The sequence below is a fragment of the Bradyrhizobium sp. 159 genome, from assembly GCF_023073795.1.
Taxonomy (GTDB): Bacteria; Pseudomonadota; Alphaproteobacteria; order Rhizobiales; family Xanthobacteraceae; genus Bradyrhizobium.
Genome location: NZ_JADPKE010000085.1, coordinates 56,102 through 112,404, shown reverse-complemented (window position 1 = coordinate 112,404; position 56,303 = coordinate 56,102). Strand labels below are relative to the sequence as shown.

Below are 56,303 nucleotides of genomic sequence, written 5' to 3'. Positions count from 1 at the left end.
CGCCGGACAGCGCGCCCGGATAGCGCGCGCCATGTGCCGGCGTCAGCTCGACCGCGCGCAGCAATTCGCGAACGCGGTCTTCGCGCTCGGCGGGCATGCCGAGATCGTGGATATCCAGGGGCTCGCGAATTTGCGCGGCGACTGGCAGCCGCCGGTCCAGCGCGCCCAGCGGATCCTGGAAGATCATCTGCATGCGTGCGCGCTGCGCGCGCCATGCAGCCGTTCCCGGCGCGGCCATCGGCTTGCCGTCGAACCGCACCTCACCGCTGTCAGGCGGCTCGAGGCCGAGCACAATGCGGCCGGTGGTCGATTTGCCCGAGCCGGACTCGCCGACCAAGCCCAGCGTCTCGCCCTTGGGAATGCTCAGCGACACGCCGTCGACAGCGTGAACGACGGTGCTGCGGCCGAACATTCCGGAGCGCATCGCGTAGCTGCGCGAAATCGCGGACACCTGGACGAACGGTGCGCTCATTCGGCGGCGATCCCGAGCAGCGCCCGGCGCGAAGCCTCGGCGCGGATGCAGGCGACGTTGCGGTCATGCGCGATCGGGGCCAGGCTCGGCGCGACAAGTCCGCAAGCTTCACTCGCCAGCGTGCAGCGTGGCGCGAAGGCGCAACCCTCAGGCATCCGCGCGGGATCGGGCACGGTGCCGGGAATGGCCGTCAGGCGCCGGCGCGCTCCGTCGAGCGGCGGCAGCGCGCCGATCAGGCCTTGCGCGTAAGGGTGCACGGGATCGGCGAAGAGCTGGTTGCTGGGTGCCTCCTCGACGATGCGGCCGGCATACATCACAGCGACACGATCGCAGTTCTCGGCGACGACCCCGAGATCGTGGCTGATCAGGACCATGGCCATGCCCATCTCGCGACGGACCGAGGAGAGCAGCTCCAGGATCTGGGCCTGAATGGTGGCATCGAGCGCGGTAGTCGGCTCATCCGCGACCAGGAGGTCCGGATTTCGAGCGAGCGCCATCGCGATCATGATGCGCTGGACCTGGCCGCCGGAAAATTCGTGCGGATAGGCTTCCAGCCGCCGGCCTGCGTCGGGAATCCCGACGAGATCGAGCAGCCGCCGGGCTTCCGCCTTCACCGTGTCGCCCGAGAGATCGCGATGCAACGCCAGCGCTTCGCAGAGCTGCCTGCGGATGGGCAGCACCGGGTTCAACGCGCTCGCCGGATCCTGGAAGATCATCGCGACCCGCCCGCCCCTGACATGGTCGAGGTCGGCCGCGGGCGCGCCGAGGATCTCGCGGTCGTCCAGCAGTACCGAGCCCGAGACCTTGGCATGGCGCGGCAGCAGGCCCAGGGCGGCAAGCCAGGTCACCGACTTGCCCGATCCGGACTCACCGACGAGCCCGAGGGCCTCGCCCTTCTGCAAGCTGACGTCGACGCCGCGCAGCACCTGCACGCCGTTGAAGGTGACGCGCAAGTTCCGGATGCTGACCAGCGGCGCCACGTCAGGCCTCAAAATTGCCGGCGCGGAAATCCATCGCGAAGGCGGGCGCTGCCTTCCACTTGATGGATTTCGGCTTGGCCGTGAAGGTCGCGTTCTGGTGCGGCACCGTATAGGCGGGGTCCTCGCGCTCGGCGATCTCCAGCATGCGGCGGAACGCCTTCTTGCGGGCTGGGCGATCGGTCGAGGTCTCCAGGAACTCCGATAGCTTGTTTAGCTCGACATTGGTCCACTCGCCGATCTGCTGCTGCTGGCCGTTCGGCCCGTGCTGGGCAACCAGCGACGATACCGGATCGTTGAAGGCGGCCGAGTTCGACCAGTCGCGCACCGCGCGGGTCGGCGCCCGCTCCATGATCTGGGACCAGTTCTCCTTGGTCTCGATCTGCACGTTGAGGCCGACCGACTTCCACATTTCGACCAGGATCTGCGCGGTCGCGACCTGGTTGGTGTAGTAATTGCTAAGCAGGCGATAGGGAATCGGATCGCCCTTGTAATTGGCCTGCTTCAACAGATCCTGCGCGAGCTTGGGATCATAGGCCGGCACGCTCCAGTCCGCGTTGAACATGTCGCCGTAGAATTCCCATTGCAGGCCCTTCGGCACGCGGGTGCGGCCGGCCCACAGGCTGTCGACGATGGCCTGGCGGTCGATTGCGTGAGTAAAGGCGCGCCTGACAAGCGGATTGGCGAGCTGGGCGTGGTTCTTGTCGAACACGGTCAGGCGATGATTGAGAATGGTGCCGCCCTGCACTTCGAACGCGGAATTCTTTTCGATGCCGGCGATCTGGTCCGGCGGGATGTCGCAGGCGAAGTGGTATTCGCCCGAGAGCAGGCCGTTGATGCGGCTCGCAACTTCCGGCACTTCGAGGAAGCGGATGCGCTTGAGCGGCGGGCGGCCGCCCCAATATTCGTCGTGCGCTTCCAGCACCAGCGACACGTCGGGCTTGAGCTCGACGACCTTGTAGGGACCGGTGGTGACGGGCTTGCGCGCCCAGTCGAGGTAGCTCGCGGCTTCTTCCCAGGCCCGGCGGTTCATGATGTCGGAGCCATAGCGCGACAGCCGGCCTTCGATGGTGACGTCGGGTGTGGCGTTGTAGAAGCGCACCGTGTACTTGTCCACGGCATCGACCCGGACGAGGTCCGGCCAGATGCGGCGGGCAACGGCCGGCACATCTGGCGGCAGCTCTTTGCCGGGACGCGGCGCCGGGATCTTCTCGAAAGCCTGGATGGTGGAGCGGCTCTTGGCTTCAGTCTCGCCGAACATGCGCTCGCGGCTGAAGGTGAAGACGACGTCTTCGGCAGTGAGCTCGTCGCCATTGTGGAATTTGACGCCCTGGCGCAGCTTCACCTCGACGGTCTGGTCGTCGATGCGGCGCCATTCGGTGGCAAGGCCGGGCACGGCCTCCAGGTTGCCGCGCCAGTTCTTGGAGATCAGGCCTTCCCAGATCGAGGAGAAGAACACGCGCTCGCCGACATTGGACTGCTCGCGCAGCACGTCGAGGACGTTCGAATTGGTCACCTTCTGCACGGCGATCGTGACCGACGGACGGTTGTCGCCTTGCGCGATGGCAAAGCGCGGCAAAAGGAGCGTGCTGGCGGCAGCGCCGCCGGATTTCAGAATGGTGCGACGGGTGAACTTGCTCATGATGTGACCCCTGCCCAGGATGATGCGATTATTCGGCCAGTCCGAGCGCAGCGAGATGGGCTGCGCCGGCGCGGACGTCGTCGTGGTTGCGAAGTTCGAGGATCAGCCGCGGGTTCGAGGTCAGCCGCCCAAGGGCGCGGAACACGGCGACCCACGGGATGTTGCCTTCGCCCGGCGCCCAGTGCCGGTCGGCAAAGCCGTCGGTATCCTGCAGGTGCACATGCGTCAGCATGTCGCCGGCGGTTTCGACGTAATAGTCGACCGGCGGTGCGCCGGTGGAGATGTGGGCGTAGTTGGCGTGCCCGGTGTCGAGCGAGACGCGGACCTTGCTGCTCTCCAGCGCCTTCGCAAGGCGGACGCGGTCGCGTGGATCCTTGTCCTCGATGTTCTCGATGACGATCTCGCAGCCGATGGTCTCGGCGCGCGCGATCACTTCGGCGAGCGTCGCCTTGACCCGCTCGACCAGATTGCCGCGGTTATCGGTGTAGAGATCAAGATTGTTGTGGTCCCAGGTGGTGAACGGCGAATGGATCACCATCTGGGTCGCGCCGAGGAACTCGGCTGCATCAAGACCCTGAAGCAGGCGTTTGGTGACGGCCTGGCGGATCATGGGATCGTGGCTGTCGATCTTGAAGCCCCAGAACGGGCCGTGAATGCCGAGCCGGCCCGTGTGGCCCGCAAGCATCTGCTTGATCTCGCCGGCAGTCGCGCGCCAGTCGCTATCGAGCAGATCCGCGCGGAAAAAATCCTGGATCTCGAGATCGCGCTGCCGTTCCAGAAGCCAGTCGCGATGCGCGGGGATCGACTTGATGGACAATGCGGCGCCCAGCACCGGCTTCGACATGGCTTGCTCCTTGGCCATCAGCGATGACGGGAGCAGGGCTAGACCAGTTCAATGACAGGCCGGTGAAATGCGGGTTTCGCACCGCGGACCAGATGTGGACATCTGCTCGCATCGCATTCAGGCGGCAAGGATCGCGGCATGCGCGGACGAACGCGTCAATGTTCAAACCGCGCGGGCGTGTCCGTAGTGATCCGGAATGGAAGCCTAACCAACCTTCGCGTACATCGCGGGACATCGATCGGCGGCCACTTCCACGGGCATCACCCTCTGATCGCGCTACATGGGGTTGGGGGACCACATGGGGCGGGGGATTGAAGGCTGGGGCAAGGTGACGAGGTCCGGACTCCTAGGCACTCCGGACCTCGAAACTTTTCAGATTGAACGCGATGCGCGCCGTCCGGCTGTTCAGCCGGGCGGCGCGTTCTCGTTTCAGCGTCGTCGTTCGGCCCGGCGCCTAAAGCGCGATGAATCGTCATCGCGCTTCAGGCGGCTGTTTAAGCATGATCTTTTCGGAAAACCGCTTCGCACTTTTCCGGATCATGCTTTAGCGCGTCTGCGGCTCGATTGTCACCGTGCAGTCGCCCTGCCCTTGCGACGCGACCACGATGTCACCCGCGGGAGCGCCGAGGGCAATCGGCGCGGACGATCCGCCGCCGGGCATCTGGACCGTCACGCTCAGCGAATCCGTGCGCGCAGTCGAGCCGACGGTTGACGGCTCTGCTTCGGCCACGTTCCCCGAGGCATCGCGCCGCATGATCCGGCAGTTCACATTGCTCCCGCCGGCGGCCGCCATGCTCTGGCCGGCGCTGCCGCCCATCTGTGCACGAGCCCGCGACGGATCCCGCGGAACCTGGCTGACGATGCGATGCGTGCGCGGCTCCACGATGACGACGTCGTCATCCGTCGCGAAATACTCATAGTCGCGATATTCCGGCTCGATCGACACGATCTCAGGCGGCAGCCGATGCAGACGGACGCGCGAAGGGATCGTCTCACCCACCCGGATCGCGATGCTCAGGTTGCGCTCTGGTGGCGCCAGGCGCGCGCGGCTTACCGTTTCAGAGATCCGCACCTGCCGTTCAGACGTCATGCTGGTCTGCTGATTAACCTGCGTGTTGGTCTGGGTGGTCTGATTGGCTTGATTGGTCTGCGTGCCCGTCGCCGGCGCAGTCTGTGCATTGTTGGTCGGCGCCGTCTGTGCATTGTTGGTCGGCGCCGTCCGGTTCGTGTCGGTCGCGGTGGCCGGGCGGTTGTTCTGTTGCGCCGGCGGCTGTTGTTCGGCGGCGTTGCGCGGCGGCTGGGTCTGGTTGCGCTCGTTCTGGTTGGCCGCAGCCCCACTGCGCTCGTTCTGCTGGCCCGCGGGGCCGGCCTTGGATTTCTCGGACTCGGCAGTTGATTTCTGCGGCGCGGACTTGTCCTGCTTCGTCTCTGCGCTGCTCTTGCCGCTGTCGCGCCCAGGTTTGGCGGTCTCGGCCTCGCGATTGCGATCGCGCGAAGGTTCGCGAGATTCTTGTGCCTGATCCTTCGCCTTCGGTTGATCACGTTCGGCGGCTGTAGCTGGCTGGCGCTTGTCTTCGTTGGCCTCGCGCTTGGCCGCGCTGCCTTTCTCTTCGCGACCGGCTCCCTGGAGTCTCTCCTGGGCGCCCTGCGTGCGCTCCTGAACCCGCTCTTGAGCGCCTTGGGCCGGGCCCCCGCGCTGCGGCGCAGCGCCTTTGGCCGGTTCCTCGGTCCGTTTCGGCTCGTCTCTGCGCTCACCGGGCGCCTGGGCGTAGGCCAAGCCGGAGGCGAGCATCAGTCCGACGGCCGCAGTCGATAACATCAAGTGCTTGCGCATGGTCCCTCTCCTCGACAATTCACAGCAACAGACGCGAACGTTCTGCGGGTGCGAAGGTTCCTGCCAAGGAACGGGAGCAGATCACGCGGGGCTTACATCGCATCCTTCAGCGTGAGGCGGGCCGTGAATGTCACGGTGGTCTTGCCGACCAGCGCCATACCCTCGACCTCGGCGCCGCCGGCCGAGTAGTCGCCCGAGAAACCGCAGGTGACCTCCCTGCCGCCGAATGCGAGAGTCTTGCCGATGGCTTCGGTATGCTGATTGACGATCATGTCGCCGCGCCACTTGCCGTTCCGGAACGTGTAGCTGCCGGTGTAATAGAAATAGCTGTCGCCGCCCATGATGCGCCCGTCGCAGAGCACGACCACGCCCCTGGCTTGGCCGCGTTTGCCGTCGCGCATTTCGATGTCGAAGATGTAGAGGCCGTTGACGACCTTGGCTTCCTCACCCGCCCCCTCTCCGACTGGCATCCGATCGTCCCCTCAATGTCCATGCGCCGCGCCGATCAGTTCGGCACGTTCCCTTCAAGATCCTCAAGCCATGCCGCCGCGCTCGCATCCGACGGGGCCCGCCAGTCGCCCCGCGGCGACAATGACCCACCCGCCGAAACCTTCGGTCCATTCGGCATCGCCGAGCGCTTGAACTGGCTGAAAGCGAAGAAGCGACGCAGGAATACATCGAGCCAGCGCCGGATCTCGGGAAGATCGTAGGCCCTGCGACGGTCGCTCGGGAAGGCCGGCGGCCATTCGCCCGTGGCGACGTCCTTCCAGGCGTGCTGCGCCATGAAGGCGATCTTGGAGGGACGCATGCCGAAGCGCAGCGTGTAGAACAGGTTGAAATCCTGCAGCTCGTAGGGCCCGACGGACGCTTCCGTGCTCTGCGGCTTCTCGCCAGGCTGCACCGGCACCAGCTCTGGAGAGATTTCGGCAGCGAGGATCGAGCCAAGCGTGCGGTTGACGTTGTCGCTGAACTGGTTCGATGAGATCACCCAGCGGATGAGATGCTGGATCAGCGTCTTCGGCACGCCGGCATTGACGTTGTAATGCGCGATCTGGTCGCCGACGCCATAGGTGCACCAGCCGAGCGCGAGTTCAGAGAGATCGCCCGTGCCGATGACGATGCCGCCGTGATGATTGGCGAGGCGGAACAGATAGTCCGTGCGCAGGCCCGCCTGCACATTCTCGAAGGTGACGTCGTAGACCTTCTGGCCCTTGCCAAAGGGGTGGCCGATATCCTTCAGCATCTGCGTGGCCGTGGTGCGGATGTCGAGCTCTTGCCAGCTCGTCTGCAACGCCTTCATCAGCGCCAGCGCGTGGGTCTTGCTCTCGCTGCCGGTGGCAAAGCCCGGCATGGTGTAAGCCAGGATGTTTTCGCGCGGCAGGCCGAGGAGATCGACTGCCTTGGCGGCGACGATCAGGGCGTGCGTGGAATCGAGCCCGCCGGAGACGCCGATCACGACGCGCTTGGTGCCGGTGGCACGCATCCGCTGAACGAGGCCGGCGACCTGGATGTTGTAGGCCTCATAGCAATCCTGCTCGAGCAGGCTCTCGTCGCTCGGCACGAACGGAAACCGCTCGACCTTGCGCAGGAAGCCGACGTCGGCGGCGGGCGGCTTCAGCGCGAATGTCACCTTGCGGAAAAACGCCTCTCGCTGGCGGCGATTGTCGTCGAACGTGCCCATCAGCGCGCGCTCCTGCCTGAGCAGGTCGAGATCGACGTCGGCCAGCGTAATCTGGCCGTCCTGGCGGAACCGCTCGCCCTCGGCCAGCAGCACGCCATTCTCGTAGATCGAGGTCTGGCCGTCCCAGGCCAGATCGGTGGTCGATTCCCCTGCTCCGGCGGCGGAATAGACGTAGGCTGCGAGGCACCGCGCCGATGTCGATTGGCACAGCAGCGCGCGCGAGCGCGCCCGGCCGATCGTGATCGGGCTACCCGAGAGGTTGATCAGCACGCTGGCGCCCGCGAGCGCGAGCTCGGATGCCGGCGTCACCGGAATCCACATGTCCTCGCAGATCTCGACGCCGATGGTAAGGCCCGGAACGTCCTCGGCCGAGAACAGAAGGTCGACGCCGAACGGCGCATGCAGCCCGCCAAAGGAGATCGTCTCTCCGGCGATGCCCGCGCCGGAGGCGAAATGCCGTCCTTCGTAGAATTCGCGGTAGGTCGGCAGATAGCTCTTGGGCACAACGCCAAGCACGGTGCCGCGATGGATGACGACCGCACAATTGTAGATGCGATGGCCAAAGCGCAGCGGTGCGCCGACGATCAGGACCGTCATCAGTGCCGCGGAGGCCTCGGCGATCGCAGCGAGCCCGCGCTCGACCGCATCGAGCAGCGGATCCTGCTTGACCAAGTCTTCGATCGCGTAGCCGGACAGGCACAGCTCGGGAAACACGGCAACCGCCACCGATTGTTCGTGGCAGGCATTGGCCGCCACCAGGACGGCCTTCGCATTGGCCGAGGGGTCGGCCACGCGGGAGGTGGTGACGCAGGCCCCTACGCGCGCAAATCCATGGGCATAGATCGAGTGGAAAGACATCAAGCGCTGTACCTTCAATCCTTGCAATCTCTTCAACCTCTTGCGCCACTAGCCGCAGCCGCCAGCACCGCATCATATGTAGCCCATCGACCGGCGCCCGTGCAGGCCATCCGCCATCATGCATAACCGATTTGCATGTCGGCCAGCCGGCGCCCGCGACGTCAGGCGCTGCGCGCCAAGACCCCGGACAGATCATCGCGCAGCCATTCGGCGATCCGAGGCCAGGCATGGGCGTGGGTCCGCGCCCCCATGAAAAGGCCGAGATGACCGCTCGGCTCGGAAGCTGCCGCAATGAAAGGCGGCGGCGTGCCGACGAGATCAGCGGTGGCGAGCGCCTGCACAGCCGGCACGACGTCGTCGTCCAACCCGGCCAGCAGGAAGATCGGCGCCTTGACGTCCTTCAGGTCAACCGGGCGGCCGAGCGCGACGAATTTGCCGCCGGCAATCCGGTTCTCCCGGAAAATCCAGTTGACGATCTGAAGGTAATAAGTGCCCGGCAAATCGAGCGTCTCGCTATTCCAGCGGTCGAAGCGCGCGAGCAGGGTCGCGCCCTCCTCGTCCGAGAGTCCCCTCTGCAACGCCACTGCGATATCGTCGCTGTCAGGCGCCTTGGACCAGAAGCGCAGCATCTCCTCGCCGCTGACATTGCCGCCGCCGCGAGCGACGAGCTGGTCGTATACCAGGTCGGGCGCGTTGCGGGCGAGCCGCGACAGCGCCGAGTCGATCGACAGATCGACCGGAGCGCCGACCAGGACCAGCCGCCGCACCTTGGCCGGAAAGCGCGCCGCATAGAGCAGCGACAGCCAGCCGCCCTGGCACAGCCCGATGAGATCGACCGGCGCGCCGATCTCGTCGATGGCGACGTTGAGATCGGTCAAATAGCTGTCGATCGAGAGATAGCGCATCTCCGGCGTGGCTGACCGCCAGTCGGTGAGATAGACGCGCTCGATGCCGCCATTTTGCAGCGACTGCACCACGCTGTGGCCAGGCGCGAAGTCGGCGATCGGGGCCCGATGCAGCGCATAGGGTGCGCAGACCAGCGCCGGCTGACCGGACCGCGTCTGCGTGAAATCGCGCAGGCGCATGGTCGCAAGCTCCAGCGCAACCGTGCTGGGCGTCGTCCACGGCAAGCTGCTCTCGCCCTGCTCCGCAGTTCCGCGCTCCAGCCACCAGAAACAGGCGTCCATGGCCAGTCGCGCCGCCGCAAACGGCCACAGCAGCGGGTCATCCGGCGCATGCCCCGGTCCGCCTGGCCTTCTGCCGGCCTTCTCCACCATGGCTATCTCATCCTCACAGGAACGCCTCGAGGCTCACGACCGAAATGCCGCGATCCTTAAAACTCCTATGCGTGGCAGCCACGGAGCCGTCGAGATCGATGCCGCGACAGGCGTCCTCGACGACGGCGACCTCGAAACCAGCCGTGCGGGCGTCCTCCGCCGAGAAGCGAACACAGAAATCCAGCGCCAGACCGGCGACGAAGACGGTCTTCAGCTCGCGTTCGCGCAAGTAACCGAGCAGTCCGGTCGGCGTCTTATGGTCGTTCTCGAACAGCGCCGAATAGGAATCGATGCCGCGGCGAAAGCCCTTGCGCACCACCAGGCTCGCGCTGACAACGTCGAGCTCCGGGTGGAATTCAGCGCCCGTCGTACCCTGCACGCAATGAGAGGGCCAGAGCACCTGGGTGCCGTAGTCGAGCTCGATGGTCTGGAACGGCTGCTTGCCGGCATGGTTGGCCGCGAATGACACGTGATCCCGCGGATGCCAGTCCTGGGTCAGCACCACATTGACGAATTTTTGCGCGATTCGGTTGATGGCGGGGACGACCTTTTCGCCGCCGGGAACGGCGAGCGCCCCGCCGGTGCAGAAGTCGTTCTGCACGTCAATCGCCAGCAGCACGTCGCGGTCGGAAATCTTCATCGCTGGTCTCGTTGCATCTGCCGGCGCGAAGGCGCCAGGCGCGCTTCCCCTAGTGTCCGCCTTCCCGCGCTGCTGCGCAACCGTTGGTCCGTGAGGAAGCACCCGCGAATTGGTCCCGGAAAGGCGCTCAGGGTGCAACGGTTTGACATCAACCGTGTTGACTAGCTGCACCCAAGGACGGATTCTGACAGCCGTTCGCAATTTGCGATCAGAGAGCGGAGGAAGCGGTTCCCGCAGCCCGTGCGGCTGCGGCAGCCATATGGCCATGACGATCGGCAAGACAGGACAGATTCTTCTCGCCGATATCGGCGGCACCAATGCGCGCTTCGCGCTGAGCCAGGCTGAATCGAGTAACAGCGATCCGACCGGACCGATCGACTACGTCAAGGTCGCCGACTTCCCGACCGTTCGCCAGGCCATCGTCGATGTTCTCGCTCGCAGGTCCTCCGGCGGGCAGCCCCGAAGAGCTGTGCTGGCGGTGGCCGGCCCTGTCACCAACAATCGCTGCGTCATGACCAACAGTCCGTGGGTCATCGACGGCAACGAGCTGCAAGCTGCGCTTGGCTTCGACAGCGTCCACGTGCTCAACGACTTCGAAGTGGTGGCCTGGTCTCTTCCCGCCTTGCAGCCTGCCGACCTCATTCCGCTTGGCGGGCAGGATGGCCTGCCCGGAGAGCCCCTGCTGGTGGTCGGGCCCGGAACCGGCTTTGGGGTGTCCTGTTTGGTCGAGCGCCATGGCGCACGGCTGGCGGTCGTGACCGAGGCCGGTCACGCCACCCTGCCGGCGGAGAACGAGCGCGAGGAACGCGTGATCGCCTGTCTGCGCAAGCGCCTTGGCCATGTCTCCATCGAGCGCGGCGCGCTCTCAGGTTCCGGCCTGCAAAGCCTCTACGAGGCCCTCGCGGAGGTCGATGGCGCCCAGGTACCACATCGGGATCCTGCCGCCATCACCAAGGCCGCGCTGGAGGGCAATTGCCCCGTCAGCCGCGCGACGCTCGACATGTTCTGCGCCATCCTCGGCTCGGTCGCGGGCAATCTCGCGGTGACCTTCGGCGCCCGCGGCGGCGTCTATATCGCCGGCGGGATCGTGCCGCGTTTTCCCGAGTTCCTCGCGGTGTCCGCATTCCGAGCACGCTTCGAGGCCAAGGGACGCTTCCAGGATTACTTGCGCAACATCCCGACCAGGCTGGTGATCAAGCCTGATGCGAGCTTCGTCGGCCTCAAGATGTTCGCCCAGCACAATCCAAATTGACTAAATTGAGCGGAGGAAGCGCCCTCTCGCGTTCCAGCAATTCACAACTGATTGCCGCGTACACCCGATTCCGCGCGGGATCGTGCTTGCCTGCGCGTTTCCGATGCGAAACAATCCTGTCCTGTGTGTGGCGTAGTTGCGGGGGCGTGGCATGCGTAAACAGGATTTCGGTTTCGACTATCACCGCTATCACCGCCTGCTGCGGGAGGCGGACAACGAAGACAAGCGGCTGGCCCTGATCGAGCTCCTGATCGAGGAAAAGGCAAGGGACCGGCTGGCCGCCCAGCGCGCTTCGGATCGCGCCGCCATGACGGCGCACACCATTGCCACGGTGCTGAGAAACGGTCGCAACTGAGGCTTGCGAGCTCGTCCCGGCGCGTGAGAACACGAGGCGATTGCGACTTCATTAACGATGCCTCGCAATCTGGCGTCAAACTTTTTGCTCTAAGAGTTCCCCCACCTGAGGCAAATCAGGGTCAATAAAGGGGGGAAGTGAACATGAGCATGATTTCGCTCGCCGTGATGCCGGCCGCCGTCCAAGCGCGGTTCGCCGTTTCTTCGTTCAAGACCATCTTGCTGCTCTGCTGCACGGGCTTGGCCGTCTCGTTCGGCCTGATCGCGCGTGGCATCGATCTCAGCGCCGGCCTGATCTGACAGCGCGCCGAGCTGTTTCGCCAAATGGCCGCCTCCCGACGGGCGGCCATTTTCGTTGGCGATCTCAGTGCGGCGTCTCGCCGTCACCAGTGCGGCGTCTACGCCGTCACCAGTGCGGCGTCCACGCCGTCACCAGTGCGGCGTCCACGCCGTCACCAGTGCGGCGTCCACGCCGTCACTCAGTGCGGCGCCTTCTCTGTGGCTTCCGGAAACATCGAATCGATCATCGCCTTGAGCTGATCCATCGCGATCGGCTTGCGCAGGATCGGCCTTCGCCGCAGCAAGGACGGCAGCAGCTCCGGTCCATAACCCGTCGCGAACAGAAACGGTTTTCCGCGTCGCTCGATCAGATCGGCGACGGGATCGACGTAGACGCCCATCAGATTGATGTCGAGGATGGCTAGATCATACTGCGCAGTCATGGCAAAGGCGCTGGCGTCGCGGACATTGTCCGCTTCCGCGACGACGCGGTGGCCGAGCTCCTCCACCATGTCGGCGATCATCATCCGGATCAACGCCTCGTCTTCGACCAGGAAAACGGAGAGTCCGTCCGCCATATCAACCCCGCAGTCAGCCTTACGCAGCTAACCATAACCGAATTGCGGAGAGGATACACGAATTCGTGGCCGGCGCCCTTAATTCAGACGCGCCCGATCCGATTCAACTTGATCAATCCAGTCCTCGCTCGTGGCTCAGGCGCACCATCTCCTGAATGAACACCTGCTTCTGCTTGTCATCGAGGCTCGAATAGAGCGGCTCGGCCGCATCGGCCACGTTGCGCTGGTCGGCCGCCCGGTCGATCAGGAACTGCGCCTCGTTGCGCATCTGCTCAATGATGTCGTCGGGCGGATCGCGCTTGGCGCGCGCGACCCGAAGGTTGAGCCGCTCTGCACCATTATGCCCGAGGTAGTGCATGGCGCTCGAGAAGCCGTACCAGTGCTTCTCCTGATCGGGCGTGAGGTTCAGTTCGGTCTTGATCCGCTCGATATAGGCATCGCTGTTGGCAACGATCTGTTCCGCGCTCTGCTGCGGAGCGCCGGTCTGGGTGAGAACCGTGACATCCTTATTTTCTTTGTTGTCCTTGCCATTCTGCGGGGCGTTCTTCGCTTCCTTGCTCGCTTTGGAGCCCTTCCCCGCCTTGGCGCTCTTGGCGTCCTTGTCCTTGCCGCCCGGCTGCTTGGCATCCTTGCTTGCATCCTTGCTGGCCTCCTTGGGCGGCGGCGCCTGATTGCCATTGTTGCCGACGCCGAGCACGCCGGTGAAGACGCCCACCACGCCGCCGATGGCGCCGCCAAGCACGCCGCCGACCGGACCTGCCGCCTTGTTTCCGGCCGCCGCGCCCTCCTGAACGCCTTTGACCAGACCTTGGGCGTTCGCCACCGCGGCGACGCCCAGCAGCAGCGCGAGCACGGACCCCAGCGCAAACCATCGTCGCAGGTGAAGCCGCGCTGGCAGCACCGGTTTGATCATTCTCGTCTCCATCGTCGATCTGGCTGGCCTCTCCGGCGAAAGGCCCATGACAATTGCAACTCTATCGTTTCCGCCGCGCCGAGGTCCAGACGCCACCAATCGCCGTCCACGCCCGAAAAGTCTTTCGCGCGAAGCGGTTATGCAGGCTTATTCGAAACTGCGGCGTAATTGCGCACAGATCGTTCGAGGGCTCGCTTGCGCGAAGTGTGCGCCGCAAAAATGAACGTCCGCGGTTTGCCTGCAGCACACGGTCGTGAATGCGCTCGCGATCCTGCCGGGCACACCAATAGTTCTAGACGAGGAGCCGTTCGGCTTTCTCGACAGACGCGATCAATCATGATCTGATCGCGCTACCAATTTGCTGCGACCTCGCGTGAAATGCCGACGCGGGCCGACGGCACCAATAAGAAAATCCAACAACGAGAACTCAAGAAAGAAGTCTCTCAGAGGAAACTCCAACAACAACACCCAAGCGAGGAAACGAGATGTCACGCAAGACACTGACGCGACGTCAATTTGTGGCTGCCACTGCAATGTCCTCCGCGGCGCTGATCACGGCGCCTTATGTCAGAGGCGCTTACGCCGCCGGCAAGCTCTCAATCGGGTTCTGGGACCATTGGGTGCCCGGCGCCAACAAGGCCTCGACCGATCTCGTCAACGAATGGGCCGCGAAGGAGAAGGTGGAAGTCTCCATCGACTACATCACCAGCAACAACAAGAAGATCGAGCTGACCGCCGCGGCCGAAGCCCAGGCCAAGTCGGGTCATGACATTCTTCAGATGCCGAGCTGGTGGCCGCAGGCCTATGCCGAGAATCTCGAGCCGCTCAACGACGTCGTGGAGCCGCTCCTCAAGCAGAATGGCGAGGTGAACGGCACCGTCAAATATCTCGGGAATTCGGGCGGCAAATGGCTCGCGGTGCCCGCGACCCCCGGCAGCCAGATCAAGGGGCCCTGCTCCCGCATCGATTTGATGAAGCAGCACGCCGGCATCGACGTACAGGAGATGTACCCGGCCGGCAGCCCGCCCAAGGCGGACAACTGGACCATGGAGACCTTCCTGAAGGCAGCCGAGGCTTGCCAGAAGGCTGGCTTTGCATTCGGCATCGGCCTCGGCGAGACCACCGACAGCGTGGATACCGCCGGCGCGATCTTTCAGTCCTTCGGGGCCGAGCTCGTCAACGCCAAGGGCGATATCACGGTGAAGACCGATCAGGTTCGCCAGGCCATGGAATTCTACAAGAAGCTGATCGCGTTCCTGCCGCCGGATGCACCCTCCTGGGACGACGCTTCGAACAACAAATGGCTGATCTCCGGCCGTGGTGCGATGATCCTGAATCCGCCGAGCGCCTGGGCTGTTGCCAAGCGCGATGCGCCGCAGGTCGCCGAGCAGTGCTGGACGCACGGCTTCCCGTCCGGTCCGAAGGGCCGGTTTGCGCCGTACCTGCCGTACTTCTGGGGCGTCTGGAGCTTCGGCAAGAACAAGGAGGCGGCCAAGAGCCTGCTCGTTCACTTGTCCGCGCCGTCATCGATCGAGAAGTTCGTCGCGGTGAGCGGCGGCTATGATCTGCCGGCGTATGCGAACATGACCAAGTTCAAGACCTGGGCGGAAGAAGGGCCGCCGAAGGGAACGCTCTATCACTATCCGGACCCGCACAAGCATCAGACGCTGTCGATCGCGGCATCGCCGGCGCCGCCCAAGATCGCACAGCAGATCTACTTCCAGGCGACGCTGACCAAAATGGCACTGCGTTATGCGCGGGGCGAGACGTTGGAGCAGGCGCTCGCCTGGGCCGAGGGCGAGTGCGAAGGCTTCATGCGGAGCTAGGCCGGGGCCTGCTGACAGGGCGGCTCGCGTCACGTGCGTGAGCTGCCCGGGCTGCATGCTTCAATCCGCTTGACCGTGAAGCCGCATGGCCGGCTTCACGGTTGGACAGCATAAGAGCATAGAGAAAGACTAATCCAAGGAATCTGACATGGCCGATGTCGTCGTTGAGCGAGGTCGCGTCGCCCGTGCGGCGGGCGCCCGCAGGGGATCGAGCCTGCGCAATGCGCTCGGGCGCAAATCGACGGTGGCGTTTTTCCTGACGCTGCCGCTGATCCTCCTGATCGCGCTGCTCGTGCTCTACCCCGCCTTCTATTCCGTTCATCTGGCGACGCTGAACAAGTCGATGACGAAGTTCGTCGGCTTCGGCAACTTCACCTTCCTGTTCAAGCGCGAGACGTTCTGGATGGTGGTGCAGCAGTCCTGCATCTTCGCGATCACGGCCGTGATCTTCAAGGCGCTGATCGGCTTCATCGTCGCGCATTTCGTCCACAACATTCCGGCCAAGGGCCAGCGCAAATGGCGCGGCATGCTGCTGGTGCCCTGGGTGATCCCACCGGCGATGAGCACGCTGGCCTGGCTGTGGCTGTTCGACCCTTCCTACAGCGCCTTCAACTACACGCTGTCCTTCTTCGGCGTCGGCCCGATCCCCTGGCTCGGCGACACCTTCTGGGCACGCTTCTCCGTCATCCTCGTCAACATCTGGTACGGCGCGCCATTCTTCATGATCATGTATCTGGCCGCGCTGAAATCCGTCCCCGATCAACTCTACGAGGCCGCCGCGATCGATGGCGCCAATTGGTGGCAGCGGATCTGGTACGTCACCTTGCCGATGATGCGCAACATCATCGCCATCACCACGCTGTTCTCGCTAATCGTCACTTTCGCCAATTTCGACATCGTGCGCATCCTGACCTCAGGCGGTCCGCTGGATACGACGCATCTGTTCGCCACCTGGGCGTTCCAGGTCGGCATCCAGAGCAGCGACATTCCGCTCGGCGCCTGTGTCTCGCTGTTCATGGTGCCGATCCTCGCGGTCGCTGCGATCTTCATCCTGCGCGATGTCAACAAACGCGGAAACGAAGCCTGATGAGCACGCTCGCAATCGACAAGGCCGGCCCCTCCCGCAAGATCAAGTATGGCAGCATGAGCCGCGACCGCGCCTGGGCGCTGCGCTGGTCCTATTTCTTCCTGGTGCTGTTCGCGATCTTCTTCCTGACGCCGCCAATCTACATGCTGATCACCTCGCTCAAGAGCAGCGCGGAGATATCGGCGGCAACCAATCCCTGGTGGGTATTCCACCCGACGCTGTCGAACTATGTCGAGCTGCTGAGCTCGAACCAGTTTCTGCGCTTCTTCTGGAACTCGTCGATCGTGTCGATCGTGGTCGTGATCATCACGATGCTGATCAGCATCCCCGCGGCCTTTGCGCTGGCGCGGATGAAGTTCTGGGGCTCAGCGACGCTGGCCACCGGTGTCTTTCTTACCTACCTGATCCCGGACAGTCTTCTCTTCATCCCGCTGTTCAAGATGCTCGGGGTCGTCCAGGACTACACCGGCATCACGCTGCTCAACCGATGGTACGTGCTGCTGTTCATCTATCCGACGTTGACGGTGCCGTTCTGCACGTGGATCATGATCGGCTATTTCGCCTCGATCCCGAAGGAGCTCGATGAAGCCGCCCTCATCGACGGCGCCTCGTGGCTCCAGACCTTGACCCGGATCTTCATTCCCGTTGCATTGCCCGGGCTGATCGCGGCGACCATCTTCGCCTTTACGGTGTCCTGGGCCCAGTTCCTCTATCCGCTGGTGTTCACGACCTCGATCGATCAGCTCGTGCTGCCGGTCGGCATCACCACCACACTGATCAAGGGCGACGTCTTCAACTGGGGACAGATCATGACCGGCGCGCTGCTTGGCGCCGCGCCGCCGCTGATCATCTACGCCTTCCTGATGGACTATTACATTGCCGGCCTGACCGCCGGCGCGACGAAGGGTTGAAATTGAGGGGTTGAAGTGCAATGGCCGACGTTTCCCTGCGTAAGGTGATCAAGCGTTACGACGATGTCGAAGCCGTGCGCGGCATCGATCTCGATATCTCCGATCATGAATTCATCGTGCTGGTGGGCCCCTCCGGCTGCGGCAAGTCGACGACGCTGCGCATGATCGCAGGGCTCGAGGACATCACCGACGGTGACATCATGATCGGCGGCGACGTCGTCAATGACGTGCCGCCGAAGGACCGCGACATCGCCATGGTGTTCCAGAATTACGCGCTCTACCCGCACATGACGGTCGCGGAGAACATGTCGTTCGGCCTGCGCCTGAAGCACTATCCCAAGGCTGAGATCAAGGCGCGAGTGACCGAGGCCGCCCGGCTCCTCGACATCACCGACCTGATCGATCGCAAGCCGAAGCAGCTATCCGGCGGCCAGCGCCAGCGCGTCGCGATGGGCCGCGCCATCGTGCGCAATCCGAAGGTGTTCCTGTTCGACGAGCCGCTGTCCAATCTCGACGCCAAGCTGCGCGTGCAGATGCGGATCGAGATCAAGAAGGTGCACCAGAAGGTGCGCACCACCACGGTCTACGTCACCCACGACCAGGTCGAGGCGATGACGCTGGCCGACCGCGTCGTTGTGATGAACAAGGGATGTATCGAGCAGATCGGCACGCCGAACGAGCTCTACCACAAGCCGGCCACACGCTTCGTCGCGGGCTTCATCGGCTCGCCCGCGATGAACTTCATTCCGTGCCGGCTCGAGGACGTCGGCGGCACGCTCCAGATCCGTCTCACCGACCGCATCGCTTTCCCGCTGCCCCCAGCCCGCGCCGCACGCTACAAGACTCTGCCGCGCACCGAGAAGCTGCTGCTGGGCCTTCGCCCCGAGCACCTCACCGAGTCGCATGCGCATCTCGCGCCCGGCGTCGAAACCTTCGAGACCGTGCTCGACGTGACCGAACCGATGGGGATGGAGACGCTGGTCTATTTCGGGCTCGACGGCACGCCGGTCTGCGGCCGCGTCGATCCCAATGCCGGCGCCAAGGACGGGGCACCCATGCGTTTGGCGATGGACCTCAACAACATGCACCTGCTAAACGAGGCGTCCGGCGTCGTGTTGTGATGCCGGTCCAAGAAACTCGCGCAGGCAGGAGACGATGGCGACCAACAAGAAGAAGATTTTCGTTACGCAAACTTTGTCGCAAGGGGCACGCGCCCTCCTCACCCAGCGGGACGATATCGAGCTCGTCGAGTTTCCGAACCTGATCTCCGCCAAGGACTTCGAGGCTCTGCTCAAGAGCCATGCACCGGTCCATGGCGTCGCGCTCGGCGCCACCGCCTTTGGCGAGACCGAGCTCGACGCCGCGAAGGACATGAAGGTGGTGACCCGCATCGGCGTCGGCTACGACGCCGTCGACGTGCCCGCCCTCTCCCGCCGCAAGGTGCCGCTGATGGTCGCTGGCAGTGCCAACTCGCCCTCGGTCGCGGAAGCCGCGCTGTTCATGATGCTGACGCTGGCGAAGCGCGCGCAGGAATTGCACGCTTGCGTCAAGGACGGCAAATGGGCCGACCGGCTCGGCATGCTGCCGTTCGATCTCTACGGCAAGACCGTGCTGATCATCGGCTTCGGCCGTATCGGCAGTCGCACCGCCAAGCGCTGCCTAGCGATGGAGATGAAGGTACAGGTCTATGATCCCTACAAGCCGGCTGCCGATATCAAGGCCGCCGGCTGCGAGCCCGTCGCCGATTTCGATGCCGCGCTGCCTCATGCCGATTTCGTCACCATCCATTGTCCGAAGACGCCGGAGACGGTCGGCCTGTTCGATGCGGCACGGATCGGCGGGATGAAGCCGAAATCCTACCTCATCAACACCGCGCGCGGCGGCATCGTGAAAGAGGCCGCGCTCTATGACGCGCTGGTCTCCGGCAAGCTCGCCGGTGCCGGTATCGATGTGTTCGAGGTGGAGCCGCCGCCGCTCAGCAACGCACTGTTTGCCCTGCCCAACGTCATCATGGCCCCGCATGTTGCCGGCGTTACCATCGAGGCCGTGAGCCGCATGAGCGAGCAGACCGCGCGCAACATCCTGAGTGCGCTGGACGGCGATCCCATCCGGCAGAACGTCATCAACCAGGACGTGCTGGGCTGAGCCGAACTCCGGGCGGGCGGCGCAGGCGCTCGCTTGGGACGACCAAAAACCGTCCCATTTTGGTGCAGATCGAGCCCCAACTCAGCCTTAATCAAACGCGCGTAATGAGCCAGGGCGCACCGGCAGTGGGACAGACCAGCCGGCCGCGTCGAGCTGGAGGATGAACCCTTGGCAGAGATCGACCCGACCGACCACGCGCTGGCGACCATCGCCAGCATTTTAGAGCACCCCGAGCCCGTTCTCGTCGTACGGGAGACCGAGACCGAAATGATGGTCGCTGGTGAACGTGAGCACATCGCCGCCGACGAGCAGCCAATTGTCGACGAGCATCCAGTGGTCGAGGAGCAGCCGCTGGTGCCGGAGCACACTGATGCGGATGGCTACAGCAAGGTCGGCCCGGGCCCGATGGTGGCGATCCGCCTCAAATGGACAGTCCATCGCGGCGACGACGGCCAATTCTACGTCCACGAGACCATCGGCGAGCAGTCGGCGCCCGTGGTTAGCGGCCCGATGACGAGCGAAGCCGCCGTGCATTTCGTCGACGCGCAGGAGCACGAAGCGCATCGGCGTTTCGAAGAGCTGCGCAGCGAAATTGCCGGCCGCAGCTCGCTCGCCGAATTCGAGCGCAAGGGCGAAGCGTAGGTTTACGTCGCTGTACACCTCTCCCCGCCGGGGAGAGGTGAAGGCCGAGCATCTACTTCCTTCCCAGATAATCCTTCTTCACGAGTTCGACGCCGGCGTGCCGCAACAGGTCGTAGGCCGTCGTCACGTGAAAGAAGAACTGCGGGACGCTGAAGGTCAGCAGCAGCGTTCGTCCGGTGAATGGCAGCTCGGTGCCGTTCTTCAGCTTGAAGAACACATTGCGTTCGGCCGACGCGTCTATCTCGGCGCGCGGCAGGCTTTCGATGAACTCGATCGACGTCGCGATGCGTGCCTGAAGTCCGGCCATGTCGTGCTCCAGCACCGGCAGCGTGATCGGTTCGCGCTCCGCCAGCAAGGCCGGGGCGACCACGCCATGGCGGCAGGCCTCGCCGACCTGCTGCGCCAGATCGTACATGTTCGGCGCCAGGCGCATACCGAGCAGAACCGCCGGATTGAACTTGCGGGTCTCGGCATAGGCCACGCCCTTGTCGAGCAATCCGGACAGGTTGCGCAAGTACGGCACGAAGAGGCCTACCGAGGCCTCGTACATCGAGATCGTCACCTCTGAATTCCCTTCAATTCCGCCTCGCCAGCGACGGGCATCTGGTCTAAATCCACCCCGCACAATGACAGCTCGGGCACGGGTGGAAAAGAGATGATCGTTCGAATCTGGGCAGCTTTGGCCGTGGCGTTGCTGGTGAATCTCTCGGCGCACGCGCAGCAGGCGCCCTCGCGCCTCGACGAGATAGTCAAGCGCGGCACCTTGCGCGTCGGCATGACCGGCGACTACAAGCCCTTCACCTATCTGGACAAGACCACGCAGCAATTCAGCGGCTTCGACGTCGACATGGCGCAGGCCCTTGGCAAGGCGCTCGGCGTCAAGGTCGAATTCGTGCCGACGGCCTGGCCGAAGCTGATGAAGGATTTCGAGGCCGACCAGTTCGACATCGCCATGGGCGGTGTCTCCGTCACGCTCGACCGGCAGAAGAAAGGCTTCTTCTCCACGCCGATCATGCGGGAGGGCAAGACGCCGATCGCGCGCTGCGCCGACACGGCCAAGTACCAGAGCATCGCCGACATCGACAAGAAGGGCACCCGAATCATCGTCAATCCGGGCGGCACCAACGAACGCTTCGCGCGCGCCAACATCAAGGATGCCGAGATCACCGTCTTTGCCGACAACACCGTGATCTTCGACGAGATCGCCAAGGGCAACGCCGATCTGATGATGACCGACGCCTCCGAGACGCGATACCAGCAGAAGCAGCATGCCGGCGTGCTCTGCGCGGTGCACCCTGAAAAGCCGTTCGATTTTTCGGAGAAGGCCTATTGGCTGCAGCGCGATGTCGCGTTGAAAGCCTTCGTCGACCAATGGCTGCACATCTCGATGGAAGACGGCAGCTACAAGAAGATCTATGCCGCCTGGTTCAACTAGGCTGCGTCGCCCTGTCGCTCGCTTCGGCCAAACTGTGGACGGGTTCCGGGCGTATTGAACCCGAACGCATTGCAGCACGACTCATACGGATGAAAGTGATCTAGATCACTTTTTGCGATCGAACCGGAGCGTATGCGTCAGTCCGGGGACCATCTGTTCAGGAGATGCGAAATGAGGAAGCTGTTGGCTACGGCCGCATTCCTGTTGGCGAGCACGGCTGCTCAGGCACAATACACTTTCGAATATGGCGGGCGCACCATCCGCATCGATCCCGACCGCGGCACGGTGCAGATCCCCGGCGTGTACGACAACACCGGCCAGGGCAAGGCCAAGAAGGCCAAGAAGAACGAGCAGGCGCCGCAGCAGGCCACGGTGGATCCGCAAGCGCCGGCTGCTGCTCCGGCACCTGCCCCCGCTCCCGCCGCCGCGCCGCCCGCGGCCGTGCAGGCGCCTGCACCCGCCGCCGCAGCAGCGCCGCCCGCAGCGCCGCAACCACCCGCTCCGTCACCGGCCACCGCCAACAACACGCCCGCCGACACGGCCGTGGCGCCGCCCCCTGCGCCGCCTTCGGCCGCTGCTCCCGTCGAGCAGCAGGCGGCGCCCGCTGTGACGCCACCGCCCGCCCCGACCGTGGCTGCCGCACCACCGGCGCCGCCTCCGCCACCCGCGCCGGCGCCTGCCCCCGCTCCCGTTCAGGCGGCTGCAGCCACGCCTGCTCCGGCAGCCGCGCCCACGCGCGATCTGAATTCGCCGCTCGGCGTTTGGCTCACGGAGGAGAAGGAAGGCAAGGTCCGCATCGAGCAATGCGGCACCAATCTCTGCGGCTATTCGGTCGATTCGAAATCGAACCAGAACGGCGAGCAGGTCCTGATCAACATGAAGCCCGGCAAGGACCAGAAATGGTCAGGCCGCATCCTCGACCCCAATTCCGGCTCGACCTACGACTCGACGATCGCGATGAAGGGCACCGACCGGTTGCGCGTGCAGGGCTGCGCCTTCGGCGGCATGTTCTGCGGCGGCCAGACCTGGACGCGGGTGAACTGAGATCGGACTGATCGTTCTGACCAATGCAAGGGGGCCCCGATGCGGGTCCCTTTGTTTTTACGCGCCCTTCTGTTGCGAGGTGAGCAACCTCACTCAACCTCCTGCACACGTGACAGCCCTCACATCGCCGGTTCCCGGTCCATGTCACGATCCCCGAACGGTCAACCACAGGGGCGTGTCATGAACGGCTTTCGCAAGGCTCTCTTCGCCACCATTGTCACTATCGCCTTCCCGCTCGCGCAGGCCGATGCTGCGGGCTCCGCCTTCGACGGTGCATGGAATGTCCGCATCGCCTCCTCGATCCAGGCCTGCGGCGACGGCGCGACCGTCTCGATCGGAATCAACAATGGTCACATCGCATCGAGCAGCGCCGCGGTGACGGCGTCGGGCCGCGTCGCCGATGCCGGCAACATCAACGTCACGCTGAGCACCGGCATCAAGCGCGCCGTCGGTTTCGGCCGGCTCACCGGCACTTCCGGCTCCGGCACCTGGCGTGGCGCCATGTGCAGGGGGACGTGGACGGCGGAAAGAATGTGATGGTGCCGCGGGGACAAGCAGCCAGGACGCCCGTAAACGCGCTACGGCGTCTCTGCGCAGAGCCGGAACCCAGCGCTCGGGTAGTCCCAAATTTCCGGTCTCGGGATCGGCGATGCATCGCCCTGGGGCGATACACCTTGCCCCGCACGCGAGCGCCTTAGCCGACCGCTGCCCCATATTCGGCGTCGGTGACCGGCTCCAGCCAGGTCGAATAGACGCCATCGAGCGCTTCCTGCATGGCGATGTGGCACATGCCGTTGGTCGGCGATGCGCCGTGCCAGTGCAATTCGCCCGGCGGAATCCAGACGGTGTCGCCCGGGCGGATCTCGCGGATCGGGCCGCCCTTGGACTGCACGCGCCCGACGCCGGAGATGACGTAGAGCGTCTGGCCGAGCGGATGATGGTGCCAGTTGGTGCGCGCGCCCGGCTCGAACGCAACGCGCGAGCAGTTCAGCCGTGCCGGCGCGGGCGCCATGATGACCGGGTCCTGCCACACGGTGCCGGTGAAGTTTTCCTTCGGCGCACGGCGGGTCGGCCGCGTGCCTGCAATAGTGATCTCCATGGGGATTACCTCGTTCCTTCCCGGTTACTTCTTGCTGGCGGCGTAGCGCGCCTTGGTTTCGGCATTCATGGGATAGAGGCCAGGCAGCACGGCGCCGTTGTTCACCTCGTTGACGATCCAGGCTTCCATCCGCTCCTGCTCGACACCCTCGTTGAGCACGTGATCGAGCATCGCCTGCGGGATCAGCACGCAGCCGTCCTGGTCGGCGACCACGATGTCGTTGGGAAACACCGCGACGCCGCCGCAGCCGATCGGCTCGCCCCAGCCGACGAAGGTGAGGCCCGCAACCGACGGCGGCGCGGCATAGCCGTCGCACCAGACCGGAAGATTGGTGCCAAGCACGCCCTCGACGTCACGCACCACGCCGTCGGTGACGAGCGCGGTCACGCCGCGCTTGACCATGCGCGCGCAGAGGATGTCGCCGAAGATGCCGGCATCGGTGATGCCCATGGCATCGACCACGGCGATGCAGCCTTCGGGCATTGCCTCGATCGCGGTGCGGGTCGAGATCGGCGATGACCAGGATTCCGGCGTCGCCAGATCCTCGCGCGCAGGCACGAAGCGCAGGGTGAAGGCCGGACCCACCAGGCGCGGCAGGCCCGGTCGCAACGGACGCGCGCCGCGCATCCACACATTGCGCAGGCCCTTCTTCAGCAGGACCGTGGTGATGGTGGCGGTGGTGATGCCGACGAGGGTTTTGCGGGCTTCGGGGGACAGCGACATGGAAACAGACGAGCTCCGGATGGGCGGGAAAGAACGCGCGCATCTTGCGAGCCGGGCGCCTTGCGTCAAGGGCCAAGAGGCTAGCAATAACGCAGGGCCGCCGGGCTATTATGCGACGCGATAACAAGGCTTTATCGTGTCCCCTTGCATTAATTTATTGGACTTGCGGGCGCATTTACGCGAAGCAGGACGAAGCGGAACTCGAACGCTGGGGACCGCATTCTTCAGAAGTCCGATTTCGACAGCTCATGGCCTCGACGCTTCCCCCGCCCCGCCTTTTGCCCAGTGGCGACAGCGCCGTCACGGTCGAGTTCAGCCGCACCATCGACGATGATGCCAACCAGCGCGTGCTGGCGCTCGACAAGGCGCTTGTCGCAAGCCCGATCGACGGCATCACTGAGGCCGTGCCGACTTATCGCTCGCTGCTGGTGCACTACGATCCCGGCAAGATCGGTTTCGACGCGCTCGGCGAGAAGCTGCTCGCGCTCGCGAGCCAGAAGCTGCCTCCGGCAACCAAGGCTCGCCGCTGGCGCATTCCCGTCGCCTATGGCGGCGAGCACGGCATCGACCTCGAGGATGTCGCCAAGGCGCTCAACACCACCCCCGACGACATCGTCGCCCGTCACGTCGCCGGCGACTACAAGGTCGCCATGATCGGCTTTACGCCGGGCTGGTCCTATCTCAGCGGGCTGGATAAATTTCTCCACATGTCGCGGCGACAGAATCCGCGCGTGCTGACGCCCGCCGGCACGATCTCGATCGGCGGCGTCCAGGCCGGAATCCAATGCCTGGCCGCCCCGAGCGGCTGGCACCTTCTGGGCCGCACGCCGGTGCGGACCTATCAGCTCCACCGCAATCCGACCTTCCTCACCGAACCCGGTGATCGCGTGACGTTTTACGCCATCGACCACAAGACGTTCGAAGAATTGGACCGCGCTGCTGAAGCCGGCGAAATCGTCGCCGACCAGGTGGTCGCATGAGCCGGCTCGTCGTCACCAGCATCGGGCCCGCAAGCTCCGTTCAGGATGGCGGCCGCCACGGCGCGCAGCGCTATGGACTGACGGTGAGCGGGGCGATGGACCGGCTGTCGCTTGCTGCGGCGAACACGCTTGTCGGCAACGGGCCGTTTGCGGCCGCCGTCGAGATCGGCCCGTTCGGCGCCTCCTTCACCGCACGTGATGGCGCCGTGCGCATCGCGATATCGGGCGCGCCGCGCAATGCGGACGTCGCCGGAAATCCGATCGCCATGGACACATCGGTGATCTTGAAGGATGGCGAGACTCTGACGCTGGGCTTTGCCCGCGGCGGCGCCTTCACCTATCTCGCGATCGAGGGCGCCATCAAGGGCGAGCCGGTGTTCGGCAGCCTCGCCGTGAATGCGCGCGCGGGCCTCGGCAGCCCCTACCCGCGCCCGCTCCAGGCCGGCGACGAATTCAACATTGATGCCGCAAGCGGCGCGAGCGAGCTGCGGATCGAGTTGCCGAAGCCCGTGAGCGGCCCGATCCGTGTTCTGCTGGGCCCGCAGGACGACGAATTCGACGACGCCAACAAGGCGCTGTTCCTGGACAGCGAGTGGAAGATCTCGGCAACCTCCGATCGGATGGGCTACCGCCTCGAGGGCCCCGCCATCAAGCATCTGCACGGCCACAACATCGTCTCCGACGGCACCGTCAATGGCAGCATCCAGGTGCCCGGCAATGGCGCGCCAATCGTGCTGATGATGGATCGCGGCACCTCGGGCGGTTATCCGAAGATCGCAACCGTCATCACGGCCGATGTCGGCCGGCTCGCGCAGACTTCGGCGGGAACCGCGTTCCGTTTCAAGGCGGTCAGCATGGCCGAGGCGCAGGACGAGGCGCGCAAGTTCGCGCAACTGATCCGCAGCCTGCCCGATCGCCTGCGCCCTGCCGACACCACCTCGCTCAACATCGAGGCGCTCAGCGATGCTAACGTTGCGGGCTATGCCGTGAGCGCCGTCGATGCCGGGACGTGGCAGGTCGCCGCGGAACCGTGAACGGCAACAAGACCAGAGGCGGAGAGCACCCATGAAGACAGTCGATCTCAATTGCGACCTCGGCGAAGGTTTTGGCGCGTGGGAGATGGGCAATGACGCGGCGATGATCGAGCTGGCAAGCTCGGTCAACGTCGCCTGCGGCTTCCACGCCGGCGACCCTGACATCATGCGCCGCACGGTGGAGCTCGCGAAAGCGCGCGGCGTCTCGGTCGGCGCGCATCCCGGCTACCGCGATCTGCACGGCTTTGGCCGGCATCCGATCGCGGGGCTGAAGGCATCCGAGATCGAGAACCTCGTCGCCTACCAGATCGGCGCGTTGCAGGCGATCGCGACCGCAGCCGGGTACAAGGTGACGCATGTGAAGGCGCATGGCGCGCTTTCCAACGTCGCCTGCGAGGACGACATGACGGCGAAGGCGATCGCCGCCGGCATCAAGGCGGTCGATCCCAGCCTGATCTTCGTCGTGCTCGCGAACTCGAAGCTGGTGAAGGCCGGCGAAGCGGCCAATCTGCCGATGGTGCACGAGGTGTTCGCCGACCGCGCCTATGAGGACGACGGCAATCTTGTCTCGCGCAAGAAACCCGGCGCGGTGCTGCACGATGCCACGGCGATCGCCGATCGCGTCGTGCGCATGGTGCAGGACGGCGCGGTGGTCTCTGTCACCGGCAAGGTGATCAAGATGCGCACGGACACGGTCTGCATCCACGGCGATACGCCTGGCGCCGTCGAGATCGCGCGCGGTGTGCGTCAGGCGTTGAAGAATGCGGGGATCGAGGTCGCGCCGTTCAAGCGCGGGGCGTGATCAGAACGGATGCACCGACAACGTGCCGAACACGATCGCCGCGATGACGGCGAACGCGCTATAGAGCGCGACATGATGCATGCTCGTCCCGGTCCGACGCGAGAGCGAGCGCGCGTAGAAGTGCAGTCTGGCCTCGGCCGATAATTCGCGCATGGTCGATCTCCAGTGCCCCATTTGAGGGATTATGATGGATCAACCGGGGGTGCCGGCAAGACGTCGACAGAAAAAGCGATGAGCTTCTTCATAGGAGGCTCATTGCAGATGCATATTCTCCGCAAGCGAAGGTTCCGAGAATCTCATTCGTTAAATTCCGAGGCAGCCGGAACCGGCTCGCAAGGGATGATGGCCAGGCCAAACCCTGGGAAGGCCGTCCGATCAACCGGACGACTCATCCCGATGTTCTCGCGTTTTAATAAACGTCAGCCTGGAATCGGCCGGTCTTCTTGAGCTCGGCGACGAAACTGACGGCTTCGTCGGTCGAACGTGCGCCGAACTGGGCGACGATGTCGACCAGCGCGCGCTCGACGTCCTTGGCCATGCGCTTGGCATCGCCGCAGATGTAGAGATGCGCGCCTTCGGCAAGCCACGTCCACACCTCACGGCCGACCTCGCGCATGCGGTCCTGCACGTAAAACTTCTTCTCACCGTCGCGCGACCAGGCCAGCGACAGTCGCGTGAGCAGACCCGAGGTCTTCATCGCGTTGAGCTCCTCCTGGTAGAAGAAGTCGCAATCGCTGCGCTGGTGCCCGAAGAACAGCCAGTTCTTGCCGGGCGCGCCGGTAGCCTTGCGGTCGAGCAGGAAGGCGCGGAACGGCGCGATGCCGGTGCCGGGGCCGACCATGATGATTGGCGTCTTCGGGTCCTGCGGCAGGCCGAAGGCGTGTGCCTTCTGCACATAGACATTGAGCTTCTCGCCCTCGTTGATACGCTCGCCGAGGAAGGTCGAGGCGACGCCGAGGCGCTTGCGCTTGCCGACAACGTAGCGCACCGAATCGACCGTCAGCGATAGCTTTCCGGGCGTCGCGTTGTGCGAGGACGAGATCGAATAGAGCCGCGGCTGAAGCGGCTCCAGCGCCTCGACGAAGGCCTCCGGATGCGGCCGCGTGCCCGAAAACTTCTGGAGCGCGGCCATGACGTCGAGCGTCGCCGCATCGCCATCGGGATCCTCGCCCTGCGCCAGCGCCCGCGCCTTCTCGCGCGCCGCACCGCCGGTGATGAAGGAGATCAGCTCGAACAGCGTGTCCGGCGCCGGCGACAGCGAGACGTCCTCGATCAGCACCTCGCGCAACGTCTTGCCGTTGACCTTGGTGGTGTGGGAGGCGCCGAGCAGCGCGATGATCTGGTCGACGAGGCCGACATCGTTGCGCGCGAACACACCAAAACTGTCGCCGACGACGTAGTCGAGCCTGCTCTCGGAGAGATCGAACTCGATGTGGTAGGTCTCCTTCTCCGACTTTCCCTTGTTGAGAAGACGGCGCGACAGGAAAGTCGCGGTCACGGGGTTGTCGCGCGAGCGGCCCGGCTCTGCGATGGTCACGGTCACCGCTGGCGCGGCCGTGTCCGGCTTGTCCGCCGCTTTGGCCGCCGGGGCCTTGTCGAGCTCCTCGTACAGCGACTTCAGCATTCGCGCGGTTTCCTTGCCGCCGGGAACGCAGAGGTTGAGCCGTGCTTCGCTGCGGCTCGCGATGGCCTCGGAATAATCGTGGCAATTGTAGCCGCACTGGCCGCAATCCTGCTGCGCCATCGCCGCCATCATTTTGCGGCGCAGGGGACGGCCCTCGGCGAGTTTCATCCGCTCGGCAATCGGCAAGGTCTGGTCGTGCCACGGCGCTTCGCCGTCGTCGCCGTCGCCGGCGGCGCCTTGCATGACGGCGGCGCCCTGCTCCGCCGACAGCGGCGCGGCGGCGTCAGGCGACAACAGTCCGGCAAAGAAGCCGTTCAGCCAGGAACGCTGCGCATCGGAGAACGGTGCGCTGGCGGGAATGATGTCGAGTTTCGGCGGAGGCGTGATCTGGTTCATGCGGACACCTGTGCATCGGCGAGCTTGCGCAGCGTTTCGCCGTCATGGCGGCGCGCAAAGGACAGGAAGGTTTCATCGGGAGACGAACGATGGGCGATATAGGCCTTGAGCAGTCCTTCGACCGTCTTCGGCGCATCCTCGGCCTTGAGGTCGTGATAGACCTCCTGCCCGACGTCCGCGTCAGGGCCGAACCCGCCGCCGGTGAAAAGGTGATAGCCCTCGACCGTGTCCTCCTCGTTGACAGGCACGCGCGCCCCGATCAGACCGATGTCGCTGATGTAGTGCTGCGCGCAGGAATGGTGACAGCCGGTGACATGGATGTTGACCGGCTTGTCCATCGGAACGCGCGGCTCGCACCAGTCACCGATCTCTTCGGCATGGCGCTTGGTGTTCGCCGCGGCGAAGCGGCAGCCCGCATTGCCGGTGCAGGCGATCAGGCCGGCGCGGATATGCGAGGCCTCGACCGCGAGCCCGATCTGCTTGATCGCCGCGATGGCAAGCTCGACATTCTCGTTGCGCACGCCCGAGATCAGAAGGTTCTGCCAGACCGTGAGGCGGATCTCGCCGTCGCCGAGATCCCGTGCGATCTTGGCAAGGCCGCGCATCTGATCGCAGGTGAGCTTGCCGAGTGTCAGCGACACGCCGATCCAGTTGAGACCGTCCTGCTTCTGCTTGTGCACGCCGACATGCGCCATGCGGTCCGCGGCCGGCCGAGGCGCAAAGGCCTCTCCGGGCACGCGCGTGAACGGTGTCTTCAATCGCTCCTCGACCAGCTTGAGGAAGCCGTCATGGCCCATGCTGTCGAGCACGTATTTCAGACGCGCCTTGTTGCGGTTGGTGCGGTCACCATGGTCGATGAACACGCGCACGATTGCGTCGGCGACCGCGGTCGCCTGCTCCGGCTTGACGATGATGCCGGAATATTTGGCGAAATCCTTGTGGCCGGTGATGCCGCCGAGACCGAGACGGAACCAGACTCCGGGCTCGACGCCGAAACCGTCCTTCACCTCGTACGCGGTGAATGCGATGTCATTGGTCTCCTCGAGTACCGCGATCCTGCCGGCACCATCGAAGGCGACGTTGAACTTGCGCGGCAAGCCGTAGAGCGAGCGGTCATTGAGGATGTGATAGTGCCACTCGCGCGCATAAGGCTGCGTGTCGATCAGCTCCTGCGGATCGATGCCCGCCGTCGGCGTTCCCGTCACGTTGCGGATGTTGTCGGCGCCGGAGCCGCGCGAGCACAGGCCGAGGTCCTGGATGCCCTCGATCAGCTTCACGGCGTTCTTCGGCGGAATCTCACGAAGCTGGAGATTCGCGCGCGTGGTGACGTGGCTGTAGGGGCCGCAGAGTTCGTCGGCGAGATCGGCAAGGCCGGACAGCTGCCAGTGCTTCATGATGCCGTTGGGAATCCGCAGGCGGCTCATGTAGGAATCCTGCGTCGGCGCGACATAGAAGATGCCGTAATAGCGCCAGCGGAAATTGTCCGCCGGGCTCGGCGGCGCGTTGTCGAGCGCCTGCTGACGCAAGCGCGAATAAGCATCGAAAGGATGCTCCTCGCGCTTGAACTTCTCCTGGTCGGCGAGCTTCTTGCCCGACGCGATCACCTTGTCCTGCGCCTTGATGTGCACGGCATCGGGACCGGTGGGCTCGGCGCTCGCCTTGGCGGCGCCGCCGCCGAGACCGCGACCGACGCGGCTGATCTGCAGACCGGTCGTGAAGCCTTCGAGATAGCGTTTCTGCTCGTCGGTAAAGTCGACTGCGAGCGTATCGATTTTCATGGTCGGTAACGAAGCTCCTGCGGCCACCGAGGTGGTATCGACGGAAATTGGCACGACCCGCGAGGTATCTCGGCTGGCTCCAAGAGCCGGCCTCGTGACCCAGCGGTCCGATCAGCTTCGTTGCTGCGGGTTTCGGCTCAGCAGGCACCTGTGACAAGCTGGCCGCAGTGCAACATTCAAGTTGCGTGCCAGCTTCGACGAAATAAGAAAAATTGAGAATTCAATCACTTAGCAGCAGCTCCGGAACATTCCGGTCGCGGATCACCTCATGAAATTCGAGCAGTCAGCTCAAAATTTAGTCGATGAGATGGATTGCCTTAAAATTATGCAGAGACGATCAGGCCTTCCAACGCCCCACGTCGAAGGCCTCTAGATGTTGCAGGATGTTGTCAGCATCGAACGCCGGCCCGGCGAAGGCCCCAAATGCCGCCGGGGCTTCGTCGGGCGGGCGGCGGCCGAGGGCGGCATCGTAAAGGTCGGACCTGAACACCGCCATCGCCGTCTTGGCGCCGTCCGGGCTCAACGCCGCCTGCCCCCAACGTACCATTTGCGCATAGAGCCAGGCGGCCTGAACCGGATCGGGGCGCCCAGCCTCCTCGCGCCCAACCAGCAGATAGCGGCCGCTCTCGCGGAACGTCCCGTCCGGCGAAATCTTCAGACGTCCCGTGAGGGTGCGCTGGATGACTTCGGCATCGACGCCGATCCGCTCGGGTTGCGCCAGTATCCGCGCCGCTTCGATCCGGTTTTCCGGATGCTCGATGAACTCGGCCGCCTTCACCGCCGCGCGCACGAGGCTGGCGACCACGTCCGGATTCTTGTCGGCCCAGACCTGGCGGACGGCCAGGACCTTCTCCGCCGCGCGCACCAAAATGTCGGAGACGAAATGCAGGATATGGCCGATGCCGAGATCGACCGCGATCGAGTTCCAGGGCGCACCGACGCAGAATGCGTCGACGTGCCCGCTCTTGAGACTGTCGACCATGTAGGGCGGCGGCAGCACGACAAGGCGCACGTCCTCATCGGGATCGACGCCGGCCGCCGCCATCCAGAACCGCAATTGGTAATTGTGGGTCGAGAACGGGAAGGTCATGCCGAAGGTCAGTGGATCGGCCCCGGCCTTGCGGCGCTTGGCGACCACCTTCGCCAGCGCCTTGGCGGTGACAAGCGGATCGAAGCGGTCGCCGTCGATCTCCTCCATCAGCGCGGCGTGGAGCGCCGGCGACACCGTGATCGCGTTGCCGTTGATGCCGAGATTGAAGGGCGCGGCGATCGGCACCTTGACGTGGCCGAGCCCGAGCGAGGACGCGATCGCGACGGGCGCGAGCAGATGCGCGGCGTCGAACAGGCCGATATTGAGCTTGTCGCGGACGTTGGACCAGGACACCTCGCGCACCAGCTCGACCTCGAGCCCTTCGGCAGCGGCAAAGCCCTTGTCGACGGCGACGATCAGGGCGGCGGCATCAACCAGCGGAATGAACCCGATGCGAAGGGGCGCGGTCATTTCAGCATCTCCGACGCGGTGATGATCGACTGCGCGATCTCGCCGATTTTCTTCTTCTCGCGCATCGCGGTGGAGCGCAGCAGCACATAGGCTTCGTCTTCGGTGAGGCCCTTCACCTTCATCAGGATGCCCTTGGCGCGTTCGATGATCTTGCGGTCCTCGAGCTGCGACTTGGTGCGTTCCAGCTCCTCCTGGAGCTTGGCGAAAGCGTTGAAGCGAGACACGCAGAGGTCGAGGATCGGCTTGATGCGCTCCTTCTTCAGCCCGTCGACGATGTAGGCGGATACCCCCGCCTCGACCGAGGCTTGGATCGAGGCGGAATCGCTCTGGTCGACGAACATCGCGATCGGCCGCTTCACGGCGCGGCTGACCTGGAACATCGCCTCCAGCACGTCGCGACTGGGGTTCTCCAGATCGATCAGGATGATGTCGGGGTCGACCGCATAAATACGGGCAAGCAGGCTCTGCATCTCGCGGATATGGACGACCCGCGTGAATCCGGCCTCCCGCAATCCTTCCTCCAGGATCGCAGCCCGGATCGGGCTTTCATCGACGATCACGATTTTGGGCGACTGTTCGGCGCTCATAGCTCACTCACCACCAGTGATTCATCCATAGCACGCCGGAACGCCCTGCAAAGGGTTGTAATTGTGGGCAATTGGGACTAGCTCAGGCCGGTCAATCAGGCAGTTCAGATATGGATCAGACGGCTGCGCCCAAGGTCAGCTTCGTGTCGCTCGGGTGTCCCAAGGCATTGGTGGATTCCGAGCGCATCATCACGCGCCTGCGCGCCGAGGGTTACGAGCTCGCCCGCAAGCATGACGGGGCCGACATCGTCATCGTCAACACCTGCGGATTCCTCGACAGCGCCAAGCAGGAATCGCTCTCGGCGATCGGCGAGGCCATGGCCGAGAACGGCAAGGTGATCGTAACAGGCTGCATGGGCGCGGAACCCGAGCAGATCGAGCAGGCCTATCCGGGCGTGCTCTCCATCACCGGCCCGCAGCAATATGAGAGCGTGCTCGACGCCGTGCATCGCGCGCTGCCGCCGGCCCATAATCCGCATCTCGACCTGGTGCCGCCACAAGGCATCAAGCTGACGCCGCGGCACTATGCCTATTTGAAGATCTCCGAAGGCTGCAACAACCGCTGCACCTTCTGCATCATCCCGAAGCTGCGCGGCGATCTCGTCTCGCGCCCCGCCAACGACGTGCTGCGCGAGGCCGAGCGCCTGGTCGGCGCCGGCGTCAAGGAGCTGCTGGTGATCTCGCAGGACACGTCCGCTTACGGCATCGATCTCAAATACGCCGAGAGCCCGTGGAAGGATCGCCAGGTCCGTGCCAAATTCCTCGATCTCGCGCGCGAGCTCGGCGAGCTCGGAGCATGGGTCCGGCTGCAATATGTCTACCCCTACCCGCATGTCGATGATGTCATCGCGCTGATGAACGAGGGCAAGGTGCTGCCCTATCTCGACATCCCGTTCCAGCACGCGAGCCCCGAGGTGCTGAAGGCGATGAAGCGCCCGGCGGCGCAGGACAAGACGCTGGCGCGCATCAAGCGCTGGCGTGAGGAATGTCCCGATCTCGCCTTGCGCTCCACCTTCATCGTCGGCTTCCCCGGCGAGACCGATGCCGACTTCGCCTATCTGCTCGACTGGCTGGATGAAGCGGAGATCGACCGCGTCGGCTGCTTCAAATACGAGCCGGTCGCGGGCGCCACGTCGAATGCGATCGAGAACCCGGTCCCGGAAGAGATCAAGCAGGAGCGCTACAATGCGCTGATGGCCCGCCAACAGAAGATCTCGGCACGGCGGCTGAAGCGCAAGGTCGGCACACGCCAGCAGATCATCATCGACGAGGTCGGCCCGACGGTGGCAAAGGGCCGCTCCAAGGCGGATGCGCCCGAGATCGACGGCGCCGTCTATCTCTCCAGCCGCCGCCCCTTGCGCGTCGGCGAGATCGTCACCGCCAAGATCGAGCGCGCCGACGCATACGATCTGTACGGCAGCGTCGCGGGATTCTGACGGCTCGTCAAAACTTGACCTGCGTCCGGAAGCAGCGAGGAAGCCGCGCTTCGTACCTGACCGATACACGCCAGGCGCGTGTTTTTTTAGAACGTCTGCTTGACAAGTCCAGCCGTTCGGCTGTACGGACGCGCCCCATGATCAACTCTCGGACCCACCGCCGCGCAGCTTTCCGTCGTCGCACCCGCGACGATGATGGGTTGCGCCATGTCCGACGACGCCGCTGATCGCCTGAATTCAGCAGAGTTTTCGAGAAGGCCGCACCCGCAAAGTGCGGCCTTCTTGCTTTCGCGCGTCTTTTCCATCCGCCTCCAGAGGAGTTCGACATGACCACCGCCACCCATCCGTATGACGCGCTGATGGACATCACGGCACGACCCAAGGCCGTGTTCGTCCGGGGCGCCGGCTCCTATCTCTGGGACGACAGCCGCAAGCGCTATCTCGATTTCGTGCAGGGCTGGGCCGTGAACTGCCTCGGCCATTCGCCGCCTGCGATCGTCGATGCGCTCGCCGCGCAGGCCAAGCGGCTGCTGACGCCCAGCCCGGCCTTCTACAATGAGCCGAGCCTCAGGCTCGCCCAGGCTCTGGTCGAAGGCAGCGCTTTCGACCAGGTGTTCTTCGCCAATTCAGGCGCGGAAGCCAACGAGGGCGCCATCAAGCTGGCGCGAAAATACGGCAGCCTCCACAAGGGCGGTGCGTTCGAGATCATCAGCTTCGAAGGCAGCTTCCACGGAAGGACGCTGGCGACGATGTCGGCCTCGGGCAAGAAGGCGTTCGAGCCGCTGTTCGAGCCAAAAGTCGCTGGCTTCAAGAAGGCCAAGCTCAACGACATTGCCTCCGTCGAGAAGCTGATCAACGACAACACCGTCGCTGTGATGCTCGAGCCGATCCAGGGCGAGTCCGGCGTGTGGCCGGCGAGTGATCAGTTCCTGCAAGAGCTGCGCGCGCTCACCGAGTCGCACGGTCTTCTGCTGATCTTCGACGAGATCCAGACCGGCATGGGCCGGACCGGAAAACTTTTCCACCACGAGCACACCGGGATCTCGCCCGACATCATGACGCTCGGCAAAGGTATCGGCGGCGGCGTGCCGCTCGCCGCCCTGCTTGCGGCCGAACGCGCCTCCTGCTTCGCGCATGGCGATCAGGGCGGCACGTTCAATGGCAACCCGATCATGTGCGCGGCGGGGCTTGCGGTGCTGGAAGCGGTCAGCAAGCCGAACTTTTTGAAGTCGGTCATCGAGACCGGGCTGCTGCTCGAAAGCGAGCTGCAGAAAGTCTCGGCCCGGCACGGGCTTGGCGGCGTGCGGGGCCGAGGCTTGCTGCTGGCGCTCGACCTCAAGCTGCCGATCGCGCCGGGGATCGTCGCGCAGGCGTTCGAGGCCGGCGTGCTCCTGAACGCGCCGCAGGTCGACACGCTGCGCTTCATGCCGGCGCTGAACGTCACGCGGGCTGAGATCGCCGAGATGATCGATTGTCTCGACGCGATTCTGACCAAGGCCGGCGCGGCACGGCGGGTGGCGTAAGACACGTCTCGTGCCCCGGACGCAGCGCAGCGCCCCTTCGGCGATGCGCTGCAGAGCCGGGGCCCCATCTCTCTGCATGGTGCGCATCTACGCCGCAGCGCTTGCGCGCTGCAGCTTGTCCGGGACCCCGGAGCAGGTGATGACGGAAGAAACTACGGCTTCAAGATCGACGCGCCCGTCGTCCTGCGGCTTTCCAGCTCGATATGCGCCTTCGCGGCGTCCTTGAGCGCGTAGGCGTGGTTGATCGGCACGTGCAGCTTGCCATTGATGACGGCGGCGAACAGCGTGTCGGCGCCTTCCAGCAATTCCGAGCGCTTGCCGACATAGTCGTTGAGCTTCGGCCGCGTCGCAAACAGCGAGCCGTGATTGTTGAGCTCGGCGATCGAGAACGGCGGCACGGGACCGGAGGCATTGCCGAACGAGACGAACATGCCGCGCGGCTTCAGGCAGGACAGCGAGCCCGGGAAGGTCGCTTTGCCGACGCCGTCATAGACCACGTCGCAACCCTCGTTGCGGCTGATCTGCTTGACGCGCGCGACGAAGTCTTCCTCGTTGTAGAGGATAACGTGGTCGCAGCCATTGGCCTCCGCAAGCTCGGCCTTCTCGCGCGAACCCACCGTGCCGATGACGTGGGCCCCGAGCGCCCTCGCCCATTGGCAGGCAAGCAAGCCGATGCCGCCGGCGGCTGCGTGGATCAGCACGCGATGATGCGGCTCGACCTTGAAGGTCTTGTGCAGGAGATACCAGACCGTGAGCCCCTTCAGCATCAGCACGGCGCCCTGCTCGTGGGTGATGTGGTCGGGCAGCTTGACCAGCTTCTCCCAGGGGATGTTGCGCTCGCCGGTATAGGCGCCGAGATTGTGATAATAGGCCACGCGGTCGCCGGGATGGAAATTGGTGACGCCCGGTCCCACCGCGACGACCTCACCCGAGGCCTCGTTGCCGGCGATGAAAGGCAATCCCGGCGCCTTGTAGAGGCCGGTACGGTAATAGACGTCGATGAAGTTCAGGCCGACCGCGTGCTGGCGGATGCGCACCTCGCCGGGCCCGGGCGCCGGCACGTCGACGCTCTCATAGACCAGGGCTTCGGGGCCTCCGACCTTGTGCACACGGACGGCTTTGGTCATCACCTGACCTCCTCTTCTCGCGGCTCAGCGAACGGCATCGCGCCCGCCTTGTCAACTCGACCCAGTTAGGAACGGCTAGACGGACGGCGTGCCGGCTTTCCTGCGGTTGCGCTTGGCCAGCACGTTGAAGAATTCGACCGCCGCCGAGAACGCAATCGCAAAATAGATGTAGCCGCGCGGAATGTGGAATTGGAATCCGTCCGCGACCAGCGCGACGCCGATCAGCACCAGGAATGCCAGCGCCAGCATCTTGGTGGTCGGATGCTCCGCGACGAATCGCGACACCGGCCCCGACGAAATGTACATGATCAGGCAGGCGATCACGACGGCCGCGATCATGATCTCGATGTCCTGCGCCATGCCGATCGCGGTGATGATCGAGTCCAGCGAGAACACGACATCGATGATCACGATCTGGACGATCACCCAGAAGAAGGCGTTGCCGGCGGACTTCTCGTCGCCCTCGCCGTCATCGGCTTCGACCTCGCCGTGAATCTCGTGCGTCGCCTTGGCGATCAGGAACAGGCCGCCGGCGATCAGGATGAGATCGCGCCAGGAGAAGTCGTAACCCTTGACGGCGAACACCGGCGCGGTCAGCCCGATCAGCCAGACCAGGAGGCTGAGCAGGACGATGCGGAACAGCAGCGCCAGCGCCAGCCCGATCTGGCGGGCGCGATGCGCCTGCTTCTCCGGAATGCGCGAGACGATCACCGACAGGAAGATGACGTTGTCGATGCCGAGCACGATCTCGAGCGCCGTCAATGTCAGCAGCGCAGCCCAGGCTTCGGGACTGGTGAGGAGATCGATCATGCGAAGGATCTCACCAGTCGTATCAGGGCATCGCTGAAGCTGATCCAGAGCGCGATGGCACAAAGCACTATTGTCACGCCGGTGCCGACGCGGAAATCCATCTGCAGCACATAGAGGCCGAGCAGCGCCCAGATAGCGATCAACGACATCGTCAGCCAGCGCAGCCGCACGACGCGGACCGGATGCAGCACGTGAAACGGCACGAAGGTCAGCACCACGAGCACGGCGACCAGCAACGTCGACCAGAGCGGCGGCCAGTGCAGCAGGAACAAATAGAACGCCGCCGCATTCCACAGTGCCGGGAAGCCGCGGAAATGATTGTCGTCCGCCTTCATGCGCAGATCGGCGAAATATAATGCGCTGGTGACGATGATGGCGACGCCGAGCAAGGGAGCTGCGACCGGCAGCAACAGCCCGCTGGCCACGATCGCGTAAGCCGGCACGAAGACATAGGTGACGAAGTCGACCACGAGATCGAGCACGTCACCCGACCAGTTCGGCTGCACCTTCTTGACGTCGAGCCGGCGCGCGATCGGACCGTCGATCGCGTCGATGATCAGGGCAACGCCCAGCCACTGAAACATCGCTGCCCAGTGCTCGCGCACGGCCTCCAGCATCGCCAGCAGCGCGATCGCCGCACCGAACGCGGTGAAGATGTGGACCGAGAACGCCGCGGCGCGGATCGCGGGGCTGGGCTTCAGGGAATCCTCTTGGCTGTCCATGGCTTCTGCTACCAGAATGAGACCGATTTGCACATCCGCCATTGCGGCGCGCCGTTGCACAATTCGTCATAAAATCAGGCAAAATCAGCGGGCTTGAATTTGCCGCGGGGCGTGTCAATTGTCCTTCCATGACAGACGCATCGACACTCCATGACGCCGCCGTGATCGGCGGCGGACCGGCAGGACTTGCAGCGGCGATCGCGTTGGCGCAGGCGGGTGCGCGGACCGCGCTGGTGGCGCGCCGCGTGCCCTATGCAGACAACCGCACCACCGCACTGTTGGGGGCCTCCGTCGATCTTCTGGAGAGCCTCGGCGTCTGGTCGCACTGCAAGGAAAAGGCGGCCGCGCTCGAGGTGATGCGCCTCGTCGACGACACCGGCCGGCTTTTCCGTGCCCCGGAGGTCCGCTTCTCCTGTCACGAAATCGGTCTCGACGCGTTCGGCTACAACATCGACAATCGTTCGCTGATGCTGGCGCTCGAAGAACGCGCGGCCGAACTCCCCCACCTCGTCCGTTGCGACGACGAGGCGGAAAGCGTCTTGATCGAAGCCGACGCGGTCGCCATTCGCACGGCCGCGGCACAATTCCTCTCGGCCCGGCTCGTGGTCGGCGCCGATGGTCGGCATTCGCTATGCCGCGAGGCTGCCGGCATCGCGGTGATGCGGCGCGAGCTGACGCAAACCGCACTGACCTTCAACGTCTGCCATGCACGGCCGCATCGCAATGTCTCGACCGAGTTCCACACGCCGCACGGTCCTTGCGTGTTCGTGCCCCTGCCCGGCGATCGCTCCAGCATCGTCTGGGTCGCGGCGCCGGCGGAGGCCGAGCGGCTTCGCGGCCTGAGCGACGAGGAGTTGTCCGCCGCGATCGAGAAGCAGTCGCATTCGATTCTGGGACGCATGACGGTCGAGCCCGGCCGCAACCTGTTCCCGCTGGCGATCGAGCGTCCAAGATCCTTCGGCCGTGACCGTATCGCGCTCGTCGGAGAAGCGGCCCATGTGGTTCCCCCGATCGGCGCCCAGGGCCTTAATCTCGGCCTGCGCGATGCCGCCGACATCGCCCGGGTCGCGGGCGAGGCCCTCGCAGCGGGCCGGGATCCGGGCGCGAGCGACGTGCTCAAGCGCTACGACCGGGCGCGGCGTCCGGACGTCTTGAGCCGGACCTTTGCGATCGACATCGCCAACCGCTCCCTGCTCAACGATTTCCTGCCGCTGCAGCCGGTCCGCGCCGTTGGCATGCGCCTGCTCGGCGCCATCGGCCCGCTCCGTCGCTTTGCGATGCGCGAGGGCCTGGCGCCGACATGGCGAAGGTAAGCCGCCTCACGGGAGCGCCAGCCGGCCGCTCTGGATCGCCCACATCACGCTGGTCAGCGTGACCACCGATGCGAAGGTGCCGAGCAGTACCGCAACGGAGGCGGATTCGATCCAGGCATCGTTCTGCCGAGCGATCACGAACACGTTCAGGGCCGGTGGCAGTGAAGCCATCAGTACAGCGGTCGCGGCCCAGGGCTGCGCAAACGGACCGAACGCCAGCATCAGGCCGAATGCCGTGAGCGGATGGATCAGGAGCTTGACCGCGATCACGCCCGGCACCTCCCAAGGCACGCGGTCGAATGGGCGCAGCGCCACGGTCACGCCGAGCACGAACAGCGCGGTCGGCGCAGCTGCGTTCTGGAGGAAGGTGATGGTGCGGTCGAGCGCAACCGGCAGCTCGATATGCAGCGCTGCAACCGCTGCACCAAAACAGGCCGACATGATCAGCGGGTTGAGCACGATCTGCTTCAGCACGACGCCGAAGGCGTGGACGAGCGAGGGATGGTCGCGGTCGGACAACTCGATCAAGAGCGGCACGATCGTGAACAGGAAGATGCTGTCGCAGCAGAAGATCAGCGCGGTTGGCGCCGATGCCTTCGGCCCAAGCACTGCGAGCGCCAGGCCCGGCCCCATATAACCGATATTGCCGTAGCCGCCGGAGAGGCCCGCAAGCGTCGCCTCGCGCAGCGTCAGCCGGCCGAGAACCTTGCCGGCGACCAGCGCGAGCGTGAACGCCGCAACCGTCGCCAGCGTGGTCGCGATCAGGAACGGTGGATTATTCAGCTCCGCAAACGGCGTCTTCGACATGATCGCGAACAGCAGCGCTGGCAGCGAGACGTAAAGCAGGAAGAAGTTCATCCAGGCGAGGCCCGATTCCGGCAGGGACTTGGCCTTGCCGCACGCGAATCCGACGAAGATCAAGCCGAAATAAGGCAGAGCCAGATTGAGGATATTGAGCATTGATGAAGTGTTTTCTGAAGACTTGGGAGCTACCCGTCCCTGACGCGAAGGTTAATTCCGGTGACGCCACTAGCATCGGCCACAATCCTGGTCTATCGACGGGGGATGATTAAAGCGCGGACCGCCAAATTCCAGATCGGACAGGTCGTGCGCCACCGGATCTTCTCGTTCCGGGGCGTGATCTTCGACATCGATCCGGAATTCAACAACACCGAGGAGTGGTGGCTCTCGATTCCCGAGGAGGTGCGGCCCCACAAGGACCAGCCGTTCTATCACCTGCTCGCGGAGAACGCGGAATCGGAATACGTCGCCTATGTCTCGGAGCAGAATCTGTTGCCCGACGATTCCGGCGAGCCGGTCCGGCATTCACAGGTTGCCGAGATCTTCATCAAGGACAAAGCCGGCGGCTATCGCCCGCGCAATCCGTCGCTGAACTGAAATTCGCCGCCAGCAAGCGGCCCGCAAAAAAGGCGCTCAAACCGAGCGCCTTTTTCGTGTTTGGGATGTGGTCCCGATTACTTCTGACCAGCCGCAGCTGTGCCGGGAGGCATGCCCTGCTGCTCGAGCTTCTTGCGCTGCTCCTCCGCCTTCTTCTGAAGCTCTTCCTGAAGCTTCTTCTGGGTTTCCTCGAACACCTTCGGGTCGGTCGGCGGACCGTCATAGGCCTTCTGGAATTCGCCGGCGAGCGGCAGCGGCAGGGTCAGCGGCGCGCCGTTGGCATTGATCGCCTGGACAACGAGGTTCTGGCCCTTCTTCATGCTGTTGATGAGCTCGGGCGTGGCCTCGTAATCGGACATGCAGCCGTTCTGGAAGCAGATCACGTAGGGCTGCTGCAGCGGCGCGTTGCTGTCCACGATGATGCGGGTGCCGTGCACGAGCTGCATGCCGAGCGGCAGCGTTACACGCAGAATCTTCTTGGGTTCGCCTTCGGGCTCGATGATCACGGCGGCGATGACCGGCTGGCCCGACTCGATGCGGCCGTCCTTGCCGGTGAAGCAGACCTGCTTGGCGTTGGCGTCCTGGCCCTTCAGGCAGAACTTGGTCCAGGGGGCATAGATCAGCTGGATCTGCTGATCGGCCGGCTGGGCTGCGCCCTGCTGCTGGCCGCCCTGCGCCGGAGCCTGCTGGGCCTGCGGTGAGGCCGCCGGCGCCGGAGCCTTGGGGGCAGCCTTCGGCGCCGCTTTCGGGGCCGGAGTCGCCTTGGGCGCGGGCGCGCCAGGAGCTGGTGCGGGAGCTTGGGCCTCAGCGGCAAACGGAACGGCCAACGCCGTCGCCGTCAACAGGGCGAGAAGTCGCCCGCGCGGCCGGACGGACGCGGCCAAGTAACGGAAATTCATTGCGGAAAACCCTTTCTGAACGGGAAGTGCCCGAACCGCTCCGAAGCGCCGAACCTGGCCGCCTTGGGCGCGGCTCTCTTCCCGTCAATTGAGGCGGATAAGTGACGGGCTCGGCGCTCTTGCGCGATTGACCGCCTTCTTAACGTGGCCGACGAAAAGATCAATGCCGACAGCCATCTTTGGCCACACCCACAGCTGCGCCCAGGGGAAATTCCCTGTGATAGGATTCAGGCCTGCCGGTCCTCGAATCAACGTGTGCCGATGTTCATGTTCCAGCGCCTCTTCGAGGGCCCCGGACTCCGCCTTTGCCGTCTCGCCCCGGCCCTCGTTTTGGCCCTCTCCGTCGGATTGTCGGCAGGCGGCGCGTGTGCCGAGGAAGCCCATGCCATTGCCATGCACGGCAAGCCGGCGATACCTGCCGATTTCACCCACATGCCCTACGTCAATCCGGATGCCCCCAAAGGCGGACGCATGACGTGGGGCGTTCTCGGCACCTTCGACAGCCTCAATCCTTTCATCGTGAAGGGGTTGGCCGTGCAGCAGGTGCGGAGCTACGTGGTCGAGAGCCTGCTCGCGCGCGGCCAGGACGAGCCGTTCACGCTTTATGGCCTGCTCGCCAGGACCGTCGAAACCAACGACGACAGGACCTTTGTCACGTTCCACCTCGATCCGCGCGCCCACTTCTCCGACGGCAAACCCGTGCTGGCTGAAGACGTGCTGTTCTCCTGGCAACTCCTGCGCGACCACGGCCGTCCCAATCACCGGCAATATTACGCCAAGGTCGCAAAGGCCGAGGCGCCCGACCCCCTCACCGTCCGCTTCGACCTCTCTGGCGCCAATGACCGCGAGTTGCCACTGATCCTCGGCCTGATGCCAATCCTGCCCAAGCATGCGGTGGACCTCGCCAGCTTCGAGGAGACAACGCTGACGGGCCCGATCGGCTCGGGCCCCTATCGCGTCACGGCGGTGAGGCCCGGCGCCAGCGTGACGCTGACCCGCAATCCCGACTATTGGGGCCGTGATTTGCCGATCAATCGCGGGTTCTACAATTTCGACGAGATCAGGCTCGACTATTTTCGCGAGGCCAACGGCCAGTTCGAGGCCTTCAAGCGCGGCCTCTATGATTTCCGTGTCGAGCACGAGCCGCTGCGCTGGCACGACGGCTATGATTTTCCCGCTGCACGAAGCGGTGAAGTGATCCGCGATACCGTCAAGCCGGGGGTGCCGCAGCCTTCCGAATTCCTGGTGTTCAACACCCGCCGACCGATCTTCGCCGACATCCGCGTACGCAAGGCGCTGACGCTGCTGTTCGATTTCGAGTTGGTCAACCGCAATTATTTCTTCGGCCTCTATTCGCGCGTCGCCGGCTATTTCGCCGGCTCGGAACTATCGGCCTACGGCCGGCCTGCGGATGCGCGTGAGCGTGAGCTGCTGAAACCCTTCGCCGCCGGGATCCCGCCCGACATCATGGACGGCAGCTACCGCCTGCCGGTCACCGACGGCTCGGGTCGCGACCGCGCGACACTGCGCGCCGCGCTGAAACTGTTGTCGGAGGCCGGCTACGATCTCGACGGAACTGTGCTGCGCAACCGCGCGACCAAGGCGCCCTTCACCTTCGAGATCATGGTCACAACCCGCGACCAGGAGCGCATCGCGCTCGCCTTCCAGCGCGACCTCAAGCGCGCCGGCATCGAGCCGACCGTGCGCTCGGTCGATCCCGTGCAGTTCGATCAGCGCCGACTCGCTTACGAGTTCGACATGATCCAGAACCGCTGGGACCAGTCGCTGTCGCCCGGCAACGAGCAGTATTTCTATTGGGGCAGCGCTGCCGCCGACAATCCGGGGACCCGCAACTACATGGGCGCCAGGGATCCCGCCGTCGATGCCATGATCGCCGCTCTGCTGGAGGCCCGTGAACATGCGGATTTCGTCTCGGCGGTGCGCGCGCTCGACCGCGCCTTGGTCGCGGGCTTCTACACAATCCCCTTGTTTAACGTATCCGAGCAATGGATCGCGCGCTGGAATCGGATAGAACGGCCGAAGGCCACTTCGCTGTCCGGCTATCTGCCGGAGACCTGGTGGTCGAAGGGGCAGCCGGAAGCCCATCAAGCAAAGTGACGCCGTGAACCAGCCAGCAATATCGCCGACGCTCGACACGCTGTTTCAGCGCACGCTGACCCGGCAGCCGCACGCGCCGGCTCTGCTCGATCCCCTCAACAAGACGCACGTGACCGGGCACCAGCCGCGGCGGATGAGCTACGCCGAGGCCGATACGGCGATCGAGGCGCTGTCGGCGCATTTCGTCGAATCCGGCCTGCCGGCCAATTCCGTCATCGCGATCCAGCTGCCCAACACGGTCGAATTCGTGCTGACGGTGCTCGCCGCCCACCGCGCGGGCCTCGTCGTCGCCGTGCTGCCGCTGCTGTGGCGGCATGCGGAACTGACCGCCGCGCTCAACCGCACCGCGGCGCGCGCCATCGTCACCATGAGCACGGTCGATGGCGTCAGCTATGCCGACCTGGCGATGCAAGCAGCGGCAGAAGCATTCTCGATCCGTCACGTCTGCGGCTTCGGCACCGATCTGCCCGAGGGCATGGCTTCGCTCGACGACGTGCTGGCCCGCCCGCCCGGCAGCACGCGCACCGTGATCCAGGACGGCCGCAAGGCGGCGATGATCTCTTTCGACGTCACCGCGGAAGGTTTTCGCCCGGTGCCGCGGCCGCATTTCAGCCTGATCGCCGGTGGCCTCGCGATGTCGCTCGAGGCCGACGTCAAGCAGGGCGCGACCGTGATGGCGGCGTTCGCGCCGATGTCGTTCGCGGGGCTAGCCTCTTCGCTGGCGGTCTGGCTGCTCTCGGGCGGCACGCTGGCGCTGCATCATCCCTTCGAGAGCGAGGTGCTGGAGCAGCAGATCAACCAGCACAAATGCGAGGTGCTGATCGCGCCTGCCCAGCTCGCGCTACGCCTCGGCGATTCCGATCTCGCCGCGCGGATGCCGACCTTGCGCAACGTCATCGGCCTCTGGCGCGCGCCCGAGCAGGTCGCCGCAAGCGATGCCTGGATAGCGCCGCATGCGCGGCTGACGGATGTCTATCTGTTCGGCGAGGCTGGCCTGTTCGGCGCCCGCCGCGGCGAGGACGGCATGCCTGTCGCGGTGATGCCGGGGCCGCACGGCGCCCCGCGCGAGCAGTCCGGCTCCTCCATCGCGGGCGAGATCCTGCTGACCCCGAAGGGCACGCTCGGCCTGCGCGGGCCGATGGTGCCGATCGCAGCCTACGCGCCGCCGCAGCCGGTCGGCGACACGCTGGTCGCGCAGCCGCCGCGCGACTATGTCGATACCGGCTATGCCGCGCGGCTCGACCGTCCGAGCGGCGCAATCTGCATCACCGCGCCGCCCTCCGGCATCATGGCCGTCGGCGGCTACCGCTTCCTCTCCAACGATCTCCAAGAATGGGCTCGCCGCCTCGGTCAGGGTGCCCTGCTCACCGCCCTGCCCGACCGCCTCTCCGGCCATCGGCTGGCAGGCCGGGCCCACGACAATGCCCGCGCCCGCGAGGCGCTCAGCGAGCTCGGGCTCAACCCCCTGATGGTCGAGGCTTTTCGTGACCGCTCGGGGCAGGTCTAGGCCCAGTTCCACCCGTTCCGTTGACGCTGCATTAAGGCAGCCAAACTAGATTGTGCGGCATCTGTCGCGTGATCAGAGTTTGCAATGTCCCAGGCGGGCCCGATCCTGTTTGTGTCCAATGCCGAACGGCCGCCCTTCATTGCGGCGCTGGACGAGGCCCGGCTCTTTCCCGTGGTCGACACCGACTGGGCCAGCGCCGCACGCGCGGTCGAGCAGGTGCAGCCGGCCGCCGTTCTCGCGGCGATGCATGCCGGACACGAGCCGCACATGGCTCCGCTCGCGAAGAAGATTGCGAGCCAGTCACCCTACCTTCCCTTCGTAGCCATGGATGCCGCGGGCACGCTGCCGCACAACGCCCTGCCCTTCGCCTCACGCGGCGGCAATCCCGACCGCCTGATCGCGCGGCTCCGCGCCGCGCTGCGTGTGCGCACCCTTCACGCCACCGTGCTGCGCCGGCTGCCGGAAGCGACGGTCCCGTTGCCCGCGGCCGATCCCGCACGCGATGCCACCGTGCTCCTGATCGGCCGCGGCGCGGCCTATCCTGCGCTGTCGGTCGCGCTCGGCGAACGCATCGGCGTCATCGGCGCGCTCTCGATCGAAGCCGCCGCCAAGCATCTCAACACCCGCGACCTCGATGGCGTCGTGCTCGCCGAAGGCTTTACGGCGCGCGTCACCGATGCCTTCCTGACGGTGCTCGCCGAGGACACCCGCTTCCGTAGCCTGCCCGTCGTCGTCACCGCACACCAGCTCGCGCAAAGTTACGATCTGCCCAATCTCGAGCTGATCTCCGGCGAGCCGGTGAAGGTCGCCGCCAATGCACTGCCACTGATCCGCCAGCATGCGATGGAAGCACAGCTGAGCCGCACGCTGCGCTCGATCGATGCCGGCGGCTGGATCGATCCACGCAGCGGCCTACTCACCGTGGAAGCCTTCGCCCGAGATTTTGCCAAGGCGGTCGAACAGACCTTGGCCCGCGGCGGCGGCCTCTCTGTTGCCCGTTTCGCCTTCGATCCCAATAATCCCCGTGCCCAGCTCGATGCCGCGCGGATCCTCAGTCGCCTGATGCGGCAGATGGATTTTGGCGCGGCGCAGAAGGACGGTTCGGTGATCGTGGTGTTCGCAGAGACCGACTTCCGCACCGCCCATATGATCGCGCGTCGTCTGTCGGCGGTGATGCGGCACACCGCGAACGGCAAGCACGAGATGCGCAGCGATCCCGTGGTCAGCGTGGATTCGCTGTCGGCATCGGATACGGCGCGCTCGCTCCTTGGGCGGCTCTCCGCCGATGCGTCGCGGGCGGCGTCGTAGTTTTTAGCGAGCGCCTTCAACAAGCACCATCATTGCGAGCCAACGCGTCCGCGCGAAGCGCGGCCCGATGACAGGCTCCGCGAAGCAATCCAAGGCTCTCTCCACGGAACGATTCTGGATTGCTTCGTCGCAAGGGCTCCTCGCAATGACGCGGAGAGGCCGGAGGTTCACGCCGCCTTCCTGCTCTGCGCGAGCTGCGCCAGCTGGCGCATGATCTCCGTGGTGCCGGCGAGACGCTCTTCGGGCGTCTCCCAGTCCTGGAGGAACACCACCTTCATGTCGGGCCGCACCTTCGCGGCCTGGCCGTGGCTGCGGATGAACGTCACCAGGCGATCGGGATAGGCGAAGGAATTGTCGCGGAAGGCGATGACGGCGCCCTTGGGACCTGCATCGATCTTCTCGACATTGGCCCGGCGGCAGAACGCCTTGATCGCGGCGACCTTGAACAGATAGCGGACCTCGTCGGGCAAGACGCCGAAGCGGTCGCGCATCTCGGCGCCAAAATTCTCGATCTCCTCCTCGGTGTCGAGATCGGCGAGGCGCCGATACAGGGACAGCCGCACCGAGAGGTCGTTGACATAGTCCTCCGGAATGAGCACGGGCATGCCGATCGTGATCGATGGCGACCAGCGGTCGGCGGCGGGTTCGGAGACGCCGGCCTTGAGGTTGACGATCGCCTCCTCCAGCATCGATTGATAGAGCTCGAAGCCGACCTCCTTGATGTGGCCGGACTGCTCCTCGCCGAGCAAGTTTCCGGCGCCGCGGATGTCGAGATCGTGCGAGGCAAGCTGGAAGCCTGCGCCGAGGGTCTCCAGCGATTGCAGCACGGTGAGCCGGCGCTCGGCCTGCGCGGTGATCTTCTGCTGCGCCGGCAGCGTGAACAGCGCGTACGCCCGCAGCTTGGAGCGGCCGACGCGGCCACGGAGCTGGTAGAGCTGGGCCAGACCAAACATGTCCGCGCGGTGCACGATCAGCGTGTTGGCGTTGGGGATATCGAGGCCGGATTCCACGATCGTGGTCGACAGCAGGATGTCGAACTTGCCGTCGTAGAATGCCGTCATGATGTCCTCGATCACGGCGGGCGGCATCTGGCCGTGCGCGACCGCGACCTTCATCTCCGGCACGTTCTTGTCGAGGAAATCCTTGACCTCGGCGAGGTCGTCGATGCGCGGCACCACGTAGAACGCCTGGCCGCCGCGATAACGCTCGCGCAACAGCGCCTCGCGGATCATCAAGGGATCGTGCGGGGCGACGAAGGTGCGGACCGCGAGCCGATCGACCGGGGGCGAGGCGATGATCGAGAGTTCGCGCACGCCGGTGAGCGCCAATTGCAGCGTGCGCGGAATCGGGGTCGCCGATAACGTCAGCACGTGCACCTCGGCCCGAAGCGCCTTCAGCCGCTCCTTGTGGCTGACACCGAAATGCTGCTCCTCGTCGACGATGAGCAGGCCGAGGTCGCGAAATTTGATCGCCTTGCCGAGCAGCGCATGGGTGCCGACGACGATGTCGACGGAGCCGTCGGCGAGGCCCTTCTTGACCTGGTTAAGCTGCTTGGTCGGGACGAGGCGTGAGGCCTGCGCCACGTTGACCGGAAAACCCTTGAACCGCTCGGAGAAAGTCTTGTGGTGCTGACGGGCGAGCAGCGTGGTCGGCACCACGACCGCGACCTGCTTGCCGTCGAGTGCCACGGCGAAGGCCGCGCGCAGCGCCACCTCGGTCTTGCCGAAGCCGACGTCGCCGCAGATCAGGCGATCCATCGGGCGGCCCTTTTCGAGGTCCTTCAGGGTGGACTCGATCGCGCCCAGCTGGTCCTCGGTCTCGTCATAGGGAAAGCGCGCGCAGAACTCGTCGTAGAGGCCCTGCTGCACCGGCAGCTTCGGCGCCTCGTGCAGCATGCGTTCGGCCGCGATCTTGATCAGCTCGCCAGCGATCTCGCGGATGCGGTTCTTCAGCTTGGCCTTGCGAGTCTGCCAGCCCGAACCGCCGAGGCGGTCGAGCTCGACGGTGGTCTGGTCGGAGCCGTAGCGCGACAACAGCTCGATGTTCTCGACAGGGAGGAACAGCTTGGTCTCGGCGGCATAATGCAGCTCGAGACAGTCGTGCGGCGCGCCCGCGACGTCGAGGGTCTGCAGGCCGATAAAGCGGCCGATGCCGTGATCGACGTGGACGACGATGTCGCCGGCGGCGAGGCTCGTCACTTCCGAGATGAAATTGTCGAGCTTGCGGCTCGCCTTGCGCGGCCGCACCAGACGGTCGCCGAGGATGTCCTGCTCGCTGATCAGTGCGATCTCGTCGGTCTCGAAGCCGCTTTCGAGGCCGAGCACGGCGAGCATGGTCTCGTTTCGCGGCGTCGCCTGCACCGTCCGCCAGCTGTTGACGCTGGTTGTGTGGGCCAGCTTGTGGTCGCGCAGCATCGAGGTCATGCGGTCGCGCGAGCCTTCGGTCCACAGCGCGATCACGACCTTCTTGCGCTGGGCCTGCAAGGCCATCACATGCGCGACGACGGACTCGAACACATTGACGGTGGTGTCATTGCGTTCCGGCGCGAAGTCGCGGCCCTTGCGCGCGCCGGCATCGACGACACTCGTGCCGTCGGTCGGCACGGAGAACGGCGTCAGCCGCGCCACCGGGACGTCGCCGAGGCGTTTGCCCCACTCCTCCTCGGTCAGATAGAGCCGGTCGGGTGGCAGCGGCTTGTAGATGGCGCCGCCACCGGGATGCTCCAGCGCCTCGCGTCTGGCCTCGTAATAGTCGAGGACCTGCTTGAAGCGCTCGCGGACGGCATCCTCGGCCTGCGGCTCGATCGCGACCGCCGCGCCTTGCAGATAGTCGAACAGCGTGTCCATCCGGTCCTGGAACAGCGGAAGCCAGTGCTCCATGCCGGGATGGCGGCGGCCTTCACTGACCGCCTCGTACAGCGCGTCGTCGCGCTCGGGCGCGCCGAACTCGGCGACATAGCCCATGCGGAAACGGCGGATGGTATCGGTGACGAGCTGAAATTCCGAGATTGGCACGAGGTCGAGCGCGCGCATGTCGAGCAGCGTGCGCTGGGTCTCGGCGTCGAACGAGCGGATCGATTCCAGGCTGTCGCCGAAGAAGTCGAAGCGCACGGGCTGGTCGAGGCCGGCCGGAAACAGGTCCAGGATGCCGCCGCGCACGGCGTATTCACCAGGCTCGCGCACGGTCGAGGAGCGGTTGTAGCCGTTGTGCTCGAGCCAGGCGACGATGGTGTCCATCGGCACCACGTTGCCTGGCGCAACCGACAGCGCCTGCGCCGCGACGAGGTCGCGCGCAGGCACGCGCTGCACCACGGCGTTCACCGTGGTCAGCACGATCAGCGGCTTGTCGCTGCCGGCGAGCGCAGCCAGCCGCGCCAGCGTTGTCAGGCGTTGCGCCAAAATGCCGCCATGCGGCGAGACGCGGTCATAGGGCTGACAGTCCCAGGCCGGGAAGGTCAGCACCGGCAGATCGGGCGCGAAGAATTGCAGTGCCCGTTCGAGCTGCTGCATGCGCGGACCGTCGCGGCAGACCACCGCAAGGCTGACCGCCGGCTTCTTCGGCCGCGCCGCGATGGCACGGGCGAGATCGGAGACGACGAGGCCTTCGGCGCCCTCGGCGACATTGGCAAGCGTCAGCGCGCGGCCGGGCGTCAGCAGCTCGGCCGGTGATTTCATGCCCTGCTTCATGCGTCGCCGTCCGCGATCGGGAATGCCTTGATGCGGGCAAACAGCGCGCCGGGGACATCGGCCGGAAGCACCTTGTCGCCGGTGACCGCGGCATAGAGATCGGGATCGTTGACCTCGAGCAAGCGCTCGAGCTCGATCAATTCAGGCTCGGACAAATTGCCGATCTCGGCATCCGCAAAGCGGCCGAGGATCAGGTCCATCTCGCGCGTGCCGCGGTGCCAGCAGCGGAACAGAAGCCGCTTGCGGCGGTCGTCGAGCCCGCTGCTCGATCGTGTCGTTCCCGTCATGTCTCAAATCCAGTCAAACGCAGAAAGCCCGGACGTGCCGGGCGGGGTGGATATAGCCACTCGGACCGGCCGTGTCAGCCCTTTGTTGTTGCAATTGTTTGTGGTCGTCATTGCCGGGCTTGACCCGGCAATCCATCCTCTTGAATAGATGGATGCGCGGGTTGAGCCCGCGTGACGATTGTTGCGAGAATGCGCCCCAGTCTGCTCAATCCGCTGTTTGCTCCCGTGACCAGCCTGCCCGGCGTCGGTCCGAAGCAAGACAAGCTGTTGCAGTACCTGCTCAGCCGCAACGAGACGCCGCGGCTGGTCGATCTGCTGCTGCACCTGCCGAGCCACGTCATCGACCGCCGGACCCGGCCAAAAATCCGCGACGCCGTCCAGGGAACCATGGTGACGCTGGAGGTCACCGTCGACCGCCATCGCCCGCCCCCGCCGCGCAACGCGCGCGCGCCCTATCTCGTCTACGCCAGCGACGACACCGGAGAGGTCGTGCTGACCTTCTTCCGCGCCAAGCCCGGCTATGTCGAAAAGCTGCTGCCGGTAGGCGAGAAGCGCTACGTCTCCGGCACGCTGCAGATGTATGACGGCATCCCGCAGATCGTGCATCCCGATCGCGTGCTCGACGAAGAGGCGATTGCAAAGCTCTCTGGCATCGATCCGGTGTATCCGCTGACCGAGGGCCTCGCGCTCGGCTCGCTGCGCCGCGCGATCGCGCAGGCCCTTCAAAAGCTGCCAGCCCTGCCGGAGTGGATCAGTCCGGAGGTGATGCGCCGCTGCAATTTTCCTCCGGTTACCGAGGCGCTCACGCGCGTGCACCAGCCGGTCGAGCTCACCGACGTCCTGCCGGACCAGCCGTTCTGGTCGCGTCTCGCCTTCGACGAACTGCTCGCCGGCCAGCTCGCACTCGCCCTGATCCGCGCGCAATTGCGCCGCCCCGCCGGCGTGCGCAATGCCGGCGACGGGCACCTGCGCAACAACATCATCGACGCCCTGCCCTACGCGCTCACGCCGTCGCAGCGCAGCGCTGCTGCGGCCATCGCCGAGGACCTGAAACAGCCCGTGCGCATGCTGCGCCTGCTCCAGGGCGACGTCGGATCCGGCAAGACCGTAGTGGCGCTGTTAGCTGCCACCGCGGTCGCCGAGGTCGGCAAGCAGGCCGCGCTGATGGCCCCGACCGAGATCCTGGCGCGCCAGCACATCAAGACCATCGCCCCGCTCGCCGAGCGCGCCGGCATGCGGGTTGCGATCCTCACCGGCCGCGAAAAGGGCAAGGAGCGTCGGGAGTTGTTGGCGCAGCTTGAAGCCGGCGAGATCAACCTCCTCGTCGGCACGCATGCGCTGATCCAGGACGATGTCATCTTCAAGGACCTCGCGCTCGCCATCGTCGACGAGCAGCACCGCTTTGGCGTGCGCGAACGCCTCGCGCTGACCTCGAAGGGCGAATCCGTCGATGTGCTGGTGCTGAGTGCAACGCCGATCCCGCGCACGCTGGTGCTGACCTATTTCGGCGACATGGACATCTCCGAGCTGCGCGAAAAGCCAGCCGGCCGCCAGCCAATCGACACCCGCGCGGTGCCGATGAGCCGAATCGAGGAGGTCATGGACGGCATCGGCCGCGCGCTCCAATCCGGCAAGCTGGTCTACTGGATCTGCCCGCTGGTCGAGGAATCCGAGGCCGAGGGCACCGAGCACCTGACCAACGCGACGAAGCGTTTCCAAAGCCTGCAAAAACGCTTCGGTGAGCGCGTCGGCCTCGTCCACGGCCAGATGAAGGGCACCGAGAAGGACCGCGTTATGGGCAAGTTCGCCGCCCACGAGATCGGGCTTCTGGTCGCGACCACCGTGGTCGAAGTCGGCGTCGACGTGCCGGCCGCGACCATCATGGTAGTCGAGAACGCCGAACGATTTGGTCTTGCCCAATTGCATCAGCTGCGCGGCCGGATCGGGCGCGGCTCGGAAGCCTCGACCTGCCTGCTGCTGTATTCGGAGCCGCTCGGCGAGATGTCGAAGGCGCGGCTGAAGGTGATCCGCGAAACCACCGACGGCTTCCGCATCGCCGAGGAAGATTTAAAGCTGCGCGGCGAAGGCGACGTGCTGGGCGTGCGCCAGAGCGGCCTGCCCGGCTATCGCATCGCGCGTTCGGAAGTCCATGGCCAGCTCATCACCCAGGCGCGCGACGAGGCGCTGCGCATCCTGAAGGACGATCCGAAGCTGAAGGGCGAGCGCGGCGAAGCGTTGCGGTGCCTGCTGTATCTGTATGAGCGGGACGAGGCGATTCCGCTGATCGGAGCGGGCTGAGCTACAGCCGGGACGCCTCCTCCCCGTCATTGCGAGCGCAGCGAAGCAATCCAGAATCTTGCCGCGGAGGGACTCTGGATTGCTTCGCTGCGCTCGCAATGACGGCGTGGACACAGACCTGCGCATCTCAACCAATCGTCTCGCGGGAGCGAAGGATGCGGCCGCCTCGGTCTTGGCCAAGAGTGCTATCTTTCGTTGCGAGCGTTTTCGTGAAAACCTTCGGCCATGCGCCGGATCATCGTCGTTGGCTCCCAGGGAAGCGGAAAAACAAGCCTGTCCCGAAATCTCGGGCAGAAGCTCGATCTGCCGGTGGTCCATCTCGACGTGCTCTACTGGCGGTCGGGCTGGAAGCCATCCGACAAGGCAAACTTTCGCTCGCGCGTCGCTGAGGCAATCGCGGGCGATGCGTGGGTCGTCGACGGCAGCTTCTCGGGGCTGGCCTTCGATCTCACGCTCGCGCGCGCCGATACGCTGGTCGTTATCGACCGTCCGCGCTGGCTTTGCCAATGGCGCATTCTCTGGCGCTCGGCTTTCGATCGCGCTACCGCACGGCCCGATTTGCCCGAGGGATGTCCGGAACAGTTCGACTGGAAACTGATGAAAGAGGCGTGGCGCTACAACACGGAGCGCGTGCCCGCCATCGAGGCCGAGCGCATTCAATATGGCCCTGATGTCCCGGTCGTGCGCCTGAGACGCGACCGGGATATCCAGGGTTTTCTGGAATCCGTTTCAGCGCACGGCGAGTGAATGATTGTGGTGACGTGAGATCAGGCGATCAGGATTTCTTCTGCGCGATGCGCGCGGCGAACGACTTCAACAGCTCCGCATCCGCCGCCTCGCCCTTCGCGTCCTCCGCGAGATGCTCGAACCACCGCGCAAAACCCTCGTAGATCTGGCTGGCCGGATGATCGGGGCCGAGGAATCCGGAAATCTCCCGCATTTCCGCGACCCAGCGATAGGCTTTCGGGATCATGTCGGGCAGCGCGATCTCGAGCCGAGCCAGGATCGCGGGTTGGCTGAGCGCGAGCTCGTCGCGCAGCGCCTCGGCCGCGCCCGCTTTCGTTGCCGCGATTACCATGGCCGAGCCGATGCCGGCGAGACCCTTGACGATCCCGGCGTAGGACATCTTGAGCGCAGAGGCTGCGCCGACCGGGCCTTCAACGATCCGCACGTCGAGACCAAGGTCGTTCAGAACGGCGACGTCCTTGGCGTACTCGCCGGACATGTAGAAGGCCGGGCTCTTGCCCCCCGGCTGCGGCGGAAAGCCGATGATGCCGGCATCGACGAATGGCGCCTGCGCCGAGCCGATGATCTCCGCGATCCTTTGCACGGTGTCGACATTGACGGCGTTGCAGTCGACCACAACCGGCTTCTTCTCGCGCCGGACGATCAGCGCGGCCAGCCGTTCAGCCAGCGCCACTGCTTCGCCCGGAGGCACGATCGAGAGGATGATATCGGCTTCAGCAAGCGCGTCGTCCTCGGCGCCGACCATGCCAGCGTCCGCCGCGCGCTTCAGGGTGGCTTCACTTCGCCCTTTCAGGGACGTCAGCACGCGTGCGCCATTCTCGCCGAGGCGGCGAGCCACGGCACTGCCCATGGCACCGGGCGCGAGGATCGCAATGGTTTTGGACATCATGCACTCCAGGTCGAATTCCGAACGATACGCTCAGTCGACCGGACAGTAGCAGAGGACGCGAACGCCCGCGTGAATGTGGCCATCCCGCGCGGGAATGGCCCTACTCCACTTTCGCAGGCTGGAGCGCAGACGCATTCGCGATGCGTGCGGCGTTGGCGACGCCCGCGAGCGCGGCGGCCTTCTTCGGATCTGGCGCCGAGCCCGGCTGAACCACGCCGGCCGACATGATCAGCGTGGCCGCGTCCTCAGCGGTGAGATCGACCTCGATGATCTTGCTTTTGGGGACATAGAAGAAGAAGCCGGTGGTCGGATTCGGCGAGCACGGCAGGAATACCGAGACGTGTTCCTCCTGTCCGGGCAGGTTGCGCGCAATGTCTTCGTTCGGCGATTGCGAGATCAGCACGATCGACCACATGCCGGGCGAAGGAAACTCGACCAGGCCCACTTTCCGGAAGCTCGAGCCCTTGCCCGAGAACAATGTCTCGAACACCTGCTTGAGGCCGCGGTAGATGGCGCGCACGGCCGGGATCCGGCCGAGAAAGGTCTCGCCGACGTCGACCAGCGTCCGGCCGATCAGGTTGGCCGCGAGGAAACCGACCAGCGTCAGCGTGAAAAACGCGACAACCAGTCCCCAGCCCGGAATGACGTAGGGCAGATATGTTTCAGGCCGATAGGCCAGCGGCACGAACGGCCGCACCACGCCATCGACCCAGGTCACGAACCACCAGACCAGGTAGAGCGTGATCGCGATAGGCCCCGTCACGACGAGGCCGGTCAGAAAATAATTGCGGAAACGGCCGATCAGGCCGGTATGTGGTTCCGGAATGGGATCAGGTGGCGCAGGCGCGTCGTCGCGGGGGGTCATTAGGGTTCCAGATGGGTCGCAGCACACAAGCTAGGGGCTTCTAGCAGGTTTGGGAAGACTGCGACCAACCGATATCCCTTGTGCCTATTCCACGGTCACCGATTTTGCGAGGTTGCGCGGCTGGTCCACGTCGGTGCCCATCACCACGGCCGTGT

Annotated in this window: 53 protein-coding genes (2 of these 53 running past the window's edge); 24 read left to right on the top strand and 29 right to left on the bottom strand. The window is 64.9% G+C overall.

Translation table 11 applies throughout. From position 1 onward, the window contains the following. The 9 genes from IVA96_RS23705 to pncA all read right to left on the bottom strand — a co-directional run. Positions 1–472: the 5' portion of an ABC transporter ATP-binding protein gene (locus IVA96_RS23705; RefSeq protein WP_247419489.1), read on the bottom strand. It extends 515 nt beyond the left edge of the window; 472 of the gene's 987 nt are visible here — the first part of the coding sequence; the start codon lies at positions 470–472; its stop codon lies off the left edge, out of view. Beyond that, complete coding sequence (locus IVA96_RS23700) at positions 469–1,452, bottom strand: ABC transporter ATP-binding protein (protein ID WP_247419486.1); 984 nt, start codon at positions 1,450–1,452, stop codon at positions 469–471. Before IVA96_RS23700 ends, IVA96_RS23705 begins: the two co-directional genes overlap by 4 nt. Position 1,453: 1 nt before the next feature. Beyond that, entirely contained in the window at positions 1,454–3,091 is a 1,638-nt protein-coding gene (locus tag IVA96_RS23695; RefSeq protein ID WP_247419483.1) for an ABC transporter substrate-binding protein, read from the bottom strand. A 28-nt stretch (positions 3,092–3,119) separates the two neighbouring features. Beyond that, entirely contained in the window at positions 3,120–3,935 is an 816-nt protein-coding gene (locus IVA96_RS23690) for a sugar phosphate isomerase/epimerase family protein (protein ID WP_247419481.1), read from the bottom strand. Between the two features lie 544 nt (positions 3,936–4,479). Beyond that, complete coding sequence (locus IVA96_RS23685; RefSeq protein ID WP_247419479.1) at positions 4,480–5,769, bottom strand: DUF1236 domain-containing protein; 1,290 nt, start codon at positions 5,767–5,769, stop codon at positions 4,480–4,482. A gap of 92 nt (positions 5,770–5,861) precedes the next feature. Then, positions 5,862–6,239 carry a GrlR family regulatory protein gene (locus tag IVA96_RS23680; protein WP_247275624.1) on the bottom strand — a complete coding sequence of 126 codons (378 nt, stop codon included), beginning with the start codon at positions 6,237–6,239 and terminating at the stop codon, positions 5,862–5,864. Between the two features lie 35 nt (positions 6,240–6,274). Then, positions 6,275–8,308 (bottom strand): NAD(+) synthase, encoded by a 2,034-nt coding sequence (locus IVA96_RS23675; RefSeq protein ID WP_247419478.1) that lies wholly within the window; start codon positions 8,306–8,308, stop codon positions 6,275–6,277. Between the two features lie 161 nt (positions 8,309–8,469). Further along, positions 8,470–9,585 carry an alpha/beta fold hydrolase gene (locus IVA96_RS23670; protein ID WP_247419477.1) on the bottom strand — a complete coding sequence of 372 codons (1,116 nt, stop codon included), beginning with the start codon at positions 9,583–9,585 and terminating at the stop codon, positions 8,470–8,472. Positions 9,586–9,598: 13 nt separating this feature from the next. Continuing rightward, a complete protein-coding gene (gene pncA / locus IVA96_RS23665) occupies positions 9,599–10,225 on the bottom strand; it encodes a bifunctional nicotinamidase/pyrazinamidase (protein ID WP_247419476.1) in 627 nt (208 codons plus the stop codon). A gap of 265 nt (positions 10,226–10,490) precedes the next feature. Between pncA and glk the strand changes: the two genes are divergently transcribed. The 3 genes from glk (at position 10,491) to IVA96_RS23650 (ending at position 12,131) form a co-directional block, all read left to right on the top strand. Next, complete coding sequence (glk, locus tag IVA96_RS23660) at positions 10,491–11,477, top strand: glucokinase (RefSeq protein ID WP_247419709.1); 987 nt, start codon at positions 10,491–10,493, stop codon at positions 11,475–11,477. 151 nt (positions 11,478–11,628) lie between these two features. Further along, positions 11,629–11,832, top strand: coding sequence for a hypothetical protein (locus IVA96_RS23655; protein ID WP_247275627.1), 204 nt, complete (start codon positions 11,629–11,631; stop codon positions 11,830–11,832). 143 nt (positions 11,833–11,975) lie between these two features. Continuing rightward, a complete protein-coding gene (locus IVA96_RS23650) occupies positions 11,976–12,131 on the top strand; it encodes a hypothetical protein (protein ID WP_247419475.1) in 156 nt (51 codons plus the stop codon). A gap of 179 nt (positions 12,132–12,310) precedes the next feature. On the opposite strand, the gene IVA96_RS23645 is transcribed toward IVA96_RS23650, so the two are convergent. Then, positions 12,311–12,688, bottom strand: coding sequence for a response regulator (locus tag IVA96_RS23645; RefSeq protein WP_247275629.1), 378 nt, complete (start codon positions 12,686–12,688; stop codon positions 12,311–12,313). Positions 12,689–12,800: 112 nt separating this feature from the next. Further along, positions 12,801–13,601, bottom strand: coding sequence for a Spy/CpxP family protein refolding chaperone (locus tag IVA96_RS23640; protein WP_247275630.1), 801 nt, complete (start codon positions 13,599–13,601; stop codon positions 12,801–12,803). A 485-nt stretch (positions 13,602–14,086) separates the two neighbouring features. On the opposite strand from IVA96_RS23640, the gene IVA96_RS23635 reads away from it, so the two are divergent. The 6 genes from IVA96_RS23635 (at position 14,087) to IVA96_RS23610 (ending at position 20,212) form a co-directional block, all read left to right on the top strand. Further along, positions 14,087–15,427: an extracellular solute-binding protein gene (locus tag IVA96_RS23635; protein WP_247275631.1), complete on the top strand. Its 1,341-nt coding sequence runs from the start codon at positions 14,087–14,089 to the stop codon at positions 15,425–15,427. 148 nt (positions 15,428–15,575) lie between these two features. Then, a complete protein-coding gene (locus IVA96_RS23630) occupies positions 15,576–16,514 on the top strand; it encodes a sugar ABC transporter permease (protein WP_247275632.1) in 939 nt (312 codons plus the stop codon). Then, positions 16,514–17,425, top strand: a complete 912-nt coding sequence (locus tag IVA96_RS23625; RefSeq protein ID WP_247275633.1) for a carbohydrate ABC transporter permease — start codon at positions 16,514–16,516, stop codon at positions 17,423–17,425. Before IVA96_RS23630 ends, IVA96_RS23625 begins: the two co-directional genes overlap by 1 nt. 20 nt (positions 17,426–17,445) lie before the next feature. After that, positions 17,446–18,546 carry a sn-glycerol-3-phosphate ABC transporter ATP-binding protein UgpC gene (gene ugpC / locus IVA96_RS23620; RefSeq protein WP_247275634.1) on the top strand — a complete coding sequence of 367 codons (1,101 nt, stop codon included), beginning with the start codon at positions 17,446–17,448 and terminating at the stop codon, positions 18,544–18,546. A gap of 34 nt (positions 18,547–18,580) precedes the next feature. Then, positions 18,581–19,570 carry a hydroxyacid dehydrogenase gene (locus IVA96_RS23615; protein ID WP_247275635.1) on the top strand — a complete coding sequence of 330 codons (990 nt, stop codon included), beginning with the start codon at positions 18,581–18,583 and terminating at the stop codon, positions 19,568–19,570. Between the two features lie 168 nt (positions 19,571–19,738). Next, positions 19,739–20,212, top strand: a complete 474-nt coding sequence (locus IVA96_RS23610) for a hypothetical protein (protein WP_247275636.1) — start codon at positions 19,739–19,741, stop codon at positions 20,210–20,212. A 52-nt stretch (positions 20,213–20,264) separates the two neighbouring features. On the opposite strand, the gene IVA96_RS23605 is transcribed toward IVA96_RS23610, so the two are convergent. Then, positions 20,265–20,762, bottom strand: coding sequence for a DUF1993 domain-containing protein (locus tag IVA96_RS23605; protein ID WP_247275675.1), 498 nt, complete (start codon positions 20,760–20,762; stop codon positions 20,265–20,267). A 105-nt stretch (positions 20,763–20,867) separates the two neighbouring features. Between IVA96_RS23605 and IVA96_RS23600 the strand changes: the two genes are divergently transcribed. The 3 genes from IVA96_RS23600 to IVA96_RS23590 all read left to right on the top strand — a co-directional run bounded on the left by IVA96_RS23600 (position 20,868) and on the right by IVA96_RS23590 (position 23,228). Further along, complete coding sequence (locus IVA96_RS23600) at positions 20,868–21,647, top strand: transporter substrate-binding domain-containing protein (RefSeq protein ID WP_247275637.1); 780 nt, start codon at positions 20,868–20,870, stop codon at positions 21,645–21,647. Between the two features lie 171 nt (positions 21,648–21,818). Beyond that, positions 21,819–22,691: a DUF2147 domain-containing protein gene (locus tag IVA96_RS23595; protein WP_247419473.1), complete on the top strand. Its 873-nt coding sequence runs from the start codon at positions 21,819–21,821 to the stop codon at positions 22,689–22,691. A 180-nt stretch (positions 22,692–22,871) separates the two neighbouring features. Next, entirely contained in the window at positions 22,872–23,228 is a 357-nt protein-coding gene (locus IVA96_RS23590) for a hypothetical protein (RefSeq protein WP_247275639.1), read from the top strand. Between the two features lie 157 nt (positions 23,229–23,385). On the opposite strand, the gene IVA96_RS23585 is transcribed toward IVA96_RS23590, so the two are convergent. Together IVA96_RS23585 and IVA96_RS23580 are read right to left on the bottom strand one after the other, a co-directional pair. Beyond that, complete coding sequence (locus IVA96_RS23585) at positions 23,386–23,790, bottom strand: cupin domain-containing protein (protein ID WP_247275640.1); 405 nt, start codon at positions 23,788–23,790, stop codon at positions 23,386–23,388. 24 nt (positions 23,791–23,814) lie between these two features. Further along, positions 23,815–24,513, bottom strand: a complete 699-nt coding sequence (locus IVA96_RS23580) for a ribonuclease activity regulator RraA (protein WP_247419471.1) — start codon at positions 24,511–24,513, stop codon at positions 23,815–23,817. Positions 24,514–24,761: 248 nt separating this feature from the next. On the opposite strand from IVA96_RS23580, the gene pxpB reads away from it, so the two are divergent. Genes pxpB through IVA96_RS23565 form a run of 3 tightly spaced genes read left to right on the top strand, consistent with a single transcriptional unit; the run spans position 24,762 to position 27,329 of the window. Further along, on the top strand, positions 24,762–25,493 hold the full coding sequence (gene pxpB / locus IVA96_RS23575; protein ID WP_247275642.1) for a 5-oxoprolinase subunit PxpB: 732 nt from the start codon (positions 24,762–24,764) through the stop codon (positions 25,491–25,493). Continuing rightward, positions 25,490–26,527 carry a biotin-dependent carboxyltransferase family protein gene (locus IVA96_RS23570; RefSeq protein WP_247275643.1) on the top strand — a complete coding sequence of 346 codons (1,038 nt, stop codon included), beginning with the start codon at positions 25,490–25,492 and terminating at the stop codon, positions 26,525–26,527. The genes pxpB and IVA96_RS23570 overlap by 4 nt, the downstream gene beginning before the upstream one ends. Before the next feature lie 31 nt (positions 26,528–26,558). After that, on the top strand, positions 26,559–27,329 hold the full coding sequence (locus tag IVA96_RS23565) for a 5-oxoprolinase subunit PxpA (protein WP_247275644.1): 771 nt from the start codon (positions 26,559–26,561) through the stop codon (positions 27,327–27,329). Here the strand turns inward: IVA96_RS23565 and IVA96_RS23560 are convergent, their stop codons facing one another. The 5 genes from IVA96_RS23560 to IVA96_RS23540 all read right to left on the bottom strand — a co-directional run bounded on the left by IVA96_RS23560 (position 27,330) and on the right by IVA96_RS23540 (position 33,215). After that, positions 27,330–27,482: a hypothetical protein gene (locus IVA96_RS23560; protein ID WP_212025333.1), complete on the bottom strand. Its 153-nt coding sequence runs from the start codon at positions 27,480–27,482 to the stop codon at positions 27,330–27,332. 256 nt (positions 27,483–27,738) lie between these two features. Beyond that, positions 27,739–29,349, bottom strand: coding sequence for a sulfite reductase subunit alpha (locus IVA96_RS23555; protein ID WP_247275645.1), 1,611 nt, complete (start codon positions 29,347–29,349; stop codon positions 27,739–27,741). Beyond that, positions 29,346–31,127 (bottom strand): NirA family protein, encoded by a 1,782-nt coding sequence (locus IVA96_RS23550; RefSeq protein ID WP_247275646.1) that lies wholly within the window; start codon positions 31,125–31,127, stop codon positions 29,346–29,348. Before IVA96_RS23550 ends, IVA96_RS23555 begins: the two co-directional genes overlap by 4 nt. Before the next feature lie 337 nt (positions 31,128–31,464). Further along, positions 31,465–32,628 carry a CmpA/NrtA family ABC transporter substrate-binding protein gene (locus IVA96_RS23545; RefSeq protein ID WP_247275647.1) on the bottom strand — a complete coding sequence of 388 codons (1,164 nt, stop codon included), beginning with the start codon at positions 32,626–32,628 and terminating at the stop codon, positions 31,465–31,467. Further along, on the bottom strand, positions 32,625–33,215 hold the full coding sequence (locus IVA96_RS23540) for an ANTAR domain-containing protein (RefSeq protein ID WP_247419468.1): 591 nt from the start codon (positions 33,213–33,215) through the stop codon (positions 32,625–32,627). Before IVA96_RS23540 ends, IVA96_RS23545 begins: the two co-directional genes overlap by 4 nt. A gap of 110 nt (positions 33,216–33,325) precedes the next feature. Here IVA96_RS23540 and rimO point away from each other — a divergent pair, with 110 nt between their 5' ends. Together rimO and IVA96_RS23530 are read left to right on the top strand one after the other, a co-directional pair. Further along, entirely contained in the window at positions 33,326–34,651 is a 1,326-nt protein-coding gene (gene rimO / locus IVA96_RS23535; protein WP_247275648.1) for a 30S ribosomal protein S12 methylthiotransferase RimO, read from the top strand. Positions 34,652–34,977: 326 nt separating this feature from the next. Continuing rightward, entirely contained in the window at positions 34,978–36,174 is a 1,197-nt protein-coding gene (locus tag IVA96_RS23530; protein WP_247275649.1) for an acetylornithine transaminase, read from the top strand. 152 nt (positions 36,175–36,326) lie between these two features. Here the strand turns inward: IVA96_RS23530 and IVA96_RS23525 are convergent, their stop codons facing one another. The 3 genes from IVA96_RS23525 to pcsA all read right to left on the bottom strand — a co-directional run bounded on the left by IVA96_RS23525 (position 36,327) and on the right by pcsA (position 38,875). After that, on the bottom strand, positions 36,327–37,301 hold the full coding sequence (locus tag IVA96_RS23525; RefSeq protein ID WP_247275650.1) for a quinone oxidoreductase: 975 nt from the start codon (positions 37,299–37,301) through the stop codon (positions 36,327–36,329). Positions 37,302–37,376: 75 nt separating this feature from the next. Then, positions 37,377–38,111 carry a TerC family protein gene (locus IVA96_RS23520; protein ID WP_247275651.1) on the bottom strand — a complete coding sequence of 245 codons (735 nt, stop codon included), beginning with the start codon at positions 38,109–38,111 and terminating at the stop codon, positions 37,377–37,379. Beyond that, the gene (gene pcsA / locus IVA96_RS23515; protein WP_247275652.1) at positions 38,108–38,875 is read right to left on the bottom strand and encodes a phosphatidylcholine synthase; all 768 of its coding nucleotides are present in this window, start codon (positions 38,873–38,875) and stop codon (positions 38,108–38,110) included. The genes IVA96_RS23520 and pcsA overlap by 4 nt, the downstream gene beginning before the upstream one ends. A gap of 86 nt (positions 38,876–38,961) precedes the next feature. Between pcsA and IVA96_RS23510 the strand changes: the two genes are divergently transcribed. Further along, positions 38,962–40,146, top strand: a complete 1,185-nt coding sequence (locus tag IVA96_RS23510; protein WP_247275653.1) for a UbiH/UbiF family hydroxylase — start codon at positions 38,962–38,964, stop codon at positions 40,144–40,146. A 6-nt stretch (positions 40,147–40,152) separates the two neighbouring features. Here the strand turns inward: IVA96_RS23510 and IVA96_RS23505 are convergent, their stop codons facing one another. Next, positions 40,153–41,106 (bottom strand): AEC family transporter, encoded by a 954-nt coding sequence (locus tag IVA96_RS23505; protein WP_247275654.1) that lies wholly within the window; start codon positions 41,104–41,106, stop codon positions 40,153–40,155. 105 nt (positions 41,107–41,211) lie between these two features. On the opposite strand from IVA96_RS23505, the gene hspQ reads away from it, so the two are divergent. Continuing rightward, positions 41,212–41,544 (top strand): heat shock protein HspQ, encoded by a 333-nt coding sequence (hspQ, locus tag IVA96_RS23500; protein ID WP_008564941.1) that lies wholly within the window; start codon positions 41,212–41,214, stop codon positions 41,542–41,544. A 77-nt stretch (positions 41,545–41,621) separates the two neighbouring features. Here hspQ and IVA96_RS23495 read toward each other — a convergent pair whose 3' ends face one another. Then, positions 41,622–42,443: an invasion associated locus B family protein gene (locus tag IVA96_RS23495; RefSeq protein ID WP_247275655.1), complete on the bottom strand. Its 822-nt coding sequence runs from the start codon at positions 42,441–42,443 to the stop codon at positions 41,622–41,624. Between the two features lie 261 nt (positions 42,444–42,704). Here IVA96_RS23495 and IVA96_RS23490 point away from each other — a divergent pair, with 261 nt between their 5' ends. From IVA96_RS23490 to IVA96_RS23480, 3 genes are all read left to right on the top strand, one after another. Next, complete coding sequence (locus IVA96_RS23490) at positions 42,705–44,561, top strand: extracellular solute-binding protein (RefSeq protein ID WP_247419707.1); 1,857 nt, start codon at positions 42,705–42,707, stop codon at positions 44,559–44,561. Between the two features lie 4 nt (positions 44,562–44,565). Continuing rightward, complete coding sequence (locus IVA96_RS23485; protein ID WP_247419464.1) at positions 44,566–46,068, top strand: class I adenylate-forming enzyme family protein; 1,503 nt, start codon at positions 44,566–44,568, stop codon at positions 46,066–46,068. Positions 46,069–46,152: 84 nt separating this feature from the next. Beyond that, entirely contained in the window at positions 46,153–47,376 is a 1,224-nt protein-coding gene (locus IVA96_RS23480) for a GGDEF domain-containing protein (protein ID WP_247419463.1), read from the top strand. 167 nt (positions 47,377–47,543) lie between these two features. Here IVA96_RS23480 and mfd read toward each other — a convergent pair whose 3' ends face one another. Continuing rightward, the gene (gene mfd / locus IVA96_RS23475; RefSeq protein ID WP_247419462.1) at positions 47,544–51,062 is read right to left on the bottom strand and encodes a transcription-repair coupling factor; all 3,519 of its coding nucleotides are present in this window, start codon (positions 51,060–51,062) and stop codon (positions 47,544–47,546) included. Then, entirely contained in the window at positions 51,059–51,349 is a 291-nt protein-coding gene (locus tag IVA96_RS23470; RefSeq protein WP_247275659.1) for a succinate dehydrogenase assembly factor 2, read from the bottom strand. Before IVA96_RS23470 ends, mfd begins: the two co-directional genes overlap by 4 nt. A 189-nt stretch (positions 51,350–51,538) precedes the next feature. Here IVA96_RS23470 and recG point away from each other — a divergent pair, with 189 nt between their 5' ends. Both recG and IVA96_RS23460 read left to right on the top strand, forming a co-directional pair. Then, the gene (recG, locus tag IVA96_RS23465; protein ID WP_247419460.1) at positions 51,539–53,647 is read left to right on the top strand and encodes an ATP-dependent DNA helicase RecG; all 2,109 of its coding nucleotides are present in this window, start codon (positions 51,539–51,541) and stop codon (positions 53,645–53,647) included. 225 nt (positions 53,648–53,872) lie between these two features. Beyond that, the gene (locus IVA96_RS23460; RefSeq protein ID WP_247419458.1) at positions 53,873–54,394 is read left to right on the top strand and encodes an AAA family ATPase; all 522 of its coding nucleotides are present in this window, start codon (positions 53,873–53,875) and stop codon (positions 54,392–54,394) included. 28 nt (positions 54,395–54,422) lie between these two features. On the opposite strand, the gene IVA96_RS23455 is transcribed toward IVA96_RS23460, so the two are convergent. The 3 genes from IVA96_RS23455 to glmS form a co-directional block, all read right to left on the bottom strand. Next, complete coding sequence (locus tag IVA96_RS23455; RefSeq protein WP_247419455.1) at positions 54,423–55,280, bottom strand: NAD(P)-dependent oxidoreductase; 858 nt, start codon at positions 55,278–55,280, stop codon at positions 54,423–54,425. Positions 55,281–55,383: 103 nt separating this feature from the next. Continuing rightward, entirely contained in the window at positions 55,384–56,148 is a 765-nt protein-coding gene (locus IVA96_RS23450) for a DUF502 domain-containing protein (protein WP_247275662.1), read from the bottom strand. Positions 56,149–56,232: 84 nt separating this feature from the next. Beyond that, positions 56,233–56,303: the 3' end of a glutamine--fructose-6-phosphate transaminase (isomerizing) gene (gene glmS, locus IVA96_RS23445; protein WP_247419454.1), read on the bottom strand. The gene runs 1,756 nt beyond the window's last position; the window shows 71 of its 1,827 coding nt (coding positions 1,757–1,827); the start codon falls outside the window, past its right edge — the gene reads right to left on this strand; it ends in the stop codon at positions 56,233–56,235.

Excerpts from the sequence above, each read along its gene's own strand:
- IVA96_RS23695 (WP_247419483.1), bottom strand. The coding sequence starts at position 3,091 with ATGAGCAAGTTCACCCGTCGCACCATTCTGAAATCCGGCGGCGCTGCC.
- IVA96_RS23690 (WP_247419481.1), bottom strand. The coding sequence starts at position 3,935 with ATGTCGAAGCCGGTGCTGGGCGCCGCATTGTCCATCAAGTCGATCCCC.
- IVA96_RS23685 (WP_247419479.1), bottom strand. The coding sequence starts at position 5,769 with ATGCGCAAGCACTTGATGTTATCGACTGCGGCCGTCGGACTGATGCTC.
- IVA96_RS23680 (WP_247275624.1), bottom strand. The coding sequence starts at position 6,239 with ATGCCAGTCGGAGAGGGGGCGGGTGAGGAAGCCAAGGTCGTCAACGGC.
- IVA96_RS23675 (WP_247419478.1), bottom strand. The coding sequence starts at position 8,308 with ATGTCTTTCCACTCGATCTATGCCCATGGATTTGCGCGCGTAGGGGCC.
- IVA96_RS23670 (WP_247419477.1), bottom strand. The coding sequence starts at position 9,585 with ATGGTGGAGAAGGCCGGCAGAAGGCCAGGCGGACCGGGGCATGCGCCG.
- pncA (WP_247419476.1), bottom strand. The coding sequence starts at position 10,225 with ATGAAGATTTCCGACCGCGACGTGCTGCTGGCGATTGACGTGCAGAAC.
- glk (WP_247419709.1), top strand. The coding sequence starts at position 10,491 with ATGACGATCGGCAAGACAGGACAGATTCTTCTCGCCGATATCGGCGGC.
- IVA96_RS23655 (WP_247275627.1), top strand. The coding sequence starts at position 11,629 with ATGCGTAAACAGGATTTCGGTTTCGACTATCACCGCTATCACCGCCTG.
- IVA96_RS23650 (WP_247419475.1), top strand. The coding sequence starts at position 11,976 with ATGAGCATGATTTCGCTCGCCGTGATGCCGGCCGCCGTCCAAGCGCGG.
- IVA96_RS23645 (WP_247275629.1), bottom strand. The coding sequence starts at position 12,688 with ATGGCGGACGGACTCTCCGTTTTCCTGGTCGAAGACGAGGCGTTGATC.
- IVA96_RS23640 (WP_247275630.1), bottom strand. The coding sequence starts at position 13,601 with ATGATCAAACCGGTGCTGCCAGCGCGGCTTCACCTGCGACGATGGTTT.
- IVA96_RS23635 (WP_247275631.1), top strand. The coding sequence starts at position 14,087 with ATGTCACGCAAGACACTGACGCGACGTCAATTTGTGGCTGCCACTGCA.
- IVA96_RS23630 (WP_247275632.1), top strand. The coding sequence starts at position 15,576 with ATGGCCGATGTCGTCGTTGAGCGAGGTCGCGTCGCCCGTGCGGCGGGC.
- IVA96_RS23625 (WP_247275633.1), top strand. The coding sequence starts at position 16,514 with ATGAGCACGCTCGCAATCGACAAGGCCGGCCCCTCCCGCAAGATCAAG.
- ugpC (WP_247275634.1), top strand. The coding sequence starts at position 17,446 with ATGGCCGACGTTTCCCTGCGTAAGGTGATCAAGCGTTACGACGATGTC.
- IVA96_RS23615 (WP_247275635.1), top strand. The coding sequence starts at position 18,581 with ATGGCGACCAACAAGAAGAAGATTTTCGTTACGCAAACTTTGTCGCAA.
- IVA96_RS23605 (WP_247275675.1), bottom strand. The coding sequence starts at position 20,762 with ATGTACGAGGCCTCGGTAGGCCTCTTCGTGCCGTACTTGCGCAACCTG.
- IVA96_RS23600 (WP_247275637.1), top strand. The coding sequence starts at position 20,868 with ATGATCGTTCGAATCTGGGCAGCTTTGGCCGTGGCGTTGCTGGTGAAT.
- IVA96_RS23595 (WP_247419473.1), top strand. The coding sequence starts at position 21,819 with ATGAGGAAGCTGTTGGCTACGGCCGCATTCCTGTTGGCGAGCACGGCT.
- IVA96_RS23590 (WP_247275639.1), top strand. The coding sequence starts at position 22,872 with ATGAACGGCTTTCGCAAGGCTCTCTTCGCCACCATTGTCACTATCGCC.
- IVA96_RS23585 (WP_247275640.1), bottom strand. The coding sequence starts at position 23,790 with ATGGAGATCACTATTGCAGGCACGCGGCCGACCCGCCGTGCGCCGAAG.
- IVA96_RS23580 (WP_247419471.1), bottom strand. The coding sequence starts at position 24,513 with ATGTCGCTGTCCCCCGAAGCCCGCAAAACCCTCGTCGGCATCACCACC.
- pxpB (WP_247275642.1), top strand. The coding sequence starts at position 24,762 with ATGGCCTCGACGCTTCCCCCGCCCCGCCTTTTGCCCAGTGGCGACAGC.
- IVA96_RS23570 (WP_247275643.1), top strand. The coding sequence starts at position 25,490 with ATGAGCCGGCTCGTCGTCACCAGCATCGGGCCCGCAAGCTCCGTTCAG.
- IVA96_RS23565 (WP_247275644.1), top strand. The coding sequence starts at position 26,559 with ATGAAGACAGTCGATCTCAATTGCGACCTCGGCGAAGGTTTTGGCGCG.
- IVA96_RS23560 (WP_212025333.1), bottom strand. The coding sequence starts at position 27,482 with ATGCGCGAATTATCGGCCGAGGCCAGACTGCACTTCTACGCGCGCTCG.
- IVA96_RS23555 (WP_247275645.1), bottom strand. The coding sequence starts at position 29,349 with ATGAACCAGATCACGCCTCCGCCGAAACTCGACATCATTCCCGCCAGC.
- IVA96_RS23550 (WP_247275646.1), bottom strand. The coding sequence starts at position 31,127 with ATGAAAATCGATACGCTCGCAGTCGACTTTACCGACGAGCAGAAACGC.
- IVA96_RS23545 (WP_247275647.1), bottom strand. The coding sequence starts at position 32,628 with ATGACCGCGCCCCTTCGCATCGGGTTCATTCCGCTGGTTGATGCCGCC.
- IVA96_RS23540 (WP_247419468.1), bottom strand. The coding sequence starts at position 33,215 with ATGAGCGCCGAACAGTCGCCCAAAATCGTGATCGTCGATGAAAGCCCG.
- rimO (WP_247275648.1), top strand. The coding sequence starts at position 33,326 with ATGGATCAGACGGCTGCGCCCAAGGTCAGCTTCGTGTCGCTCGGGTGT.
- IVA96_RS23530 (WP_247275649.1), top strand. The coding sequence starts at position 34,978 with ATGACCACCGCCACCCATCCGTATGACGCGCTGATGGACATCACGGCA.
- IVA96_RS23525 (WP_247275650.1), bottom strand. The coding sequence starts at position 37,301 with ATGACCAAAGCCGTCCGTGTGCACAAGGTCGGAGGCCCCGAAGCCCTG.
- IVA96_RS23520 (WP_247275651.1), bottom strand. The coding sequence starts at position 38,111 with ATGATCGATCTCCTCACCAGTCCCGAAGCCTGGGCTGCGCTGCTGACA.
- pcsA (WP_247275652.1), bottom strand. The coding sequence starts at position 38,875 with ATGGCGGATGTGCAAATCGGTCTCATTCTGGTAGCAGAAGCCATGGAC.
- IVA96_RS23510 (WP_247275653.1), top strand. The coding sequence starts at position 38,962 with ATGACAGACGCATCGACACTCCATGACGCCGCCGTGATCGGCGGCGGA.
- IVA96_RS23505 (WP_247275654.1), bottom strand. The coding sequence starts at position 41,106 with ATGCTCAATATCCTCAATCTGGCTCTGCCTTATTTCGGCTTGATCTTC.
- hspQ (WP_008564941.1), top strand. The coding sequence starts at position 41,212 with ATGATTAAAGCGCGGACCGCCAAATTCCAGATCGGACAGGTCGTGCGC.
- IVA96_RS23495 (WP_247275655.1), bottom strand. The coding sequence starts at position 42,443 with ATGAATTTCCGTTACTTGGCCGCGTCCGTCCGGCCGCGCGGGCGACTT.
- IVA96_RS23490 (WP_247419707.1), top strand. The coding sequence starts at position 42,705 with ATGTTCATGTTCCAGCGCCTCTTCGAGGGCCCCGGACTCCGCCTTTGC.
- IVA96_RS23480 (WP_247419463.1), top strand. The coding sequence starts at position 46,153 with ATGTCCCAGGCGGGCCCGATCCTGTTTGTGTCCAATGCCGAACGGCCG.
- mfd (WP_247419462.1), bottom strand. The coding sequence starts at position 51,062 with ATGAAGCAGGGCATGAAATCACCGGCCGAGCTGCTGACGCCCGGCCGC.
- IVA96_RS23470 (WP_247275659.1), bottom strand. The coding sequence starts at position 51,349 with ATGACGGGAACGACACGATCGAGCAGCGGGCTCGACGACCGCCGCAAG.
- recG (WP_247419460.1), top strand. The coding sequence starts at position 51,539 with ATGCGCCCCAGTCTGCTCAATCCGCTGTTTGCTCCCGTGACCAGCCTG.
- IVA96_RS23460 (WP_247419458.1), top strand. The coding sequence starts at position 53,873 with ATGCGCCGGATCATCGTCGTTGGCTCCCAGGGAAGCGGAAAAACAAGC.
- IVA96_RS23455 (WP_247419455.1), bottom strand. The coding sequence starts at position 55,280 with ATGTCCAAAACCATTGCGATCCTCGCGCCCGGTGCCATGGGCAGTGCC.
- IVA96_RS23450 (WP_247275662.1), bottom strand. The coding sequence starts at position 56,148 with ATGACCCCCCGCGACGACGCGCCTGCGCCACCTGATCCCATTCCGGAA.